This is a genomic window from Psychrobacillus sp. 05T411, from assembly GCF_056396485.1.
Map to the genome: position 1 here is coordinate 1 of NZ_JBFTLO010000002.1, position 57,671 is coordinate 57,671.

The 57,671-nt window shown below is 36.7% G+C and carries 57 protein-coding genes and 2 riboswitches; of the genes, 8 read left to right on the forward strand and 49 right to left on the reverse strand.

The annotated features are described in order from the left end of the window. Positions 1-200 precede the first annotated feature (200 nt). Complete coding sequence (locus AC1DFT_RS01535; protein ID WP_477916977.1) at positions 201-563, reverse strand: HesB/IscA family protein; 363 nt, start codon at positions 561-563, stop codon at positions 201-203. 168 nt (positions 564-731) lie between these two features. On the opposite strand from AC1DFT_RS01535, the gene AC1DFT_RS01540 reads away from it, so the two are divergent. Further along, positions 732-1,427: a DUF2225 domain-containing protein gene (locus AC1DFT_RS01540; protein WP_477916979.1), complete on the forward strand. Its 696-nt coding sequence runs from the start codon at positions 732-734 to the stop codon at positions 1,425-1,427. Positions 1,428-1,449: 22 nt separating this feature from the next. On the opposite strand, the gene AC1DFT_RS01545 is transcribed toward AC1DFT_RS01540, so the two are convergent. Next, complete coding sequence (locus tag AC1DFT_RS01545; RefSeq protein WP_100353777.1) at positions 1,450-1,683, reverse strand: NifU family protein; 234 nt, start codon at positions 1,681-1,683, stop codon at positions 1,450-1,452. An 83-nt stretch (positions 1,684-1,766) separates the two neighbouring features. Between AC1DFT_RS01545 and AC1DFT_RS01550 the strand changes: the two genes are divergently transcribed. Continuing rightward, complete coding sequence (locus AC1DFT_RS01550; RefSeq protein WP_477917380.1) at positions 1,767-2,099, forward strand: YuzD family protein; 333 nt, start codon at positions 1,767-1,769, stop codon at positions 2,097-2,099. 47 nt (positions 2,100-2,146) lie between these two features. On the opposite strand, the gene AC1DFT_RS01555 is transcribed toward AC1DFT_RS01550, so the two are convergent. Next, positions 2,147-3,214: an NAD(P)/FAD-dependent oxidoreductase gene (locus AC1DFT_RS01555; RefSeq protein ID WP_477916982.1), complete on the reverse strand. Its 1,068-nt coding sequence runs from the start codon at positions 3,212-3,214 to the stop codon at positions 2,147-2,149. A gap of 127 nt (positions 3,215-3,341) precedes the next feature. Between AC1DFT_RS01555 and AC1DFT_RS01560 the strand changes: the two genes are divergently transcribed. Further along, positions 3,342-3,578, forward strand: a complete 237-nt coding sequence (locus tag AC1DFT_RS01560; protein ID WP_477916984.1) for a YuzB family protein — start codon at positions 3,342-3,344, stop codon at positions 3,576-3,578. Positions 3,579-3,597: 19 nt separating this feature from the next. Here the strand turns inward: AC1DFT_RS01560 and AC1DFT_RS01565 are convergent, their stop codons facing one another. Beyond that, positions 3,598-4,362, reverse strand: a complete 765-nt coding sequence (locus AC1DFT_RS01565; protein WP_477916986.1) for a TIGR01457 family HAD-type hydrolase — start codon at positions 4,360-4,362, stop codon at positions 3,598-3,600. Beyond that, on the reverse strand, positions 4,349-4,810 hold the full coding sequence (locus AC1DFT_RS01570) for a DUF86 domain-containing protein (protein ID WP_477916988.1): 462 nt from the start codon (positions 4,808-4,810) through the stop codon (positions 4,349-4,351). Before AC1DFT_RS01570 ends, AC1DFT_RS01565 begins: the two co-directional genes overlap by 14 nt. An 85-nt stretch (positions 4,811-4,895) precedes the next feature. On the opposite strand from AC1DFT_RS01570, the gene AC1DFT_RS01575 reads away from it, so the two are divergent. Then, on the forward strand, positions 4,896-5,162 hold the full coding sequence (locus AC1DFT_RS01575) for a DUF3055 domain-containing protein (RefSeq protein WP_477916990.1): 267 nt from the start codon (positions 4,896-4,898) through the stop codon (positions 5,160-5,162). An 898-nt stretch (positions 5,163-6,060) separates the two neighbouring features. Here AC1DFT_RS01575 and AC1DFT_RS01580 read toward each other — a convergent pair. From AC1DFT_RS01580 to AC1DFT_RS01610, 7 genes are all read right to left on the reverse strand, one after another. After that, positions 6,061-6,402, reverse strand: coding sequence for a YutD family protein (locus AC1DFT_RS01580; protein WP_477916991.1), 342 nt, complete (start codon positions 6,400-6,402; stop codon positions 6,061-6,063). 18 nt (positions 6,403-6,420) lie between these two features. Then, positions 6,421-7,353 carry a lipoyl synthase gene (gene lipA, locus AC1DFT_RS01585; protein ID WP_477916992.1) on the reverse strand — a complete coding sequence of 311 codons (933 nt, stop codon included), beginning with the start codon at positions 7,351-7,353 and terminating at the stop codon, positions 6,421-6,423. Between the two features lie 115 nt (positions 7,354-7,468). Further along, the gene (locus AC1DFT_RS01590) at positions 7,469-9,040 is read right to left on the reverse strand and encodes a Na+/H+ antiporter NhaC family protein (protein WP_477916994.1); all 1,572 of its coding nucleotides are present in this window, start codon (positions 9,038-9,040) and stop codon (positions 7,469-7,471) included. Between the two features lie 89 nt (positions 9,041-9,129). Next, positions 9,130-9,314, reverse strand: a riboswitch (Lysine riboswitch). Positions 9,315-9,361: 47 nt separating this feature from the next. Then, positions 9,362-10,138 carry a sporulation protein YunB gene (gene yunB, locus AC1DFT_RS01595; RefSeq protein WP_477916996.1) on the reverse strand — a complete coding sequence of 259 codons (777 nt, stop codon included), beginning with the start codon at positions 10,136-10,138 and terminating at the stop codon, positions 9,362-9,364. Positions 10,139-10,177: 39 nt separating this feature from the next. After that, entirely contained in the window at positions 10,178-11,545 is a 1,368-nt protein-coding gene (locus AC1DFT_RS01600) for a bifunctional metallophosphatase/5'-nucleotidase (RefSeq protein WP_477916998.1), read from the reverse strand. Between the two features lie 18 nt (positions 11,546-11,563). Beyond that, positions 11,564-12,382, reverse strand: a complete 819-nt coding sequence (locus tag AC1DFT_RS01605; RefSeq protein WP_477917000.1) for a sulfite exporter TauE/SafE family protein — start codon at positions 12,380-12,382, stop codon at positions 11,564-11,566. Then, positions 12,382-13,233 (reverse strand): DUF72 domain-containing protein, encoded by an 852-nt coding sequence (locus tag AC1DFT_RS01610; protein ID WP_477917002.1) that lies wholly within the window; start codon positions 13,231-13,233, stop codon positions 12,382-12,384. The genes AC1DFT_RS01605 and AC1DFT_RS01610 overlap by 1 nt, the downstream gene beginning before the upstream one ends. A gap of 194 nt (positions 13,234-13,427) precedes the next feature. Here AC1DFT_RS01610 and AC1DFT_RS01615 point away from each other — a divergent pair, with 194 nt between their 5' ends. Continuing rightward, positions 13,428-16,034 (forward strand): cation-translocating P-type ATPase, encoded by a 2,607-nt coding sequence (locus AC1DFT_RS01615; protein ID WP_477917004.1) that lies wholly within the window; start codon positions 13,428-13,430, stop codon positions 16,032-16,034. A 98-nt stretch (positions 16,035-16,132) separates the two neighbouring features. On the opposite strand, the gene sufB is transcribed toward AC1DFT_RS01615, so the two are convergent. From sufB to AC1DFT_RS01695, 16 genes are all read right to left on the reverse strand, one after another. Continuing rightward, positions 16,133-17,530 carry a Fe-S cluster assembly protein SufB gene (sufB, locus tag AC1DFT_RS01620; protein WP_477917005.1) on the reverse strand — a complete coding sequence of 466 codons (1,398 nt, stop codon included), beginning with the start codon at positions 17,528-17,530 and terminating at the stop codon, positions 16,133-16,135. 21 nt (positions 17,531-17,551) lie between these two features. Beyond that, complete coding sequence (gene sufU, locus AC1DFT_RS01625; RefSeq protein ID WP_477917007.1) at positions 17,552-17,986, reverse strand: Fe-S cluster assembly sulfur transfer protein SufU; 435 nt, start codon at positions 17,984-17,986, stop codon at positions 17,552-17,554. After that, positions 17,976-19,205: a cysteine desulfurase gene (locus AC1DFT_RS01630; RefSeq protein WP_477917009.1), complete on the reverse strand. Its 1,230-nt coding sequence runs from the start codon at positions 19,203-19,205 to the stop codon at positions 17,976-17,978. The genes sufU and AC1DFT_RS01630 overlap by 11 nt, the downstream gene beginning before the upstream one ends. Continuing rightward, a complete protein-coding gene (gene sufD / locus AC1DFT_RS01635) occupies positions 19,205-20,512 on the reverse strand; it encodes a Fe-S cluster assembly protein SufD (RefSeq protein ID WP_477917011.1) in 1,308 nt (435 codons plus the stop codon). Before sufD ends, AC1DFT_RS01630 begins: the two co-directional genes overlap by 1 nt. 18 nt (positions 20,513-20,530) lie before the next feature. Further along, positions 20,531-21,310, reverse strand: coding sequence for a Fe-S cluster assembly ATPase SufC (gene sufC / locus AC1DFT_RS01640; RefSeq protein ID WP_477917012.1), 780 nt, complete (start codon positions 21,308-21,310; stop codon positions 20,531-20,533). 287 nt (positions 21,311-21,597) lie between these two features. Further along, a complete protein-coding gene (locus AC1DFT_RS01645; protein WP_477917014.1) occupies positions 21,598-21,753 on the reverse strand; it encodes a YuzK family famiily protein in 156 nt (51 codons plus the stop codon). Between the two features lie 1,002 nt (positions 21,754-22,755). After that, on the reverse strand, positions 22,756-23,562 hold the full coding sequence (locus AC1DFT_RS01650) for a MetQ/NlpA family ABC transporter substrate-binding protein (RefSeq protein ID WP_477917016.1): 807 nt from the start codon (positions 23,560-23,562) through the stop codon (positions 22,756-22,758). Positions 23,563-23,624: 62 nt separating this feature from the next. Beyond that, the gene (locus AC1DFT_RS01655) at positions 23,625-24,293 is read right to left on the reverse strand and encodes a methionine ABC transporter permease (protein WP_477917017.1); all 669 of its coding nucleotides are present in this window, start codon (positions 24,291-24,293) and stop codon (positions 23,625-23,627) included. Beyond that, on the reverse strand, positions 24,286-25,311 hold the full coding sequence (locus AC1DFT_RS01660) for a methionine ABC transporter ATP-binding protein (protein WP_477917019.1): 1,026 nt from the start codon (positions 25,309-25,311) through the stop codon (positions 24,286-24,288). Before AC1DFT_RS01660 ends, AC1DFT_RS01655 begins: the two co-directional genes overlap by 8 nt. Before the next feature lie 92 nt (positions 25,312-25,403). Further along, positions 25,404-25,508, reverse strand: a riboswitch (SAM riboswitch). A 40-nt stretch (positions 25,509-25,548) separates the two neighbouring features. Next, positions 25,549-25,869, reverse strand: coding sequence for a thioredoxin family protein (locus tag AC1DFT_RS01665; RefSeq protein WP_477917021.1), 321 nt, complete (start codon positions 25,867-25,869; stop codon positions 25,549-25,551). A gap of 11 nt (positions 25,870-25,880) precedes the next feature. Next, positions 25,881-26,231 carry a toprim domain-containing protein gene (locus AC1DFT_RS01670; RefSeq protein ID WP_402821551.1) on the reverse strand — a complete coding sequence of 117 codons (351 nt, stop codon included), beginning with the start codon at positions 26,229-26,231 and terminating at the stop codon, positions 25,881-25,883. Positions 26,232-26,306: 75 nt separating this feature from the next. Beyond that, the gene (gene gcvH, locus AC1DFT_RS01675; RefSeq protein WP_477917023.1) at positions 26,307-26,687 is read right to left on the reverse strand and encodes a glycine cleavage system protein GcvH; all 381 of its coding nucleotides are present in this window, start codon (positions 26,685-26,687) and stop codon (positions 26,307-26,309) included. A gap of 74 nt (positions 26,688-26,761) precedes the next feature. Then, on the reverse strand, positions 26,762-27,124 hold the full coding sequence (locus tag AC1DFT_RS01680; RefSeq protein ID WP_477917025.1) for an arsenate reductase family protein: 363 nt from the start codon (positions 27,122-27,124) through the stop codon (positions 26,762-26,764). 82 nt (positions 27,125-27,206) lie between these two features. Continuing rightward, entirely contained in the window at positions 27,207-28,988 is a 1,782-nt protein-coding gene (locus AC1DFT_RS01685) for an acyl-CoA dehydrogenase family protein (RefSeq protein WP_477917027.1), read from the reverse strand. 183 nt (positions 28,989-29,171) lie between these two features. Further along, the gene (locus tag AC1DFT_RS01690; protein ID WP_477917029.1) at positions 29,172-30,347 is read right to left on the reverse strand and encodes an acetyl-CoA C-acetyltransferase; all 1,176 of its coding nucleotides are present in this window, start codon (positions 30,345-30,347) and stop codon (positions 29,172-29,174) included. 33 nt (positions 30,348-30,380) lie between these two features. Next, positions 30,381-32,807 carry a 3-hydroxyacyl-CoA dehydrogenase/enoyl-CoA hydratase family protein gene (locus AC1DFT_RS01695; RefSeq protein WP_477917031.1) on the reverse strand — a complete coding sequence of 809 codons (2,427 nt, stop codon included), beginning with the start codon at positions 32,805-32,807 and terminating at the stop codon, positions 30,381-30,383. A 154-nt stretch (positions 32,808-32,961) separates the two neighbouring features. Between AC1DFT_RS01695 and AC1DFT_RS01700 the strand changes: the two genes are divergently transcribed. Continuing rightward, positions 32,962-33,279: a thioredoxin family protein gene (locus tag AC1DFT_RS01700; protein WP_402980776.1), complete on the forward strand. Its 318-nt coding sequence runs from the start codon at positions 32,962-32,964 to the stop codon at positions 33,277-33,279. 78 nt (positions 33,280-33,357) lie between these two features. On the opposite strand, the gene AC1DFT_RS01705 is transcribed toward AC1DFT_RS01700, so the two are convergent. Both AC1DFT_RS01705 and AC1DFT_RS01710 read right to left on the reverse strand, forming a co-directional pair. Next, entirely contained in the window at positions 33,358-34,347 is a 990-nt protein-coding gene (locus tag AC1DFT_RS01705) for a 2-hydroxyacid dehydrogenase (protein WP_477917033.1), read from the reverse strand. A gap of 64 nt (positions 34,348-34,411) precedes the next feature. Beyond that, positions 34,412-35,287, reverse strand: a complete 876-nt coding sequence (locus AC1DFT_RS01710; RefSeq protein ID WP_477917035.1) for a GNAT family N-acetyltransferase — start codon at positions 35,285-35,287, stop codon at positions 34,412-34,414. 205 nt (positions 35,288-35,492) lie between these two features. Here AC1DFT_RS01710 and AC1DFT_RS01715 point away from each other — a divergent pair, with 205 nt between their 5' ends. Beyond that, a complete protein-coding gene (locus AC1DFT_RS01715; RefSeq protein ID WP_477917037.1) occupies positions 35,493-36,011 on the forward strand; it encodes a C39 family peptidase in 519 nt (172 codons plus the stop codon). Here AC1DFT_RS01715 and AC1DFT_RS01720 read toward each other — a convergent pair. Further along, entirely contained in the window at positions 36,008-36,883 is an 876-nt protein-coding gene (locus tag AC1DFT_RS01720; RefSeq protein WP_477917039.1) for a 5'-3' exonuclease, read from the reverse strand. The two genes, AC1DFT_RS01715 and AC1DFT_RS01720, sit on opposite strands and share 4 nt — an antisense overlap. 103 nt (positions 36,884-36,986) lie before the next feature. Here AC1DFT_RS01720 and AC1DFT_RS01725 point away from each other — a divergent pair, with 103 nt between their 5' ends. Then, a complete protein-coding gene (locus tag AC1DFT_RS01725) occupies positions 36,987-38,201 on the forward strand; it encodes an NAD(P)/FAD-dependent oxidoreductase (RefSeq protein ID WP_477917040.1) in 1,215 nt (404 codons plus the stop codon). A 36-nt stretch (positions 38,202-38,237) separates the two neighbouring features. Here AC1DFT_RS01725 and AC1DFT_RS01730 read toward each other — a convergent pair whose 3' ends face one another. The 18 genes from AC1DFT_RS01730 to AC1DFT_RS01815 all read right to left on the reverse strand — a co-directional run bounded on the left by AC1DFT_RS01730 (position 38,238) and on the right by AC1DFT_RS01815 (position 57,643). Then, positions 38,238-39,188 carry a polysaccharide deacetylase family protein gene (locus AC1DFT_RS01730; RefSeq protein ID WP_477917042.1) on the reverse strand — a complete coding sequence of 317 codons (951 nt, stop codon included), beginning with the start codon at positions 39,186-39,188 and terminating at the stop codon, positions 38,238-38,240. Between the two features lie 16 nt (positions 39,189-39,204). Further along, on the reverse strand, positions 39,205-39,885 hold the full coding sequence (locus tag AC1DFT_RS01735) for a hypothetical protein (protein WP_477917044.1): 681 nt from the start codon (positions 39,883-39,885) through the stop codon (positions 39,205-39,207). Between the two features lie 136 nt (positions 39,886-40,021). Beyond that, positions 40,022-40,612 (reverse strand): GNAT family N-acetyltransferase, encoded by a 591-nt coding sequence (locus tag AC1DFT_RS01740; protein WP_477917046.1) that lies wholly within the window; start codon positions 40,610-40,612, stop codon positions 40,022-40,024. Positions 40,613-40,629: 17 nt separating this feature from the next. Next, positions 40,630-41,538, reverse strand: a complete 909-nt coding sequence (locus AC1DFT_RS01745; protein WP_477917048.1) for an NAD-dependent epimerase/dehydratase family protein — start codon at positions 41,536-41,538, stop codon at positions 40,630-40,632. Continuing rightward, positions 41,535-42,635: a glycosyltransferase family 4 protein gene (locus AC1DFT_RS01750; protein ID WP_477917050.1), complete on the reverse strand. Its 1,101-nt coding sequence runs from the start codon at positions 42,633-42,635 to the stop codon at positions 41,535-41,537. Before AC1DFT_RS01750 ends, AC1DFT_RS01745 begins: the two co-directional genes overlap by 4 nt. 77 nt (positions 42,636-42,712) lie before the next feature. Next, the gene (locus tag AC1DFT_RS01755; RefSeq protein WP_477917052.1) at positions 42,713-44,401 is read right to left on the reverse strand and encodes a GNAT family N-acetyltransferase; all 1,689 of its coding nucleotides are present in this window, start codon (positions 44,399-44,401) and stop codon (positions 42,713-42,715) included. 43 nt (positions 44,402-44,444) lie between these two features. Beyond that, on the reverse strand, positions 44,445-45,959 hold the full coding sequence (gene murJ / locus AC1DFT_RS01760) for a murein biosynthesis integral membrane protein MurJ (RefSeq protein WP_477917054.1): 1,515 nt from the start codon (positions 45,957-45,959) through the stop codon (positions 44,445-44,447). Positions 45,960-46,160: 201 nt separating this feature from the next. Continuing rightward, a complete protein-coding gene (locus AC1DFT_RS01765) occupies positions 46,161-47,453 on the reverse strand; it encodes a UDP-glucose dehydrogenase family protein (protein ID WP_477917055.1) in 1,293 nt (430 codons plus the stop codon). Between the two features lie 48 nt (positions 47,454-47,501). Continuing rightward, a complete protein-coding gene (locus tag AC1DFT_RS01770; RefSeq protein WP_477917057.1) occupies positions 47,502-48,296 on the reverse strand; it encodes a glycosyltransferase family 2 protein in 795 nt (264 codons plus the stop codon). A 114-nt stretch (positions 48,297-48,410) separates the two neighbouring features. Continuing rightward, positions 48,411-49,280 (reverse strand): O-antigen ligase family protein, encoded by an 870-nt coding sequence (locus AC1DFT_RS01775; RefSeq protein WP_477917059.1) that lies wholly within the window; start codon positions 49,278-49,280, stop codon positions 48,411-48,413. Between the two features lie 323 nt (positions 49,281-49,603). Then, on the reverse strand, positions 49,604-50,341 hold the full coding sequence (locus tag AC1DFT_RS01780) for a tyrosine-protein phosphatase (protein WP_477917061.1): 738 nt from the start codon (positions 50,339-50,341) through the stop codon (positions 49,604-49,606). Positions 50,342-50,358: 17 nt separating this feature from the next. Further along, positions 50,359-51,705, reverse strand: a complete 1,347-nt coding sequence (locus tag AC1DFT_RS01785) for a tyrosine-protein kinase domain-containing protein (RefSeq protein WP_477917063.1) — start codon at positions 51,703-51,705, stop codon at positions 50,359-50,361. 39 nt (positions 51,706-51,744) lie between these two features. After that, positions 51,745-52,389, reverse strand: coding sequence for a sugar transferase (locus AC1DFT_RS01790; RefSeq protein WP_477917381.1), 645 nt, complete (start codon positions 52,387-52,389; stop codon positions 51,745-51,747). Between the two features lie 247 nt (positions 52,390-52,636). Then, positions 52,637-53,242, reverse strand: a complete 606-nt coding sequence (locus tag AC1DFT_RS01795; RefSeq protein WP_477917064.1) for an ABC transporter ATP-binding protein — start codon at positions 53,240-53,242, stop codon at positions 52,637-52,639. Continuing rightward, complete coding sequence (locus AC1DFT_RS01800; protein ID WP_477917066.1) at positions 53,232-54,155, reverse strand: ABC transporter ATP-binding protein; 924 nt, start codon at positions 54,153-54,155, stop codon at positions 53,232-53,234. Before AC1DFT_RS01800 ends, AC1DFT_RS01795 begins: the two co-directional genes overlap by 11 nt. 17 nt (positions 54,156-54,172) lie before the next feature. Further along, entirely contained in the window at positions 54,173-55,042 is an 870-nt protein-coding gene (locus AC1DFT_RS01805) for an ABC transporter permease (protein WP_477917068.1), read from the reverse strand. Beyond that, complete coding sequence (locus tag AC1DFT_RS01810) at positions 55,039-56,067, reverse strand: ABC transporter permease (protein ID WP_477917383.1); 1,029 nt, start codon at positions 56,065-56,067, stop codon at positions 55,039-55,041. The genes AC1DFT_RS01805 and AC1DFT_RS01810 overlap by 4 nt, the downstream gene beginning before the upstream one ends. Next, entirely contained in the window at positions 56,042-57,643 is a 1,602-nt protein-coding gene (locus AC1DFT_RS01815) for an ABC transporter substrate-binding protein (protein ID WP_477917070.1), read from the reverse strand. Before AC1DFT_RS01815 ends, AC1DFT_RS01810 begins: the two co-directional genes overlap by 26 nt. Positions 57,644-57,671: the final 28 nt, after the last annotated feature.

Consider the following 57,671-nt stretch of genomic DNA (forward strand, 5'->3'; position numbering starts at 1 on the left):
TTAATCCTGGGATATTCATGTTAAAATGCATTTGTACGTAGCTCCTTTTCATACTTGTTTCTCGACAATTCAAGTATAAAAGAAACAGAAGTTACGTGCATTTTTTTATGCACAATTGTAGGAAAACCCCAACAAATATTATAGAACCGAAATTAAAAAGAGAACATCTTCTATGAGCAGAAAATGTTCTCTCATTGTTATTAACAAGTCTCTGGTGTACCCGCTTTTTTAGCTGTTCTAAACGAAGAACCACACCCGCAAGATGCGATGGCGTTAGGATTATCTATCGTAAACCCGCCACCCATTAAAGATTCTTTATAATCGATTGTCGTACCATTTAATATCGAGGCATCCTCTTTGGATACAACAATATCAATACCATGCTGTATAAGTTCTATGTCATCTTCCTTTTTTTCATGTTCAAAACTCATTCCATAAGAAAGACCGCTACATCCCCCACCATTTACCGAGACGCGAAGCATAGACCCTTCTTCATCGTTATGCGTCATCATTTCTTTTACGCGGTAAGCTGCCGCTTCAGATATAATCACTACTTCTGTCATCTGAATCACCATTCCTTCCTTTAATATATCATAGCAGTGTTTTTACTATCTAGACAAGGAAAACTACTTGAATAGATTATAACCAACTTAAATTAAATTACTTCGCTTTCAAGAGAATAATGAAGTATAATAGAACTATAGGCAAGTTAGCTAAAAAGAGGTGTTTTTATGGAAATTTCTCCATTTTATCAAAAAAGTATCGAATGCTTACACTGTAAAAAACAATTTAAAAGTACTAAAGTCCGATCTAAATTTGTAAAAGTAGTATCTTATGCTTCTGACTTTCAACCTATATATCAAAACAAGGACGTAAATCCCATACTCTATAATATATTCGTTTGCGAACATTGCGGGTTTTCATTTACAGAAGAATTTTCCAAATATTTTGCCCCAGGCATGAAAGAGGAAATCCAAGAAAAAATTGCAAACAAATGGATTCCACGCTCCTATGGCAAAGAAAGAAGTATAGAAGAAGGAATTTTGGCATACAAATTAAGTATTTTTTGCGGGACAATCAAAAAAGAAAAGTTTATCAATATTGCTGGGTTGGCACTTCGTACTGCATGGCTATACCGATTACTACAAAAGCATGCTGAAGAATTACGTTTCATAGAAATAGCAAGAGATCGTTATGAGAACTCCTATATCAACGGAGATTTTAGTGGAACGCAAATGTCTGAAACAAGGGTACTCTACTTAATAGCAGAGTTATCTAGAAGAATTGGCGATATAGATTACGCCACACGCTATTTTTCGAAAGTAATTGAAAAACAAAGTAATACGCTTGAGCCAAAAATTGTAGAAATGGCAAAAGAACGTTGGCAAGATATACGGGAAAGTAAAGAAAAAGAAGCCAAATACTAACGGCTTCTTTTGTATTATTCGATTAAAATACTTGCTCTACCTCTACTACTCCAGGTACTTCTTCTAAAAGAGCGCGTTCAATACCTGCTTTTAATGTAATCGTTGAACTTGGGCAAGTCCCACAAGCTCCAAGAAGGCGTAATTTTACAATACCATCTTCTACGTCTACAAGTTCACAGTCTCCCCCATCACGTAGTAAAAATGGGCGTAATTTATCTAAAACTTCTTGAACTTGTTCATTCATTGTATCAGTCATATCTATCGACTCCTTTCATTATAATCATTATAATATCAGTAAGGGAAAAAATCCAATAAAGAATTCGAAGGAGCTAAACAATGATGAAACCTCAAGCGTTAAATATAGAAATTTATGGTGCCGATATAATATGTGCAAGTTGCGTAAATGCGCCGTCCTCGAAGGATACATACGAATGGCTTCAAGCTGCAATCGACCGTAAATTTCCAGAAAATGAAGTAACCTTTACGTATATTGATATCGAGCAACCAATTGAGAATGAGAAACAACAAGAAATTGCAAATCGAATCGCAGAGGACGAATTTTTTTATCCGCTTGTGATGATTAATGAAGAAGTAGTTGGTGAAGGTTATATCCAACTAAAACCAGTATATGCTGCACTTGAGAAATATGGGTATGTAAACGAAAAAGAGTAAGAAAAAAACTTCGATACGGCGTAGTAACGTCGCTTCGAAGTTTTTTATTATCCATTATGTCGCTTATACATCCAAAGCAACCCAGACTTCATCAATCTAGCAATACGTCCAGTTACTGAAATATCCGCCATGTAAGCAAATCCTTGCTTCTTCCCAAGTGACCCCATAAAACCTTTCAACTTAATGTCCGGCATTTTGTCAGGAAGCGGTAGTCCTCTCCAGCGAGCTTGCAATACTTTCACAATTTGCTCGGCTTGTTCTTCCGCTAATTGAGCACTTGGTGCAAAAGGAAGAGATGCACAATCCCCAACGACGAAGACATTTTCATAATTAGGCAAATCATGATATTGCGTTAAAACAACTCGACCTGTATTATCTTTTTCACCTGGTAATGCACGTACCGTTGCCGCTGGTTGAATACCCGCTGTCCATACCACTGCATCTACGGGAATAATTTCTTCGTGATTATATAATTTGTTTGGTTCTACTTTTGTAATATTGGAGTTACTTACCACTTCTACATCGTTAGAATCAAACCATTTTTGCACATAATTACTTAATCGTTCTGGAAAATCTCTTAAAATACGTGGGCTACGATCAAATAATTTAATTCTTAAGTCTGGTCGACTCTCTCGAAGTTCACTAGCTAATTCAATTCCACTTAACCCTGCTCCTACGATTCCAACAATCGATCCAGCAGGGAGTCCGCCAATTTTCGTATATGTATCTCGAGATCGTCCAATCGTCTGAATACTATAGGTAAATTCATCCGCACCTGGTACCCCGTGATACTTATCTTCACAACCCAGTCCAATAACAAGATCATCATAAGAGACCGTTTGGCCATCTGCTAATAGTACTTGTTTACCTTCTACATCAATTTCCGTAATTTCTCCATACTTAATCGTTAATTTATCGCTTTCTGGAAATCCTACGCGAATTTCATGATCAGAGGAAGTCCCAGCTGCTAATGCATAAAATTCGGTTTTCAAACTATGAAATGGTGTTCGGTCTATTAAGGTGATTTCTACATCAAGTGGTAAATTATTCGGCAACATTCGCGACAAAATGCGCATATTGCCATATCCTCCACCTAATAATACTAATTTTTGCATAATAATCTCCCTCATCTTTCAATGTCATCTCAAATTATAAATGATTGTGATGGTTTTCACAAGTGAGCTTCTAAATTGACGAATGGTGTAAAAAGGAGTAGCATGACGATGTAGTGAGGTGACAGCTATGAATCCTATGGTTGAATTTTGTATAAGCAACCTTGCAAATGGTTCTCAAGAAGCTTTTGACATTTTAGAACAAGATCCTAACTTAGATGTACTTGAATATGGCTGCCTCAGTCATTGTTCAATATGCTCCGAAACGTTACTCGCAATCGTAAATGGAGATGTGGTCGAAGGGAATTCTCCAGAAGACCTTGTGAAAAAAATATATGCATATATTGAAGAAAATCCGCTATTTTAATAGTGGATTTTCTTTTCTTTTACTTGATCCATTCATGTAAAGACTCTAAACAATACGTAGGTGGTGACGGTTGCAGTTGAACTTCCTCTGTCCGACTTACCCCACTGTTCACATGCGCCGTATCAATGCCCATATGAATACCAGTTAATATATCCGTTTGATAATTGTCTCCAATCATAATCATCTCTTCTTTTTTATACCCGTATTTCTGTTGAATAAACGCTAACATATGGGCTTCCGGTTTTCCCATGAATATTGGCTGGACACCGGTAGAATGCTCAACTAACTTTGTAAAAGCACCGTTTCCGGGAACTAATCCTCTTTCATTCGGAAAAGCATGATCGCTATTCGTCGAGATAAACGCTGCTCCTGCTCGAATAGAAAGACATGCGGTTGCCAGCTTCTCGTAATTAATAGCCCGATCAATCCCTACTACTACTACATCCGCAATATCATCTGTTCGTATAACTTGTTTAGCGTCAAGTGCATCTTGTAATCCACTTTCCCCAATCATAAACACCGATTTCTTCGGAAAATGTTCCTCGATATAATTCGCAGCAGCTATAGCAGAAGAAATAATATGGTCAGTATCTGTATGAATATCCATTCCAGCAATTTTTTCTTGCAGTTGTTTCTGCGTCATCGACGAATTATTCGTTACAAAGAAAGGCTCAATCCCATTACTTTGTAAATAATGAATAAAATCCACTGCTTCTTTTATCGGTGTTTTCCCTTTATACACTGTCCCGTCTAAATCTAAAAAATAGGCCTTATAATTTAACATTGGAATCCTCCGGTAAGAAAGCAGAGACCGGCCCTAATTCATGAACCAAATAGTTTTCCACATGGCTTGGGAATTGTTTTAAATAAGCTAAATTAGATACAAGTATTTGTTCTAGTTTCGTATGATCAACCGCATAAAAATAGCGTACTAGTTCTTTTCTAAATTCAATAACTTCTTTTAATGGAGCATCCATTTCAGATGGAATAACTTTTTCATCCGTTAAAATGTCGATAATATCATCATAGCCACCTGGATCACGCATAATAAAACCGTCAATCATGGAATTACCTACATCAATGATGGATTCGATTATGTTGTGACCTACTCGCTCTAAAGCTAATTTAGAATGGTCATCTGTTTGCCAATCTGTTTTACTGTCTATTAATGTTAATAACTTATTCATATGTGCAATAGTCTCAGCAATTTTTTTACGATCTACAAAATACATTGGAAAGCCTCCTGAGTCATGTTCAGTTGATATATACCTCCCTTCTATAGTACCATAATTCGTAGTAAGGAAGGAGTGTCACTAAATGGAGCGATTTTTTTTATACGATGATGTAGAAGATACAAAAACGAGATTCGTTGGATTTACAGGAGATTCACAAAGATATGATTTAGCTATTTTACAGAGCTCTCGTTTTTTCGGAAAAGTGCTTGTCATGGATATTCAATATGGCAGAGCAGCCATACTCGGTCCAGATGATTTAGAAGAACCAGGCTATTTAGAGCATGTCTATAATAGAACAGAAGTAGAAGCAGATGAATTAAGAGATTACTTAAGAGAATTGCTAAACTGAGAAAAGCATCGTAGCATATGCTCAATGCAAATAGTGTGCCTAACACAAAATTAAAAAGGAATTATTGAGCATTTCGTACTATAGGAATAATGCGTCGTAGAGAAGTAACCACTTGCCTTCGCGCTTGCCGCACCTTGCATGAGCCAACTCGTGTTGCACACGAGTGGTCTCCTGACTGCTCATGCGGCCCGGTGCTCTACGGCAACAATATCCGCTCTATTTATTCGGAGAAGATTGTTTAATAAAAAATGCGTAACGTTACAGTTGTTTTTCGTAGAATTCCCCTTCAAACTCACAACATTATAGATCATTTGCGCAACTTTTATAAAAAATATGTCGTAATCAGTTCCATCTCAATCCAAGTAAACTTTTTATTTTGAGAATTGGTTGCTTTCACTGGCGATTTGGTTGCTCTCCTGTTGGTTTGATCGCTTTCGGAATAGAGTTGATTGCTTTCAGGGACCGATCTGTTGCCCTTAGCTATTTTATGGATGCGTAAATTGAATAAACTGGATGATAACCTCTTTTTAGCAAGTCGATACTGAATTGGTAAGCAATTTTCCTTTGATTTTCGTGGAGGGATGGCGACTCCTGCCGAGGCCAACAGGATGTTGGTCACAAAGCGTTGCCACACGATGTGGCGTACTTAGCCTTTGTTCCACGTGGGCAGATGAGACTTCACATCGCACGCGCTAGCGTCGGTGAAGGCTCATCGCTCACCCGGCGGAAAGCGTTCATCCTGTAACGAAAATCACAGCGGATACCCTAGACGCATTATCCCTACCATATGACCTAATCACCACATTATCTTGCTTGTACGAACGATTCACATAGAGTATTAAGCTTCGTAAAACAAATTGACGAAAAAAAGGAACGTAATAAAAAACCTAGAGCCAGATCATAATTGATCTTGCTCTAGGTTTTCTTGTATTGGTTCTTCTACTACTGGAGCTACTACCTTCGGGGCAACTCCCGTTTTTTTGATTAGAAAATAGGCACAGCCGAAATTGCAATACTCGTATAAGTAGTCTTTCATCGTACTAATTTTCGTATCAAAGGACGCTTTATGATTTCGATCTTCAAAAAATCCTTTCAGACGAAGCTGACCATATCCCCAGTCTCCCATAATGTAGTCATACTTCGAAAGAATTTCACTGTATCGATCCAAAAAAGCATCTTCTTTATATGCATCCCGGTAATTTTCTATTATTTCATACGTAAAACCTTCTGCAACAATCATTCTATCACCTTCCATTAGCTATGACTTCGTAGCTAAAAGTTCCTCACCTTGCGCTTGTCTTTGTTTCGCTGCAGCGTTTACTTGCTCATCCGCATGATAACTACTTCTAACGAGCGGACCTGCTTCACAATGAGAGAATCCTTTACTCATTGCAATTTTACGTAATTCACCAAACTCAGCAGGTGAATAATATTTTAATACTGGTAAATGCTTTTTCGTTGGTTGCAAATATTGACCGATTGTCATAATATCTACATTGTTTGCACGAAGATCGTCCATTACTTCTAGGATTTCTTCATGTGTTTCCCCTAAACCTAACATTAACGATGATTTTGTCGGGATACTTGGTTGCATTTCCTTTGCACGACGTAATAACTCAAGCGAACGATCGTATTTTGCTCTTGCACGAACCCTTGGTGTTAATCGTCGAACAGTTTCAATATTATGGTTCAAAATATCCGGTTTCGCATCCATAATATTTTGGATATTTTGTTCAATTCCTCCCATATCAGAAGGTAATACTTCAATAGTTGTAAATGGATTTTTACGACGGATTGCACGAATTGTTTCAGCAAATACTTCTGAACCACCGTCTTTCAAATCATCACGAGCAACAGCCGTTACAACAACATGTTTTAAGTTCATAATGACAACTGAATCTGCAACGCGTTCTGGTTCTGCTAAATCCAATTCATTTGGGAGACCTGTTTTTACCGCACAGAAACGACAAGCCCGCGTACAAACTGCTCCTAAAATCATAAAAGTAGCAGTTCTTCGAGAACCCCAACATTCATGTATATTTGGGCATTTTGCTTCTTCACAAACCGTATGTAAATTATTTTCACGCATTAATTTTTTGAGACCTTTATAGTCTTCATTCGTATTTAGTTTAATTTTTAACCAATCTGGTTTACGTTGATGCTCTGATTTCGTAGGCTTACAAGATGTCATTTTTTAGCGACCCCATTCTTTATAAACTAACCACTACTTTGTCAATGTACCATATTATTAGAATTCAAACAACCTTCTGAACTCAGTTTATCCGAGCAAAAATGGGGTTCAACATTTAACTATTTGCTTCCTTTTGGCCCTTACTTTTGGCATTCCAAATGATGAATAAACCTATAATAATAGCCACCACAGTTAGCATTCCTACTACTACCGAACCTGTTAAACCTAAAGCTAAATAACCGATTGCCGCAATAATGGCACTAATAATCGCATAAGGTAATTGCGTTATGACATGATCAATGACATTGACCCCTGCTCCAGTTGCAGACATAATCGTCGTATCTGAAATAGGTGAACAATGATCTCCAAAAACAGCACCTGCTAAAACCGCTGCAAGGACTGGTAATAATAATGCTGGTTCTATCGCCATAATAATACTAGCTCCAATTGGCAATAAAATTCCGAATGATCCCCATGACGACCCAGTCGCAAATGCCATAAATGCTGTTAATACAAATAGCAAGGCTGGAATGACGCCCACAGGAATATTATTGTCCATAACTAGTTTAGCTAAAAATGCCCCCGTTTCCAAGGCATTGATCAAGTAAGATAAAGACCATGCAAAAATTAAAATTAATACAGCAGGAAGCATAGAACGAACTCCTGTAACGAATGCTTTCCACACGTAGCTAATGCTTGCTTCTGGATTCGTTTTAAATTGTCGCACATATAGTGCAATGGCTAAAATCGTCGCTGTCAGACCACCAACAAACAGTGAAAATGGAACGTCTGTATTTTCAAAGATAACAAATAAATTCAGATTATAACCTGAAATTTTATAGCCAGTCCAAAACATTGCAAATAGAGTCACGACTATTAACGAAACAATCGGCAACACTAAATCTACGACTTTTCCATAATTATTTTCCGGGAAATTTCCCTGCAGATTTCCTGGATTTGGTTTGGCCGGATCGAAAAGTTCTCCCGTTTCTAGCGCTCTTTTCTCATGTTTTTTCATTTCTAATAAATCAAAGTCTGTCCAAGCTATGAAAAACACAATAGCCAAGGTCGCAATCACATAAAAATTCATCGGGGCCATTAATACAAATGCTTCCAGTGGCGTATAAGCTGTTACTGCATGCGTTGCAAAAATAACACCAAGCTGACTGATTAAAAACGCTCCCCAACTAGAAACTGGTGACACAACACAAATCGGCGCAGAAGTAGAATCGATAAAATAAGCAAGCTTTGCCCGTGAGACACGATGCGAATCCGTAATAGGTCTGGCAATCTGACCAACTGCTAATGCATTAAAATAATCATCTACAAATATGAGCATTCCTAAAAACGCAGTTAATAATTTAGAGCCTCGTCGAGTTTGAATCTTTTTAATGGCCCATGCTGCAAATGCTGTACTTCCTCCAGATAAACTCACAAACGCTGTAACAACACCGAGTAATAAAATAAAGAGTAATATATAAATATTATAAGCATTTACCCCTTCATCCCAAAAAGAAGATTTAAATGACTCCCATAAAAGTAATAAGGAATTTACCGGGGCAAAACTTTCCACAAGCAAGGCCGCCGAAATAATTCCTACACCTAATGATAAGAGTACTCTTTTTGTTGCAAGCACCATAATAATTGCTAATAATGGCGGCAATAAAGAAAAAATCGTATTTTCCAACTTCTATTCCTCCTCAAGAATATAAAAAGCCAACCTATACATTTACATAGGTTGGCTTTAACTATTGAATTTAAGCATTATGGTTGTTTTCGCTTCGTAGCTCCCCATTTATATTATCCCCTATAAATGACAGTATTATTCTTTTTCAAAATAACCCCAACTAAATATCGTTTGACGAACCATATCTAGCTTCGGCAAAACTTCCTTTCCCATACGATCATAAGCGTCAACTTCCTGTATAGTACTATTAAGCCCTGCAGCCTCTACCTATTATATTCATTTTCTTTATTGTAACAGTTTATTCTATTTATCCTGGATTTTTTATTTTTCAGGCAATGGAATCGGCACCTCTACGGACGGAGCAGAAGACCCATCTCCTCCAGTATAAATATGAGGCACTTGCCCTTGCACCAATCCCATCGCAACAGGAATGTTTTGTTCTACCACACTTAATTTACTAGCAAGTGGAACAATGATTTGGACATTCACTTTAATATGAATACTTACTTCTACGTAAGCATTATTAATGCCAAATTCCGTTATAGTCGGTACAACTGTCGACTGCACATTCCCGATCACATGAAATCGAATCGGAATTTTAGGACCCAAGTTACCGATCAGCGGAATATTCGTTGCCTGCCCCATCGGTACAAAAAACACAACTCCTCCTTGATCCTCCATCGTTTGCTTATCGTATTCGATATCATCCAAATACGGCAAGCTCGACAAATTCCCTTTTTCTGCTTGCTCTAAATGTGCTTGCACCAAACTGTTCGTGTCAGATAAAACACGATTAATGATTTCTGTATTAAATTTTGTCGTCACCATATTCGTACTACCATTCGTAGAAGGTACTTCCTCGATAATATCGTTAACATCTAAAACGTTGGCAGTTCTTGAAGTGATCGCCTTACTAATCACCATCGATGCGATTTTATCTGTTTGGACTTCCGCATAATCTAGATACGTTGGCGTCAACTGTTTATTAACAAAATAAAATACACCAGCGACGGATAAGATGAAAAGCCCTAATAAAATAGCTAGTTTCCGCTGAGCAGTAAAAATAGGCAAACGCTTTTTTTTTCGATAGAATAGCAAAAAATCCCCCTTATTACTACTATGTAATAAGCGGGAATATTATGCTTGACTTAATAACTGATTGCCGTACCACTTCACTACATCCCTTATTAACTCCGGCATAAAATATTCCTTCGTAGCAAATTTGAACGAAGGGAAAAAATAACCAAATGTAAACATATCTAGCGTAGCAAGTGTATACACCTTTTTTAGTTCGAGCGCTTCTCCACCTATAAATATATCCCCTTGCTCATCCTCTACGAGCTGCTCAAAAAGAATTGCTCCCAAGTATTTGCCCCTAAACCCAAGTCCCTTAACTTCCAAATCTGGCCATTTTTCATTTTTAGATTGCTCCACAATTTCTAACAATTCTGCACCTGTTAACGTGACGACACACGGATTAATGGGATGAGGTAAACAGCTGTGCAAGTCGCTTGCAGTAATCCGCCCTTTTGGTAAGTCCGTCAAAAATATACCAGCAGGAAACATGGCACAATCCGCTTTCGTAAATGCCAGCAATGCATTACCGAAAAATTGAGACATATTTGAAGGGCCAAACCATTCTTTCTGCAAAATACTATCATTGTAAAAAACAGTTTCAGCAAGCTCCACATTTCCAATTGCTTCCCATTTTTTCAGTTGCAAATCTGCATCTTTTGGTTTAGCTAGTGTATGTATAGCATGTAATATCGCTCGCTTCGATAAAATTCTTTTCGATTCATGATCGTAATCGATTGTTACTTGACCTACGTATGCACCATACTTACCTGCAGCACCTTGTAAAGTATTTCCAATCACTTTACCTTCCTCAAAGAAATGATGCGTATGCGAACCTAAAATTAGATCAATTTCTGGTATCTTCTCCGTCATGATTTCGTCTTGTGACATCCCTAAATGAGATAAACAAATAAGCACATCGACGTCTTTTTCTATTACCTTACAAACTTCTTTCAAACGGTCAATCGGCTGTTGAATATGCCATCCTAATTGTTCATAATACAATCCAAAATCAGCAGTCGCAGCTACAATGCCAATTCGTATTCCAGTCGGTGTAACATGAATTTTATAAGGTAGCACCCAAGAAGGGATATTCCCGCTTAAATCCGTAAAATTGGACACAATCACTTCAAAGTTGGCAGCTTGATATAAAGTATCTAAATCCCCATGGCTAAGTGTAATTCCTTCATTGTTTCCAATGGTGACATAATCATATCTGGCATCATTCAGTAATTGGACATTACCTTTTCCAAGCGTCCCTTCTGTAAACACATTAGACCTGTCTATATGATCTCCAATGTCCAATGTTAAATAGGCATCACTCGGTCCATGGCTGCTTTGGCGCTTTAAGAGAAACTGATGAATAGTCGGCCAATTCTCTAAATGACTATGTATATCATTCGTATGATAAATATGAATTGTCTCTCTCATCTTCCCTACTCCTCTTTTTTAAAATAGCCCATCAATAATGGAGCGTATACCTAATAATAACAGCACAATTCTTAGTACAAAAACAAGTGTATCGGAATTTAATTTTTTATTTAATTTTGCACCGACTTTTGCACCAATATACGCTGCAGGAATTACCGGAATCGTATAAAGCCAAGGTACATTCCCAAGGGATACATGCGTGATTGAATTGACAATCGCCGATAAGAACACCATGAACATCGATGTTCCAACCGCAACATGCGGGGGAAACAAGAATAACAAGATCATGGCTGGTACAATAATCGATCCTCCACCGATACCAAACAGACCGGAAGCAAAGCCAACTCCAAATGTTAACAGCAAGGCAAACCAAATGGGATACCCATACACATAGGTATCTGTCTTATCTTGAAAAGTTCGCTTCTTCCCATTTTCCACAAACCATCTCACCGGTTTTAAACGATCCCGGACTAATAAAAGTGTCGATAAAACAATTAGTAAAATACCAAAATATAAGTTAAAAGAAGGTAAATCTAGCCCCTTATTCACCCATGCCCCGAGAATTGTCCCAGGAATACTTCCGATGAAAAAAATAAACCCACTTCTAAAATCCACTGTCTTCGTTTTCATATACGAAAGCGTAGAAGAAAGACCCGTAAAAATCATCATAATAACAGAAAGTCCCACAACACTCTGTGGAGTAATATTAGGAATTAATGCAAGTGTCGTCCCAAAAAACAACACTGCTGGAACTAAAATAACCCCTCCACCTAAACCTACTAACGCCCCAACTATTCCAGAGAACAGCCCAGCGATTACTAATAATATCCACTCCATTATATCCCACCTTCAAATAAGTCTAATTGTTTCGGAGCAAGTCCTTCAAATTCAATATGAAGCAACTGTTGGAAAGCTTTCGCATTTTTCGCTGCATGGCCTCCAGAATTATTATTAAATAGAACCACTACTTCTTTAGCTTGTTTCTGTAACTGCTCCACTATCTTCTGAATATATGCAAGCTCTTCTTTATTATAATCATACAAATAGCGTACTTCCCGCCATTTTTCATTATTGCCCGGGTTGATCCAACCATATGTATTTCGACCATGTAAACGTACAAGCACTTTATCAGTAATGGCGATCGGTATTAATGGAACAGAACCATCTCCTACTTGTGGCTCATCGCACACAGTATGGTGGAGATGATGATTTTTCAAAAAATCAAGCGTTCCTTCTTGAAATGTAGACGAGTACCAAGATTGATGGCGAAATTCTATAGCTAGCTCGAAATCTCTCAATTTCTCTTTCACTCGAAGTATGTACTCCACGTTTTCTTTCACACATATAAACCAAGGAGGAAATTGCACTAACACCATCGAAAGTTTTCCAGCTTCTTTAAACGGCTGAATAGACTCTCGATATCGCTCGAACATCTCATCCATCGATTCATAATGAGACTCCCCGCGTAAATGACCCGTTATTTCTTGATACGCTTTTACAACAAATTGAAAATTATCAGGTGTTTCTTTGATCCATTTCAACGTATTTTTAAATGGTGGAATCGCATAAAAAGAAGTGTCTAATTCAACCACTGGAAAATGTGCACTGTAATCTTGTAACTTCTCTTTAGCCGTTGATACGTATAAGTCAGGATGATCCCCCCAGCCGGTTAGACCAATTTTAATCATTTGCTCACCTCTCTAACTATTTATTAATATCATATCACTGGTTATAGCCGAGTTACAGTGAAATGAAATGTGATTTCAATTACATAAATACTTTTTTTAAAACTCTTCTTTTGATAGATTTCTATCATACCGGGATTAAAACTAGAATAGTATTGTTACAGAGTCCAATAATTTTACTATGGAAGGAGAAACGGATGCCGGAATATCATCAACAATCATCGCAGGAAGTTATGAAGACATTGGATGTGACAAATCAAGGATTAAATGATTATGATGTCCAAAAAAGACAAGAAGAATTCGGCTATAACAAATTGATGGAGGGAAAAAGGACAAGTACATTAGCCGTTTTCTTTGGTCAATTTAAAGATTTACTAGTAATCATTTTAATGATTGCCGCCTTCATATCTTTTCTATTAGGAGAAGTAGAAAGCACGATTGTCATACTGATTGTCATTATTTTAAACGCAATCCTAGGGACCGTACAACACGTAAAAGCGGAGCAGTCATTGGACAACCTAAAAGCACTATCCACCCCCATTGCCAAAGTGTTACGAAACAATCAACTAGTTGAGATACCTTCAGTAGATATAGTCGTTGGGGATCTTCTTTATTTGGACGCTGGGGACTATATAAATGCAGATGGTAGATTAATAGAAAGCTATAACCTGCATATAAATGAAAGTTCGCTAACAGGCGAATCACTTTCAGTAGAGAAAAATTCTGCAGCCATCAAAAAAGATAATATAATGACGGCTGATAAAAAAAATATGGTTTTCACAGGAAGCTTTGTTACCAATGGACGTGGAATTGTCATTGTTACGGCTATTGGAATGGAAACAGAAATCGGAAAAATCGCCAATTTACTCGATACCGCCAAGGAGAAGAAAACGCCACTACAAGTTAGCCTCGATCATTTCGGAGGAAATTTAGCTTTAGGCATTACAATGATCTGTTTAGCTATTTTTACAATCGATCTATTTCGAGGACGTGAACTCGTAGATTCCTTTATGTTTGCAGTAGCGCTTGCAGTTGCAGCTATTCCAGAAGCATTAAGTTCAATAGTTACCATCGTACTAGCTTTTGGAACACACAAAATGGCCAAGGAAAATGCCATAATACGAAAGCTTTATGCCGTTGAAAGCTTGGGAAGTGTATCCGTTATTTGTTCCGATAAAACGGGAACATTAACTGAAAATAAAATGACTGTTCAACAAGTGTACGTCGACCAAAAAGTCATCCCACATGACCAAATCCAAACAAAAAATACAATAGAAAGAAATCTTCTCCTAATGGGATTATTATGTAATAACGCTTCCCTGACAGTTCAGAAAGAAATCGGGGACCCTACTGAAATTGCGCTCGTAAAATTAGGAAATCAACACGATCTAGACGCATTAAACATAAGAGAACATAACTTAAGAATAGCCGAAATTCCTTTTGATTCGGATAGAAAACTTATGAGCACAGTGAATCGCCTTAATCATCAAAATGTCATGATTACAAAGGGCGCATTGGACGTGCTTCTACCTAAAACGATAAAAATCCTTACTTCTGAAGGTATAGAAGATATAACAGAAGCAAATCGAAGAAAAATTGAAGAAGTGAATCATACCTTTTCTATAAATGGTTTAAGAGTGCTCGCAATTGCTTACAAGGAAATAAAGCAAAGCACTGCAATTGGTGTGAAAGACGAAAATGATTTAATCTTTGCCGGATTAATAGCAATGATGGATCCTCCTAGAAAAGAGTCCAAAGCTGCAGTTGAAAGCTGTATTAACGCAGGTATTAAACCAGTAATGATAACAGGAGACCATAAAATAACTGCAATTTCTATTGCTAAGCAAATTGGGATTTTACAAGACCCGTCTGAAGCAATGGAAGGATATGAAATTGAACAATTATCCGATAGTCAGCTACAAGAAAGAGTTCAAGATATCTCCGTCTATGCCCGAGTAACACCAGAGCATAAAATTCGTATCGTAAAAGCGTGGCAAGAAAAAGGAAATGTCGTCGCCATGACCGGAGATGGTGTCAATGATGGTCCTGCTTTAAAACAAGCTGATATCGGTGTCGCTATGGGAATAACCGGAACCGAAGTAGCAAAAGATGCATCGTCGATGGTCTTAACAGATGATAATTTTTCAACAATTGTCAAAGCGATTTCGAATGGAAGAAGTCTTTATACGAATATCAAAAATGCGATTCTATTTTTATTATCAGGGAATGCCGGTGCTATTTTTGTTGTGTTGTATGCTACCATTTTAGGCCTACCACTCCCTTTTGCACCCGTACATCTACTATTTATAAACTTGCTTACCGATAGTTTACCTGCAATCGCAATAGGTTTAGAGCCACAAAGTAAAAATGCGATGAAGGACAAGCCTAGAGATATTCGCATGCCATTATTAAATAAAAAGTTTACAACGCAAGTGATAGTCGAAGGTTTATTGATCGCATTTGCTACTATTATTGCTTTTCGAATGGGATTGCAGACGGGTGATACGCTAACTGCAATGACAATGGCATTTACAACATTGTGTTTGTCTAGATTAATACATGGCTTTAACTCCCGTTCCAAAGAATCGATTTTCAAAATTGGTGTATTTTCGAATAAGTATACGTGGCTAGCATTCTTAATAGGGGTTTTATGTTTACATTTGGTCTTGTTTATCCCGACGCTATCAGATATGTTTGATGTCGCAACATTGAATAGAGTTCAATTGGTATTTATCTATGCATTAGCCACTATGCCCTTTATAGTTAATCAGTGGTATAAATTATTGTTTGTGAGAAGTAAATAAATAACGTCCCTACTATGTTAAATAGATAGACAATAAAGTTAACGCAAAAAGGAGACGAACTATAAAGTTCGCCTCCTTTTACGATTGGTTATAATTGATTAACCAATCGATCCTTCCATTTCGAATTTGATTAAACGGTTCATCTCAACCGCATATTCCATTGGAAGTTCTTTTGTGAATGGCTCGATAAAGCCCATTACGATCATTTCTGTTGCTTCTTCTTCACTTAATCCACGACTCATCAAGTAGAATAATTGTTCTTCTGATACTTTAGAAACTTTCGCTTCATGTTCAAGAGAAATATTATCATTCAAGATTTCGTTGTATGGAATTGTATCCGAAGTAGATTGGTTATCCATGATTAATGTATCACATTCGATGTTCGCACGTGCACCTGTTGCCTTACGTCCAAAGTGTACGATACCACGGTATGTTACTTTACCACCTTGTTTGGAAATAGATTTCGAAACAATAGTAGATGACGTATTTGGAGCTAAGTGCATCATTTTCGCACCAGCATCTTGGTGTTGACCTTTACCAGCAATTGCGATTGAAAGTGTCATACCACGAGCACCTTCTCCTTTTAGGATACATGCTGGATATTTCATTGTTAATTTTGAACCGATGTTGCCATCAATCCATTCCATTGTTCCGTTTTCTTCCACAACTGTACGTTTTGTAACAAGGTTGTATACGTTATTCGCCCAGTTTTGAATTGTTGTGTAACGGCAATATGCATCTTTTTTAACAATAATTTCAACTACCGCAGAGTGCAGTGAGTTTGTTGTATAAACAGGAGCTGTACATCCTTCTACGTAATGTACAGAAGCACCCTCATCTACAATAATTAGTGTACGTTCGAATTGACCCATGTTTTCCGAGTTAATACGGAAGTACGCTTGTAGAGGTGTATCCACTTTTATGCCTGGTGGTACATAGATAAATGATCCACCTGACCATACAGCTGAGTTAAGTGCTGAGAACTTGTTATCCGATGAAGGAATGACAGTACCCCAGTATTTTTTGAAAATATCTTCATTTTCACGAAGTGCTGAGTCTGTATCTTTAAATACAATCCCCATATCTTCTAATTCTTGTTTCATGTTGTGGTAAACAACTTCTGATTCATACTGTGCAGAAACACCAGCAAGGTATTTTTGCTCTGCTTCCGGGATACCTAGTTTATCAAATGTTGCTTTGATTTCTTCTGGTACTTCATCCCATGATTTTTGTGTAGCTTCCGATGGTTTTACATAGTAAGTAATTTCATCAAAATCAAGTGAACCTAAATCTCCGCCCCATTGTGGCATTGGTTTAGAATAGAAAATTTCCAACGCTTTTAAACGATAATCCAACATCCATTGTGGTTCATTTTTCATACGTGAAATTTCTTCCACGATATCTTTTGTCAAACCACGTTTTGAACGGAAAATGGATACGTCTTTATCGTGGAAACCATATTTATAATCACCAATTTCAGGCATTTTTTTTGCCATTGTAATTCCTCCGTTCTACTTTTATTGCTGTTCTTCTGAAACGCCTTTTTCCATTGCTTTCCACGCAAGTGTGGCACACTTAATACGCGCGGGAAACTTGGCTACACCGTTTAATGCTTCGATATCACCGAGGTCAATAGAATCATCGTATTCTTTCCCAAGCATCATATCAGAAAAGATATGGGATAATTGAAGTGCTTCATCAATTTTCTTTCCTTTTATCGCCTGTGTCATCATGGATGCAGATGACATGGAAATAGAACAACCTTCCCCGTCAAACTTGGCATTTTGAACGATGCCATCTTCCACTTGAAGTGTTAGATGAATGCGGTCACCGCAAGTCGGGTTATTCATATCAATTGTCAATGCGCCTTCCTCAATACTACCTTTATTGCGAGGATTTTTATAATGGTCCATTATTACTTGTCGATATAGTTGATCTAAATTAGAAGACATCGCTAAAATACTCCTTTGCAGTACGCAGTCCAGCTACAAGTCTGTCAATATCTTCCTCTGTATTATAAAGATAAAAACTTGCTCTCGCAGTTGCCGTACATTGTAACCATTTCATCAAAGGCTGTGCACAATGATGACCTGCACGAACTGCAACACCATTCATATCAAGCACAGTTGCAACATCATGTGGATGCACATCATCCAAGTTAAATGTTACGATTCCTGCACGTTTAGATGGGTCTACAGGTCCGTAAATAGTCAAACCATTTATGGTAGACATTTTCTCCATTGCAATCGCAGCAAGTTCATGCTCATGTTTTTCAATTTCATCTAATCCAATCTCTTCCAAGAAATCAATTGCAGCTGCAAGACCAATCGCACCAGCAATGATTGGTGTGCCTCCTTCAAATTTCCAAGGAAGCTCTTTCCATGTAGATTCATACAAACCTACAAAGTCGATCATTTCTCCACCGAATTCAATTGGTTCCATTTTTTCTAGCAAATCTTGTTTTCCGTAAAGTACACCGATACCAGTAGGACCACACATTTTATGACCAGAAAAGGCAAGGAAATCACAGTCCAAGTTTTGAACATCTAACTTTAAGTGCGGTGCTGCTTGAGCTCCATCCACAACCATAATAGCTCCATGCTCATGTGCAATTTGGGTGATTTCTTTAATTGGGTTCATCGTACCAAGTACGTTTGAAACGTAGACAATCGATACGATTTTCGTTTTATCCGTAATGGTTGCACGGACTTTTTCCAACGATAATGTCCCATCAGCTTCTAAGTCGATATATTTTAGTGTAGCACCAGTTTCTTTAGCAAGTTGTTGCCAAGGAATGATATTCGAATGGTGTTCCATATGCGTAATAACAATTTCATCGCCTTCTTTTACATTTGCACGGCCGTAGCTTTGTGCAACTGTATTAAGAGAAGTCGTTGTACCACGAGTGAAAATAATTTCTTGTGTAGATTTAGCATTGATGAATTTACGAACTTTTTCACGTGCTCCTTCATAGCTTTCCGTCGCACGGTTACCTAGTGTATGAACACCACGATGTACATTCGAGTTTTCGAATTCATAATAGTTTTTAATCGCTTCAATAACTTGTATTGGCTTTTGAGAAGTGGCTCCACTGTCCAGATAAACAAGTGGATGTCCATTAATCTCTTGATTTAATATGGGAAAATAGCTTCGAATCTCTTTACTGAGCATTAGCGAACTTTCCTTTCAATAACCTCCGTCAGCTGTTTCTTCACGCCTTCGATAGGTAATTCGTTTACTACTGGAGCAAGGAATCCATGAATTACTAGACGCTCTGCTTCGTGTTTAGAAATACCACGGCTCATTAAATAGTACAACTGAAGTGGATCTACTCGGCCAACAGAAGCTGCGTGACCTGCTGTTACATCATCTTCATCGATTAAAAGAATTGGGTTTGCATCCCCACGAGCTTTTTCACTTAACATAAGTACACGAGATGTTTGTTCTGCATTCGATTTTGTCGCACCAAATTCAATTTTCCCGATACCATTGAAAATGGAAGAAGCTTCATCTTTCATCACACCGTGTTTCAAGATTTGTCCTTCTGTATGTTTGCCCCAATGGATTACTTTTGTTGTAAAGTTTTGTTTTTGTTTCCCACGACCTACAACAACCATTTTCACGTGGCCTTCTGAATTATCTCCAACTAAATGTGTAACATTTTCAGAAATTGTATCGCTGTCGTTCATCATTCCAAGTGCCCATTCAAGCACTGCATCACGACTAGTTACCCCACGGCGGTTTACATAAGTAGTAAATCCTTCTGCTAATACATCTACAGTTCCAAATGTAACTTTTGCGTTATCTTTGACAATTACTTCTGAAATGATATTCGCTTGACCATTTGCATGTTCAACTGTTGATAAATAATTTTCCACGTAAGTTACAACACTGTTTTCTTCTGCAACAAGTAATGTATGGTTGAATAGAGATGCTGAATCATTATCATGTAAATAAATTACTTGAATTGGCTCTTCTACTACTACATTTTTCGGTACGTATACAAATACACCACCGTTTAAAAGAGCTGCATGAAGTGCAGTAAGTTTGTGTTCATTTACTTTTACGCCATCAGTCATCAAGTATTTTTGAACAAGATCACTATGTTCGCGAAGGGCAGTGTAAATATCAGTTAAAATGACACCTTTTGCTTGTAAAGCTTCTGATAAAGAAGTAAATGCAGGTGTGTTGTTATGTTGAATATAGATGTTTTTTTGCTCTTCTGCATTCACAAGTGCCTTTACTTCTTCCGGAAGTTCATCTAAAGAAGCGTATACACTACTTTCTACAGTATGTGTAGGAAATTCAGTGAAATTCCAATTTGTAATTTTTGTTTTATCTGGTGTTGGCATTGGAAGTGTTTCAAGTTCACCAAATGCTTTTAGACGAAGTTCCGTCATCCAGCTTGGCTCTTGTTTACCTTCTGAAAAGGAGCGGATATCTTGCTCGGTTAATGCCAGTTTTGTTTCAACCGTCATGTTTATTCGTCCCCTTTCTTATGCTTCTTGTCCAACTGTCTCGTCTTCAATTCCTAACTCTTCTTTAATCCAATCATAGCCTTGAGCTTCTAATTTTTGTGCAAGCTCAGGACCACCAGATTTTACTACGCGACCTTGCATCATTACGTGTACGTAGTCTGGAGTAATATAGTTAAGCAGACGTTGGTAGTGAGTGATTACAAGACTTCCGAAACCTTCTCCACGCATTTCATTGATTCCTTTAGAAACAACTTTAAGCGCATCGATATCAAGTCCAGAGTCAATCTCGTCCAGGATAGCGAATTTTGGTTGTAACATCATTAATTGAAGAATTTCATTACGTTTTTTCTCTCCGCCTGAGAATCCTTCATTTAAATAACGTTGTGCCATATCAACGTCCATTTCTAAAAATTCCATTTTGCTATCTAATTCACGGATGAATTTCATCAATGAAATTTCTTCACCTTCAGGGCGGCGGGAGTTAATTGCTGAACGTAAGAAATCTGCATTTGTTACTCCAGTAATTTCACTTGGGTATTGCATTGCTAAGAACAGACCCGCTTGTGCGCGCTCGTCCACTTCCATTGCCAATACATCTTCTCCGTCTAATTCAACTGAACCAGATGTTACTTCATATTTAGGGTGACCCATAATAGCAGATGCTAAAGTTGATTTCCCAGTACCATTTGGACCCATGACTGCGTGAATTTCATTTGTATTAATCGTTAAATTAACACCTTTAAGTATCTCTTTACCGTCGATTGCAACGTGTAAATCCTTAATCACTAAAGTTGACATTGAATAACCTCCATTAAGTAACTATGAATGTGTAACCATTCTAATTTATTATCATTCTAATCTTAACCCAAACTGATGTCTCTGGCAAATCTTTTGAAACAGTTTCAAATTTAATATATAAAACATACAAAGTTGTTGATATCTAGCCCATTTCTCTTAATCTTTTTGTTAAATTGGAATAAGTTGATATTTTCAATACGACTTTCCAATTGAGAATCGATTTCACTATGCAAATAGTGTTAATGAAAAAAATCCACGAAGCACATGTCTTCATGGATTTAATCATATTAGCCTTTAAAGGCTTGGGCATCAATTTTAGCAACAACTTGAACACTTTTCTCGTAATCTCGTTGTCTTCTTTTTTCGACTTTCATTCGCAAAGTTTGGCTGTTTCGTAATTCGTCGTATCCGAATCCGTGCACTCCTCTAAATGCGTGGTCCATCTGCTCCGTATAAGGTAAGCCTTCTGAACTGATAGTGAATCATCCCTTTCGATTTTTTACACCTACATTATGGTACATACCCATGTGCATGTATGTTAAACATTTATTTTTCTTTTGAAAACCTATCGATGGTCATAGAAATATAATTAACTATTGTAGTAATAGTAGTTTACGCATGGATAAGCCTACTTAATGAACGCATAAAAAAACATAAATGGTCTCTATATGTATCTTATTTTCGAAGTAACAGGAGAGATGAACAGTATAGGGATACGGCGACGTAATGAGTTGAATGAGGTGTCCGCTGGGATTTTCGCTGCAGGTCGGACGCTTTCCATGGGGTGAGTGATGAGCCTTCACCGCCGCTAGCGCGTACGATGTGAAGTCTCATCTTGCTCACTTGATCCCATTGGAGTCGCCGCCCTGCAGCGAAAATCCATGGGAATTGCTACCTAATTTAGTGTCGATACATATCAGAGATTAAATTAATCCATTCGACTACGTAATGTTTAGAAAATGCGGTTTCCAAATAAAGGGCACATCTTTTAGAATAAAGTTCTTTTCTATCACCCAGTTATTGGAATAAATCCTTATTATCTCAATCTAAGTCGACTTGCTATTTTAAAAAATGGTTGCTTTCCATGAAGAGTTGATTGTCCAAATCCATTTAATGGAAATATATATTTGGAAAACTGTATAGAATTTTGGTTTTTAGCGAGTCGGCACTAATAAGCGAGCATTTTCTGTTGATTTTCGATGTTGGCGGCGACTCCTGCCGGATGAGTGGGCAAATGAGACATCCCAACGTACGCCTAAGGGCGGCGGGGATGGCTCATCGCTCACCCGGCGGAAAGCGTCGACAGCAGCGAAAATCATAGTGGCCACCTTATAAGGTTCTTTACGTCGCAGTATCCCTATATAGTGACATACTATCCACTTTATATTTCCCTAAAGAATAAAAAAAGCAGGCACTTTATACGCGTGCCCGCTTGATCATTTCACTTATTCGTTTACTGGTACGATTGAGCCGCCCCACTCTTTTTGGATGAAGTCTTGGATTTCTTGTGAGTGTAATGCGTCTACTAATGCTTTGATGTTTTCATTATTTTCGTTACCAGCTTTTGTTGCAATAATATTTACGTATGGTGAATCGGAGTTTTCAATTGCGATAGAGTCTTCGATTGGATTTAACCCTGCATCAATTGCATAGTTTGAGTTAATAAGTAATGCATCACCTTCGTTATTTTCGTACAATTGAACCATTAAAGCAGATTCGTAGTTAGGATCAAATTGAAGATTTTTTGGATTGTCTACAATATCAGATATTTCAGCAGTTGTTTTATTTACTCCTTCTGCTAATGTGATTAATCCTGCATTTTCAAGCATCGCTAAAACACGACCATGGTCTGGAACTGAGTTACTCATTAAAATTGTAGCGCCTTCTGGAAGTTCTTCAATAGAACCATATTTTTTAGAATATAATCCGATAGGTTCGATATGAATTCCGCCAGCGTTTACAAAATCATAACCAAATGTAGCAATTTGATCCTCTAGGTACGGAACATGTTGAAAATAGTTTGCATCTAGCTCATCAGATTCTAAATCTTTATTTGGTAATACGTAGTCTTGATAAGATTCTATAACTAATTCAATTCCCTGTTCTTCCAAGATTGGTTTTACTTCTTCTAAAATCTCAGCATGTGGTGTGTTAGAAGCACCTACTACTAATTTGCTGCTATCGTCATCCCCACAAGCCGCAAGTGTTAATGCACTTACCGATAATAATGCTCCAGCTAAAAATTTCTTCATCTGTATTCTCTCCTTCTATTTTCCCCATTTTTATATGTGATCGGGTAAACCCGGAAACACCTTTATCGTTTGTCTATTTTCGTAGTAATCATATCGCCAATCCATTGAATAATAAATACAAGGATCAGTATTAAAATCGTGGACATTAATGTAACATCCGTTCTACTGCGTTGGAAACCATCTAGAAAAGCGAGTGTTCCTAGACCGCCAGCACCAATTATTCCCGCCATTGCCGTATATCCGACGAGTGAAATACAAGTGACTGTAATCCCAGAAACTAAAGCTGGCATCGATTCAGGAAGTAAAACCTTCCATATAATAGTAGAGGTTTTGGCACCCATTGATTTTGCCGCTTCTAAAACTCCTTTATCGATTTCTCGTAGACCGATTAACACCATACGTGCATAGAATGGAGCAGCTCCAATGACAAGAGCTGGAAAAGCAGCATTTGGACCACGCATTGTACCAACTAAAAATATCGTTATAGGAATTAATAATATGATTAAAATAATAAACGGAATAGACCTGAAAATATTAACAAAAGCACCTGTCAACCAGTTGGCTAGCTTATTTGCCCATGCTTGATGTGGACTTGTTAAAAATAATAAGAGCCCAAGTGCTAAACCAAAAATGGCAGTTAATATAGTGGAGACTGCTGTCATATATAATGTTTCTAGTGCTGCTTCCCACATTTTAGGCCAATCAACATTCGGAAAAAGCGTATTAATCATTGTTGATCACCTCTGTACTTACTTTCTGTTCATGTATAAATCGAATCGCTTCATCGACCGCTTTTGCATCTCCATCTATTTGGAGAATTAGCGTACCAAATGCACCACTTTTTGTATGTGAAATATTTCCTTGAACGATATTTACTTCTAGCTCAAATTGTTTGATGAGTCTTGAAAGAATTGGTTGCTCGGTCTGTTCTCCGACGAAAACGAGTTTGATTAACTTGCCATTGGGATATAGATCTACTAAATTTTGTATCGTCTGCTGCGCTTGTCCTACTTCTGATACTTGTGATAAGAATCGTTTTGTAATTGGTTGTTCTGGGTTTTGGAAAACTTCTAACACGTCGCCTTCTTCAACAACACGCCCGCCTTCCATTACTGCCACTCGATTGCAGATCTTTTGAATGACTTGCATTTCGTGTGTGATTAACACAATCGTTAAACCTAGTTTTTCATTAATGCTAACTAATAAATCTAAAATAGCATCCGTTGTTTCTGGATCGAGTGCAGATGTTGCTTCATCACAGAGTAACACTTCTGGACGATTTGCTAAGGCACGTGCAATGCCTACACGCTGTTTCTGCCCCCCTGATAGCTGAGAAGGATAATAATTCCCTCTTCCTTCAAGCCCAACAAGTTCTATCAATTCATTCACACGGGCCGTTCGCTGATCCTTTGGTACTCCAGCAATTTCAAGTGGGAAAGCAATATTTTCTGCAATTGTTCTGGACCATAACAAGTTAAAATGTTGGAAAATCATACTTACTTTATGTCGAACTTGACGAAGCTTATCCTCATTTATTGAAGTGATTTCTTTTTCATTTACTATTATTTGTCCAGCAGTTGGTTTCTCTAATCCATTGAGTAACCGGATTAATGTACTTTTTCCGGCACCACTATATCCAATAATGCCGAAAATTTCGCCTTGCTTTATGTCAAGATTTACATCATCCACAGCAATTATCGTACCTTGTTTCGTTTGGAACTTCTTCGAAACTTCTTTTAAACTAATCATGTAAATCTCACCTTTCCTTTAACAGTAAAAAATCCCTTCTGCAAAAGAGCAGAAGGGAAGTAAGTTTTCTATCTAAATAGAACTTATCCATTCTCTCATTTCCCAAAGCATTAGCTTTGTGTGATTTGGCACCATTTCATTTACATGACGGTTGCCGGGCTTCGTAGGGCACTTCCCTCCACCACTCTTAATAAGAGTAACACTATTTGATTTTATTGCTCAGTAAAACGTATATTATCATATAACCAATTCATCGTCAATACTTTTTATTGTTTCAACTAGAAAAGGAACGGATTGAAAAGCGTATATTTTTTTGTATACGTGTCCTTTTTTAGCAATCAACAGGCAAGGAACACTTTCAATTTCATAATCCATTGCTAGGCTTTCTAAATAATTTATATTTGCTTGACCTATTGGATTTGGTACTAATTCATTGATCACTTGCATCATCTTATTTGCTACCATGCAAGTACCGCACATCGGTGTATAAAGATAAAATAGCGAAAGCTGTCCGTCCTTTTTATGGTGCTCCCACTGTTCTCGCGTCCATTCATTCACAACACATCATCCTAAAGTAAAAATTCTTTTTTCACCTTAATATTAACACGTTTCAATATAGAAGCCAAAACTTTGAAAGGGGTGTTGGCCACTTCACAGTACATTGGATTTGTGTATAGATGTATTGCTTCTGGATATTCTTTTCGGACGATGGATCGAATTTGTTCGCCAGATTTATCCGCATCCAAAAATGCATAGATGGGAAAATCATCATATGGGCTTAAAATTTCTTCTAGTTTTACGTTCGAGATCGTACCATTCGTACAAATAATTTCTGGGGATTCATCAAGAAGTCGTAAAAGTTGGAGCTTATCCGACCTTCCTTCAACGAGAATTACTTTTTCACTAAAAACATTAGCCAATTAGCTTCTCTCCCTAATTATATCGTTAACATAGTATATGAAAAAAACGCCGACAATTAACCGGCGTTTTGATTATTATTCTGAAATTAATTCTTCGTATTTTTCCGCAGACAATAAACCATCAATTTCTGAAGCATCTGATGGTTCTACAACGATCATCCATGCATTTTCATACGGAGATTCGTTTACAAATTCAGGGCTATCTTCTAGTTCACTATTTACTTCTACAACTTTTCCACTTATTGGAGCATAAAGTTCTGAAACAGTTTTTACTGATTCTACACTACCGAATGGATCTCCCGCTTTAATATCGTCTCCCACTTGTGGAAGCTCAACAAACACGATATCTCCTAGCTCAGATTGTGCAAAATGCGTAATACCAATACGCGCATTTCCACCTTCTGTTTTTACCCATTCATGTTCTTCTGAATATTTCAATTCTTTTGGTGTGCTCATAATTATACCCCTCTCAAATAAGTTATATATTCACTTATAATATTCACATATTTTTATTGTAAAAACAAGCTACTTTAGTTGTTTGTCCAAATATGTTCAAACTCTTCTTCTTTGAAACCAAGAGTCAAATGCTTACCATCAAAGACAAGTGGTCTTTTTACAAGCATTCCATCCGATACTAGCGTTTCAATTTGTTCTTCTTCCGTCATATTTGGTAGTTTATCCTTTAATTGCAACTCTCTATATTTCGTGCCACTTGTATTAAAAAGTTTTTTTAATTCCAAGCCACTCGCAGAAAGCATCTCTTTTATAAGTTCCTTAGAAGGAGGTGTTTCCACAATATGATGTTGAACAAACTCTACATCATGGTTTTTTAACCATTTACTTGCTTTATTACATGTACTACATTTAGGATATCCAAAAAATTGAATTGTCATTACTTCTCACCTTTTTCTATTTATCATATCAAAAAATACAGGGAACCGCACTACGGTTCCCTGTATTTTTATAGTGAGCTAATTAGACAACATATTTCTCCGCGTCTATTAATTTAACAGAAGCTTCGCGTTTTTTTGTAATAACATTATATGGAGTATAACGTGTTAGTTTACGAAGCGCAGAAAGCATCATGCGTAATGTATCGCCTTCTACAGAAGCGATTAACGTTTCTTTCGCAGCTTTTTCAACCTCATCGAATGCTTCTTGGCAGAAAATTTGTGTATAAAGCAATTTTTGGTTTGCTTTTTCTGCTCCGTCACGGCCAATTGCTTTTTCTGTACGTAGAACAGCAGATTCCATTGCGAATAAGTTATTAGCGATATTTGCAATGTTTACTAAAACTTCTTGTTCTGCCTCTAACTTTGTACCGAAACGTTGTGCGGCAAGACCTGCAGCTAGTAAACCAATTTTCTTTGCATTTGCTACTAAAACTTTTTCTTGTTCTAGTGGCGCATCACTTACTTCTTCCGGCATCATCATCAGTAACTCTTCTTGCAGGCTTTGTGCTTTTTGAAGTAGTGGCAATTCGCCTTTCATTGCTTTTTTCAAGAAAGTCCCTGGAACGATCAATCGATTAATTTCATTTGTTCCTTCGAAAATGCGGTTAATACGAGAGTCACGATAAATGCGTTCCACTTCGTATTCTTGCATGAAGCCATATCCGCCATGTAACTGAACAGCTTCATCTGCGATATAATCCAATACTTCTGAGCCTACGACTTTATTAATCGAACATTCAATTGCATATTCTGCGATAGATGCTGCAATTGCTTTTCCGTCCTTTTGTTCTTCAGCACTCAACTGACTCATACGGTCCTCAAAATAGCCAACAGTACGGTAGATTAAGCTTTCTGTTGCATATAATTTCGATGCCATTGTCGCTAATTTTTGTTTCGTCAAATTAAAAGAAGAGATAGGTGTTTTGAATTGTTGACGCTGATTCGCATAAGAAATCGCTAATTCCAATGCACGTTTTGAACCTCCAACAGTTCCAACTCCCAATTTGTAACGGCCAATATTTAAAATATTGAACGCAATGACATGACCTCGACCAATTTCACCAAGTAAGTTTTCTACCGGCACTTGCGCATCTTGTAAAATAAGCGTACGAGTCGAAGATGATTTAATGCCCATTTTCTTTTCTTCCGCTCCAACGGATACGCCTGGGAATGTTCTTTCTACGATGAATGCAGTGAATTTATCCCCATCCACTTTTGCGTAAACAACAAATACATCTGCAAAACCTGCATTTGTAATCCATTGCTTTTCACCGTTTAAAATATAGTGCGTCCCTTCTGCATTTAACCTTGCATTAGTTTTCGCTCCTAGTGCATCTGAACCTGAACCTGGCTCTGTAAGTGCATATGCAGAGATTTTCGCACCAGAAGCAGAGTTTGGTAAGTATTTTTGTTTTTGTTCTTCATTACCAAAAAGGACGATTGGTAATGTTCCGATCCCTACATGAGCACCATGTGTAATTGAAAAACCACCTGCTACAGATAATTTCTCCGCAATTAATGCAGAAGAAATTTTATCTAATGCAATCCCGCCATACTCTTCTGGAATATCCGCTGCAAGTAAGCCAAGATCACCTGCTGATTTAAGTAATCGAACCGAATGCTCAAACTCATGATTTTCCAGTTTTTCTACGACAGGTAATACTTCATTTTTAACATAATCCTCCGCAGTTTTCGCAATCATTTTTTGTTCATCTGTAAAATCCTCTGGTGTGAAAATACGGCTTGCATCCACATCTTCTACTAAAAAGCTTCCACCTTTAATAACTTCCTTTACTTCCGCCATGTTCATTTCCCCCTATTATTTTGTAATCAAATTCGCCTCGTCGTATTTGCTCCTGCGCAAGCTCGTCGCAGAAAACATTGCACTCAGATTTTTATCGAGCTTGCTCGATAAATTCCTCTAAAAATCTGTGGCATCCGCCGGAGGCTATAACTTCATTCAGCAGTCATTTTTTGCTGAATGAAGTTATAAAAGTTCAAAAACGCCTGCTGCTCCCATTCCCCCGCCAATACACATCGTTACAACTCCAAATTGTTTTCCTTGTCGTTTAAGCTCGCTCATCATTTTTAATGTCAAGATCGTTCCAGTTGCCCCTAGTGGATGTCCGAGTGCAATCGCTCCACCGTTTACATTCACTTTGTCGATATCAATGCCTAAGTGACGTACAACTTGGATAGATTGCGAAGCGAATGCTTCATTGATTTCCCAAACGTCGATGTCTTCAATAGCTAATCCTGCAAGTTTTAATGCTTTTGGAACGGCTACAATCGGACCAATCCCCATTACATCTGGTGCAACCCCGCCCACTGCGAACGAACGGAATTTAGCCATAGGTTTTAAACCTTGTGCTACTGCAACTTCACGATCCATCACAAGTACTGCACCTGCTCCGTCCGAAGTTTGCGAAGCATTACCTGCTGTTACCGATCCACGTACATTAAATGCAGGTCTCAACTTTGCAAGCGTTTCGATCGATGTACCAACTCGAACACCTTCATCCATTTCAAATAAAAGCTTTTTCTCCCCAGCTTTATTATTTTCATCTACAAAATGCTTCACTACTTCTACTGGAACAATTTCATCGTTAAACTTACCAGCAGCAATAGCAGCTGCAGCTAGCTCATGGGAACGAACTGCAAAAGCGTCTTGGTCTGCCCGGCTCACTCCGTATTTGTTGGCCACTTGCTCCGCTGTATGGCCCATTCCCATATAATACTCCGGAGCTGTTTCTGCTAAATATGCATTTGGTCGAATTGTATTCCCCATCATCGGTACCATACTCATCGACTCTATTCCACCTGCAATAATTGCTTCGGAATGCCCGAGCATAATACGCTCTGCTGCATAAGCAATGGATTGCAATCCTGATGAGCAAAAGCGGTTCACTGTTATAGCTGGGGTTGAATCAGGCAGTCCGGCCAAAGCCCCTATATTACGAGCTACATTCATCCCTTGTTCTGCTTCTGGCATGGCGCAGCCTAATATTAAATCATCTATTGGTCCATCATAACCGCCCGCTCTTTTTAAGGTTTCTCTTACTACTAATGCTCCGAAATCATCTGGACGAACAGTAGCCAAAGATCCTTTTTTCGCTTTACCAACTGGTGTTCTTGCACCTGCTACAATAACTGCTTCACGCATGAGTTTTCCTCCTTTATCACCTACGCAACAAACTTAGTTGCGTAATGGCTTACCTTTCACTAACATATGTTGCATTCTTGCTTGCGATTTTGGATCGGCAACTAAACTTAAAAACGCCTCCCGCTCCAGATTCAGTAAGTATTGCTCATCCACTAAAGTACCGTATGGAACTTCTCCACCAGCGATCACATAGGCAAGCTTTTTCGCAATTTTCAAGTCATGCTCACTAATATAGCCAGATAAGAACATGCCTTCAGCACCTAAAAGTAATGTTGCATATCCAGGAGATCCGGTTACCGGAACCTTTTCTCGTAACGGAGCTTTATATCCAGCATTTGCAAGACTTAGTGCGGCTTGTTTTGCATCATACAATTGATGATCCGCATTCACGCTAATACCATCTGCAAAGTTTAAGTAGTTATTTTCAAGCGCTTCTTCCCCAGATGTGGAAACCTTTGCCATCGCAATTGTTTCAAATACTTTATTGGCAACATATTGATAGTCCACTTGAACACCTTTTGGAAGTCCTTTTAAATGCTTCATGTATAACTCTTTGTTTCCCCCACCACTTGGTATTAGACCAACACCTGCTTCCACTAGCCCCATATAGGTTTCTGTCGTTGCTTGAATATGGGCTGCTGGTAAACAAGCTTCTGCACCACCACCAAGTGTCATCCCAAATGGTGCAACCACTACTGGTTTAGAGGAATATTTAATTTTCATCGTTGCATTTTGGAAGCTACGAATAACAAAGTCCAATTCAAATAAATTATCGTCTTGTGCTTCCATCAAAATCATGCCAAGGTTTGCTCCAACACTGAAATTTTTCCCTTGGTTTCCAATCACAAGCCCTTTATAGTTTTTCTCCACTTCCTCAATGGCAAAGTTAATCATTTGTAGTATATCGAGTCCAATTGCATTCGATTTAGAATGGAATTCTAGTAAAGCAATACCGTCTCCTAAATCTATTAAACTAGCACCAGAATTGGATTTAATGACACCATGTTTTTTCTTATAACGTTTCAGATCGATTACTTTTTCATTGAAAGAAACAATTTTGTAGTCATTTCCATCAAAGTAATAAAGATCTCCATTTTCTTCTTTATAAAAGGATTCGAATCCTTTATCTAAAAGCGACTGTACGAATACAGGAATTTCCTTTCCTTCTGCTTTCATCTTTTCCACTGACTCTTTTACACCGATTGCATCCCATAATTCAAATGGTCCTTGCTGCCAGCCGAATCCCCATTTCATCGCTTGATCAATGGATACGATATCGTCGGCAATTTCCCCGTGCAACTGAGCGGAATAAATAAGTGTCGGGCTTAAAATGCTCCAAAGCAGTTCTCCAGTTCGGTCTTTTGCATATGTTAACGTTTTCACTTTTGCCGCTAATCCTTTTTGCTGTTTGGCCATTTCTATCGTTGGCGTATTTAGCTTTTTGACTGGCTCGTATTCTAGTGTTTCCGGATTTAATTCTTTAATTTCTTTACCTTCTTTTAAGAAGAAACCTTGCCCAGTTTTTGCACCAAGCCATTTATTTTCAAGCATTTTATGCATAAATGCAGGTACTTCAAACACTCTCTGCTCTTCTCCAGTTGTTTGGTCATATACGTTTTTCGCAACATGTGCAAACGTGTCTAATCCAACTACGTCTAATGTACGGAATGTCGCAGATTTTGGACGTCCGATTAGTGGTCCAGTAACCGAATCCACTTCCCCTACAGAAAATCCGCGTGCCTGCATTTCTCGAAGTGTTACAAGTAATCCATAGGTGCCAATTCGGTTAGCGATGAAGTTGGGTGTATCTTTTGCTAGTACTACGCCTTTTCCTAAAACGTCTTCACCAAATTGCTTCATATAATCTACTACTTCAGAATCGGTTGTTTTGGCAGGTATCACTTCTAGCAGTTTTAAATAACGTGGTGGATTAAAGAAATGCGTCCCAAGAAAATGCTTTGCAAAATCTTCGGATCGTCCTTCCACCATCGCATTAATACTAATCCCAGAAGTATTAGAGCTAATGATTGTCCCTGTTTTACGTACTGCATCTATTTTTTCATATAAGTTTTTTTTCACATCTAAGTTTTCCACTACTACTTCAATAATCCAGTCAACTTCTTTTAATTTGTCTAAATCGTCTTCTAAGTTCCCAGCAGTAATTAGTTGTGCGTTTTTAGTAGAAGTAAGCGGTGCCGGTTTTTGTTTCAACAATTTTTGTAATGCTGTTTGGGCAAATTTATTTCGAACTGCTGGATGCTCTAATGTTAACCCCTTTGCTTCCTCTTCTTTACTTACTTCTTTTGGCACGATATCTAACAGTAATGTTGGAATACCTATATTCGCTAAGTGAGCTGCAATTCCAGACCCCATTACCCCCGAGCCAAGAACCGCTGCTTTTTTAATTTGAAATGTCACGTGCAAAAGCCTCCCCTTTGTTTTGAATGAATGCTCATTCATTTTGTTGATAAAAAAAATAGAAGTAGTCTCTATGACTATTAGTTTAGAACATTTTTAAAATTTTCGCAATAATAAAATGAATGAAAAGTACATTTTTCTTTCCCCCCTTTTCAAAAGAGTGTAAACTAAAAACAAATCATAGGAGGTTTTTAATATGAACAAAATTACAACTGCAGAACAATTTAACGAAATCATCTCTGGAGACAACGAAGTACTAGTAAAATTCGAAGCTGGCTGGTGCCCAGATTGCCGTCGTATGGAAATGTTCATCGATCCAATTATCGAAAAATATAACCAATATACATGGTATGAAGTAAATCGTGACGAATTACCGGAAATTGCTGAAAAATACGAAGTAATGGGTATTCCTAGCCTTCTTATTTATCAAAATGGCGAGAAAAAAGCACATTTACACAGTGCAAATGCTAAATCCCCTGAACAAGTTACAGAATTCTTAGATGCTCAGAACTAATTAACGCAAATTTACAAAGCCCTTTGAAACATTAAGTTTCAAAGGGCTTTTTACATATAGTAATTTCTTCATTTGAAACTATTGTTTACTTATTTCAGCAGGCGCACTTAATTTGTTCAATATATTCGAAGGGAATTCCCCCTTAAGTATCTTTAAGACTGAATCAGCAGCGAGCATCCCCATCTTAAATCTCGTTTCTACCGTCGCCGATCCTATATGTGGTGTAGTTACAACGTTTGGAAATTTCAATAAGGGATGTTTGACATGAACTGGTTCCTGTTTATAAACGTCTAATCCAGCCCCAGCGATTTCTTTATTCTCCAATGCTTCAACTAAGGCATCTTCATCGACGACAGCACCACGTGATCCATTTACAAAAATAGCATTTTTCTTCATCAACTTAAATTCGGCGGTACCAAACATATTTTTCGTTTCCTCGCTTAGTGGAACCATATTACAAACAAAGTCCGCGCGTTTCAGTAAGTCTTGAAAACTGCAATACTGTGCATCATAATTCGATTCGATTTCCTCGTCGCGACGTCTATTATGATATAAAACTTCCATACCAAAACCAAATTTCGCCCGTGTCGCTATTGCCTTTCCGACACCACCCATTCCAATAATTCCTATCACTTTACCGTGAACATCATGTCCAAACAACTCTTCTCCAATCATTGCATCCCAATTTCCTTGTTTCACATATTCATCCAACTCTGGTATTCTTCTAGCAACAGAAAGAAGTACGCCGAATACTGCATCCGCTACAGTTTCATTTAAAATGTCTGGTGTATTTGTTGCTAAAATATTTCGTTTTGTTAAAATATCTAAATCCAAATTATCATATCCAACCGAAATATTACTTACTACTTTCAACTTTGGACTTTTCTCCAAAATTTCTTCATCTATTTTTAGAGCTGAACCTATCAATGCTACCGTATCTTTCAGATGAGAGATAAATTGCGGATACCTTGTGTCATCTAATTTTTCAAAATAAACGACTTCGCATCTTGTACGTAAATAGTCTAAAACACGCGGATCCACTTTTCTATAAACGATTACTTTTTGCATGATTGGGCCCTCCTAATAATTTGCTTCGCTATTGATGCTTTGAATTAATTCGAAAAAGACTGTTCTACAATTGCTTCACCATAAATACTTGCGAGATGTCTGTTTTGGTAAATCCTTTACCCAGTAAAAAAGGAAGCGTTTTATTAGAATGGTCGAATAAATTATAGGTAGTTCTTTTAAGTGAATCTTGAAAATGCAAACCTTCTTGCAGCACCGCCTGAAGTGCACGCTCCCCTTCCTCATTCTCAGTATTTATAGTAGCCTGAAACAAAGTGACTCCTTCCATTTCTCCCCCATATTGTTGCTTTGTTCTTACTAAGCAAGCAGCGAGAACTTCATTTCCCTTTGTTGCAATAACTGCTTCGCCTCCTACTCTTGGAATAGTATTTGGATCAACTTGCCACGGAACGATGGTGGGAAAGATCCCTGCATTTACCGCTTGTAAGGCGGGAATTCTTTTGAGTGAAAACTCATTTGCAACATTTTCATCAAAAACAAGCTCGCCATCCGCCTCTAGAAAATGCAATGTATCTATTATTTTGTAACCAACTTTTTCGTATAGTTTAATAGCCGGCTGATTAATGGATAAAGCTTCTAATGTTGCAATACCTACATTTTGCTCTTTCAATATATGAAGTGCATTTTCTATAAGTACAGACCCTAGTTTTTTTCCTCTGTACGTTGGAATAATCCCTGTTCCACCATTCCACGCTATTTTCTGACCATCCACTTCCCGGACTCCTTGTAACACAAATCCAATCGGAATATTTTCGTCAATCATAGTAATCGAAAAAGCCGGTGAAAGATTATCATTTCCGAAACGTGCAACAAAAGCATCCAAAGACATTTTCATCGGAATATAATACCCTTCAAACCCATTCGTAAAAAGTTCATGTGCATCTTTAAATGTGATCTGGTCCATCGTTTTAAAAGTAATCATGTCATCCCCCCTTTGAAAAATATGTATATACTGAACATAATGTCATTATATTTTATTCTCAATGTTTTGATAATAGTTTTTACTATACTTTTAAAGTTGCAACTTATCAATGGATGATTTAATTTATACGTAAGCAATTGGCACAAAATAAAAAAGAGTTCTTCCCTATGGATTAGGAAAAACTCTTTATACTAGGAGGTTACATATGCAAACTCAATTACATGTTCAAGGTATTTCTCAATATGATTCTTCCATTCATTCGACCTACCGTGCTTCTGCTTGCGGACCAGTTACTGCGTACGTACTATTAAACTATTTATTGCCAAATGCCAATCCTTTTCAACCGAATGATCTTTATAGAAAATTAGGTGGAACACGTATCGGTTTATTCACCCATCGATTTATTCGGAATATGCGCAAAATACTCGGACCAAATTGGAAAATTAAAAAATGTTCCCTTCATACAGCTTTACAAGAGCTTAAAAAAGGTCGACCAATCGCACTCAAATTCGATAAATACTTTTCCTTACAATGGAATAAAAAATCAACATTCGCCTATCATTGGGTACCCCTTATCGGATATGAAATAGAAAACGACCAACTTGTATTAATCATTCATGACAATGGCGGTCGAAATCGGGAAAGCAAAATTCGCAAAGTTCCTTATTCGCAAAACGCTTCTATATTAACATTCATACAGGTTACACCAACATCTTCCGTTTAGTTTTGAAGCTGTCTTGCTAAAATTGTATAGCCATGCTCATATAAATAATCGAATTTAGTTGATGTAATGTCTTTTACAACCAAGTGATCTAGCTCTGCTTCGATCGGGACATCTCTTCGAATCGTTGCTAGTTCTTTCGATAACTTCAACATTTCTAAATCTGTTTCAATTTTCGTTCGTTGCCCTGCTTTCAATAAATGAAGGGAATCAATCACTGCTTCTACCGTTCCGTATGTTTGCACTAGTTGTAATGCCGTTTTCGGCCCGATTCCTTTTACCCCAGCATAGCCATCACTCGTGTCCCCCATGAATGCTTTTACATCAGGGAATAATAATGGTGAAATCCCATACTCTTCTTTAAAACGAGCTTCATTGTACACATCATAAATCGTAAATCCTTTTTTCGTAAAAGCGATTTCCGTCGACGGATGTAGTAACTGCAATAAATCTTTATCTCCACTTACAATCGTGAACTTCGCATCATCTTGCCATTTATGTGTAATAGAAGCAATGGTATCATCCGCCTCCATTCCAACTATCCCAAAGTTCATCCAGCCTAAATGCTCGGACAAATCTTGTGCCATATCAAATTGGGGAATTAGTTCTTCTGCTGGTTTCGGGCGGTTTGCTTTATATCCATCATATAGTTCATTTCGAAATGTGTGTGCCCCTTTATCCCAACAAACCGCCATATGTGTCGGCTGCATTAAATTTTGAGCAGCTAGTACATGGCGGGCAAATCCTTGGACAGCGTTCGTTGGAATCCCTTTATCATTTTTAAAATAATTTCCAGACATCGCGGTTGCAAAAAATGAGCGAAATAGTAGCGCCATTCCATCTATTACTAATACATGTGGTTTATCTTGGTTCATATTCAACATCCTTTTTCATTGATTAAGACTAGTATAACATGTGTGTGTTGAATCAATAGTATATGGGTATATAAGTAGAAATATAGATACGGAGGATTCCTGAATGAACTTACATAATGGCACACTTTATTGGCCTACAACAACCACCCAGTTTAAACCTCAAAATCGGAAAGAACAACTAGAAATATACGATGTAGTAATCGTAGGTGCTGGTATGTCCGGTTCTTTAACCGCACTTGCTTTAGTGGAAGCCGGGCTATCTGTCGCCATACTAGATAAACGAGAAATGGGGACTGGTAGCACAAGTGCAAATACGGGTTTATTACAGTATTCGAATGATATTATGCTGCATGAATTGATGGACCAAATTGGTGAAAAAGAGGCTGTTCGCTTTTATAAACTTTGTTACCAAGCAGTAGACGACATTGAAACAATAGTAAAACGACTACATATTGATGCCGACTTTATTCGTCGACCAAGTATTTGTTACGCAAGTGATGAAAAAGTTGTGGATAAAATTAAAACTGAATACGCTACTTTGAAAAAATATGGATTTCCATGTGACTATTTTGAACAAGATGATATAGAAGAAAAGTTTCCATTCTCTAAGCCAGGTGCTTTAGTTACCTTTAATGATGCAGAAGTAAATCCATTGAGATTTGTACAAGGACTTCTAAAAGAAGTCGAAACTGTTGGAGGACACCTTTTTTCATATGTGGACGTACAAGATGTAGTGCAAGAAAATGATATTTTGGAGATTCGTACTTCTCAACAAACATTTCACGCCAAACATATTGTTTATACGACTGGCTATGAAACTACGCCTGTCGGTAAAAGGATTGGTGCAGATATTAACCGCTCGTATGTATTTGTTAGTAATCCTTTAAAGAATTTGTCCGACTGGTATAAGAAAGCCCTTATTTGGGAAACAAAAAGACCTTATCTTTATATGCGAACAACAGTAGATGGCAGAATAATAGCGGGTGGATTAGATGAGGACAAACCGGAAGCCCCACTTTCAGACGAATTAATTATGAAGCGCGCAAACAACTTGTTAAGACAAACGAAGGAATTGTTCCCAAATTATGAGCTGAACATCGAATATGCCTACGCTGCTAGTTTTGGAGAATCCAACGACAATCTACCATTTATCGGAGAGCACCCGACTAAAAAGAATCACTATTATTTGCTAGGATACGGTGGGAATGGCACGGTATATAGTATGTTGGGATCTCAAATTTTAAGGGATTTGATTACTGGGAAAAGAAATGAAGATGCGGAGATTGTGGAACTGCGCAGGAAATATGGGGTGACATAAAAACCACGAAGGTGAGCAGTACTCCCTTCGTGGTTTTTATGAAATAATTTTCAGTACATTGGCGACATCCCGCATATGCATACTTTGAAAATTATATTTTGCTTTTAAATAATCTACATGTTTTAAGATTTCTTCGAGAAACTGCATATTCTCTTCGATATTCTTTCCAAAATTATGTGGATGCCACCATAAATGGTATAGTTCATTGTTTTTAGCAGCTTTTGTTAATCCATTTTTTATTCGTCTTAATCGATAGTTCTCCAATGCAGAAAATGGTTTACTGCATGGTCTTAAAAAGCGACTAGATTTAATGTTGATGATTGGTTCCTTTTGTATGTCTTTTAATGAAAATGTATGATGCCCAGTTAAATTTACATATGCGTCTAACAATCGAAGCATTCTTTTTGTTCTTGTATTTGTCTTGCTTGTAAAAGGACTATAAATCCAGCTTTCTTCATTTCCACGATATGCATCGATGCCGTACTTTTTACAAACATGCAAATAATCATTATTTGTTTGATTTCTTGGAAAGACCAATGATGTAATTTCTTCATTTAGTTGAACAACCGCTTGTAAATCCTTTTCGAAATGCTCCATTTTTTGCCCTTCTTCTAAACAATAATAATGGGAAAAAGTATGCGTCCCAATTTCCTGGTTAGGCACAGCTTTTATAGTCTCAATCAGTGTGTGCGCAAAATGATAAGGATCTTGTATTTCATCCTCTCCAACTTGCCATAGATTGGATTTAGCTGAAAAAGCTTCATATTCATAAGGTATGTCCATGCTTTCTAACTTTGCTAACAGGTCTTTTCTATTTTGACAATAGAGCATTCCAACAATTGCCCATGTAGCATGAATGTCATACTTTAGAAATAACTGCAAAATCCGTGGAATAGCGAGGCGAGCCCCCAGTATATTTTCTCCATAATCTTCAAGAGTGAATACATCATGGACTCCCCAGTTTAGCTCCATATCTAAAGAAATCACAAGTGCCCCCAGTATCTCATCCTTTCCTCGTAATGATCGTCCTAAGCCACAGGACTATTTTTCCAACGAATGAATTTGCGCTATAACCAGAGTAGACTTCAGTGATTTCTCCACCGTATTCCATTTTAAATTTACGGATATTTTCATTCTTTGTAAAACCGCCAATATCATAAATTGTATGATGAGTCTCTTTAAAATAAAGTATGTTATGCCACTGTAAATATCTACTTGCCTCACTTAACAATCTTTTTTCTCCTGATGTTTCTTTTAAGCGGAAATGGGACGCAGAATATAAAGAAAAAGCAGTTTCTCCGTCTGAAATATACACTTGATAACATAGGACTTCATAACCTTTGTTCATTAGTTTCGTAATGATTAGAGCATTTTTGTTCCTTAGTTTACTCATCGTATTTATGTGAAAGGAATTACATGGATACGTGTTTGAGTTTTGTGCGAAATCATTATAAAATTTCTGAAAAGCACGAATGTCTTTAGTTGACGGTTTATTAAGTATCTCTATATGAAACCCTTGATTTAAAGCCTTTTTAATTTGTTTTCTGTTTTTCTGATGCAATTGTTTGAGTAGTTCCTCTTTACTTTTTGTTAAATCTATTAGGAGCGTATCGTTTTTTTGCAAATAACTTTTTGGTATAAATGCGTGTGTGAAACCTCGGATATCGGAGGGATGTTCATCCAAGCCAAACTCTTTTAAAAAATAATACGTGTTCATTTTTATAGTAAGAAGTTTTCTTTCCAAATGGATAATAAAGGACACCTTCTCTTTAATTTACTACTATTTTTACTCGATATGGATAAGTCAGTCAAAATGTTAATTAAGTCTTCTCTTTATGAATCTCCTTATTAACAACTATTTCTTTTGCCCATAAGAAATTGCGATAAGTTTTTGCCCTTATAGTATTTGAAGAAAAGACAATATTTCTCGTATATCTATTATAATGGGAAGTTGAAGTTACGATACTTTTAGGTTGTTCTTTCATCTTTCTTGCCTGCAAATAGTTAGATAACTTAGTAGGTGTAGCCCCACTTTCTATTAATACATGCAACTGAAAAACGATACTCTTCTTTTGATTAATAATCGCATCTAAAACAAACATAATGACTCGATCTAAATCTCTCTTTCGAACTATTAAATCCATATAATTGACCTCTTTAAGAGCCAAAAAACTCACTATATAACCGAACCAAGTTTTTTTCGATTGAAATGGAAAAAATGCAATCATTCGATTATGTTCTTTTACTGCATAAATTTCCACTTCCTCATTTCCACCTGAAACTTCCCACCACCTACAAACATATTCAAATTCGATAAAGGGGTTTGTATTTATATTTTCCTTTAAAATAGTAGACCAGTCTCTTTCGAATAATCTTAAGTGCTTATACGATTTAATCAGAACAAGCTCCAAATAATCCTCCATTCAGGTTAGGTCTGTTTTATATAGGTATAATAATGAATTGTTTCTTTTAGGCCGGATACAAAACTATACGTTGGATACCATTCAAAAGATGCTATAGCTTTTTCGTTAGATAAGACACTTCTTTTAATCTCTCCTTCTCGTAATGATTCGTATATAGGACTAGTCCGAACTCCAGTAAGCTCCGTTAATCCCTCGAACACTTGTTGAATGGATATTTCCGTTGAAGAACTAATATTAAATATGCCCGTGCTTTCTGAAATTAATGATTGGATACAAGCTGCTGCAACATCTTTTACATAGATGAAATCCCTTGTTTGGTTTCCATCAAAAATCACTGGGTCCTTTCCTTCTAATAAACGATCAAGGAGACTTGTAATTACACCACCTGCCTGCAAAGGACCAAACACGTTAGAAAATCTTAGGATGCAACTTTTTAGACTAAATAGTTTCTCATATAATAGTATATAATTTTCTGCAGAGAGCTTGGATAAAGCATAAAAGGATAGCGGAGCAAGCTTTGAATCTTCTTTTATAGGCAATATAGAAGGATTTCCATATACTGCAGCAGTCGATGCAAATACACATTTTTTCACATTATATTGTTTAGAAAAGCGAAGGATGTTAAGTGTCCCAACCAAATTTGCCTGACAATCCTCCATAGGTTTTAGCATCGATTCAAATACGGATGATTGTGCAGCTAAATGAATAACGTAATCTGGTTGTTCAATTAGAAATACATTCTCTAAATCATTATTTGTTATATCCAATTCATAAAATCGTGTGTCTTTTGCTATATTACTTTTCGAACCTGTCGATAAATTATCTACCGCAACGACAGTAAATCGCTGTTTTAATAAGGCATGTACGACATAAGATCCGATAAAACCAGCTGCTCCAGTAACTAATACTTTCAATTTTTCTCCTCCGATAAAGTTAAGTTATAATACGTTGAGAGTGTTTTTTCATACATTTTTTCGAATGTAAAACTTGACTCATATATTTCACGACTTTTGTTGCCCATTTTTTGACGAAGTAACCCATCGTTTATTAATAAGGATAACTTCTCTGATAAGTTTTCATATATTAAAAAACCATTTCTCCAATCTCTAACAACCTCTTTTACCCCTCCAACATTTGACGCGATAATTGGAAGTTCTTGTGACATTGCTTCCAAAATACATAAAGGAAGTCCTTCCCATGAAGAAGTTAGGACGAAAATATCCGAGTCACTTAATAAAGCTGGGACGTTTGAATGATTGCCTAAAAACGTTACTTTATTACCTAAATTATGTTCTTGAACAAATTGAACCGATTCCTTTCTTAATCTTCCATCACCTGCAAAAATCATATGCCAGTTTAATTCCTTTAGAGGTAACAGTGCCTCTATAAGCTCTTGTTGTTTTTTAGGTTTCTCAAAACGAGCGACCATCAAAATGTTTACAGTTTCTCTAGGCATGCCTTCTAATCGGCCTTTTTTCATATCTATTACACCATTATGAATAGTCTTTAACTTCTCAAATGGAAGTACCTGATGTTTTAATGCTAGGTTTCGATCATAATCGCAAACGGTAATTACGGTTGTGCTTATCTTACCTATCCATTTTTCCATTCTTCTATAAAAGTGTTGTTGCTTCTTCCCTACTCCTTCTGTAAAAGACCAACCATGTGCTGTAAATACAAATGGAATACGAAGGGACCAACAGGCAATCCTGCCTAAAATCCCAGCTTTGGAAGAATGAATTGCCACAATATCCGGTTGTAGTTTTTTTATTTTTTTGCGTATTTCTAATAACGCGATAAAATCTTTTACTAGATGAATATTACGTATTAAAAATTTACTTCGCACGTATGCAACAGTAGGAATAAGTAAGTCTTGGTCAATTTTTTCTTCCCCACCGCAAACAATTGTCACCGTATGACCATCTTTTATTAGCCGTCTCGATAAATCACGGACATGAACTTGAGCTCCACCTAATTCATTCATATGTGTGATTAGTTGAACAATTTTCATCCATTATCCCTCATTTTCTTTGATGGAAACGATAAATAAACAACATACTATAATTTAATTAATATCTAAAACGCTCATTAAACAATGCTTTTTTCACCAGTAAATGTAGTTTTGGAAAATCCTAGTATCGTTCTTTTAAAAATTTGTTGACTTACTGTAAATCCTAACTTTTCTAGTTCACTTATTTCTTTTTGAGAAGAAGATTTAACACAAACGAATAATTTATTTGCTCTACTTTGCTGTTTGACAAAGGAACTAATATCACCTACATTATCAATACACCAATTTTCAATAAATACAGAGCTTTTTCGAAAATTTATTAAGTAAGAGATATCATCAATGCGGATAACCTTTTCGTTTGTCCAGAACACATTTTTAAAAGATAGATGACCTGCCATATAATAACCTTTATATCCTCCATATATTTTTGTACAAATATCCCTCATATGTTCTTGGAGTTGATTATTATTATTAATGGAATCTTTAATCGTTAAATGCGTATACTTATTATTTTCTACATCCTCTAATACATTCTTACTAGCAATTTCATAAATAGAGTAACGCTTCCATTCAAATAATTTCCTTAGTTTGGGACGCAGAAAGGTTGAAAGGGCTTCTCTCGCTCCTTTATTTTCTTTTTTACTAATAATGTTCTTTGTGACATAGAGTAGCTTTCCAATTTTGTTTCGCTTAAACAAAACCAGCCTCTGATGTACTTTAACACGTGCAACAAGCGATTCTTTTAAAGAAAGATAAAATCTTAGCATACTCGCTGGCAAGCCTTTCGAGGAAAAGATTATCTTTCTTGTATAATCTAAATCGGTATTCCACTCAAACTTATATGTTTCATAGCCAATACTTAAATCAAAAATATTAATACCACGCCTACTACATTGGAGAATTTTTTCCTTTTCTAATATTCTACCCGGACTAAATACTTCAAAATCATCGTCAAAGCCTAATACATAGCTGATATATCTTCCTCTACATCTATATCCATAGTCAAAAGCAATCATTTTACCATCTAAAAAAAGCCCATCTATCTCCGTATTGAAAGATCCATCTTGTAGTAGCGCTAAACTTCTATAAAACTGCTTTTCATCCGGATCAGTAAATCCACTTGTATCATGCTTTTTTTTCCATCGCTTATCATGAATGTTAAATATCGTCTCCATATGCTCAGCACCTGTGAGCAATGCTTGCACTTCTCCATTTTCTCTAATCCTTTTTTCTCTTCTATCCAGACGGTGTAACTTTTGCCTTTTCTTTATATATTCTTCCATCTGTATTTTTTCTAAATTTATATAGGGTGTGATGACTCGATGAGTAGAGTAACTTAATTTCTTCTTTCTAAGATATACTTCGAGTCTGCTGTGAGAAAAACTACTTTCCAATAACCCATGTAAATAGAAAATAACATTTCTTCTTTTTTTAATAATGGCGTCCATCACAAATTCCACAACATATTCCAAAGAATATTCATAGGAAACAAAATCCATATAGTTTGCTTGACCAAACCCAATAAAATTGTAATTGTATATCCAACCTTTTTTTTCATAAAGGAAGGGTAAAAATGCTATTATTTCTTCATTTTCCAAAACCGATATGATTTCTATATTTTTTTCTTTTCCTAAGTGCTTCCACCATTCCAAAACCCAATCAAATTCTATAAATGGGTTTGTATTCTTGTTCACTTCTAAAATAGTAGTCCAAGCCTTTCGAAATTTCCCTAGTTCATCAATGGACGTAATAGTTTTGAGTGACATATTCTTCAGTGTACTTCCCTCCTAAAATAATCTGTCTAATAAGCTAAAGACGGATGAGCTTCTTAAAAAAATCGAATAGTAGCTTTGACTCTCTCACTTTTAATAATGCTATTAAAGTGAAATAGACAATAACACCTGCACCAACAATGATTGATAACTTTATAAAAGCGTTCCATCCTATAAATAAATATCCATCCAGCATATAAACTACAAGGCCCATTATAAAAGAAGCAAAAATTACTTTAGCAAAAGTTATCACATTACCTTTCAAACCGAATACTCCAATTTTTTTCCGAAGATTAAGCATTAATAATAGTGAACAGAACAAAGCAGATAAACTTGTTGCGAGTGCTAGTCCACTAATCCCCATATAGGAAGATAAAATGAAATTAAGAACAATATTTAAAATAACTGAAATAGAAGCATTGTACATAGGTGTTTTTGTATCTTGTAGGGAATAAAATGTCCGATTTAATATTTCACGAAAACCGTATCCAATCATTCCTATAGAATAGAAAAATAGTGCATGTGAAGTCATTTCGATGGCACGTTCATCAAAATGTCCATGTCCAAAAAGCACTCTGATAATGGGGTTTGCTAATATCATAACCCCTATACTCGCCGGTACTACGATAATAATCACACTGGAAATAACTTCATTAATCGACTTCTTAAAGTCCTTTGTATTTTTTTTAGCTGCCATATTAGAAATAATGGGGAACATAACTGTAACAAACGAAAGGACAAAAATCCCTTGCACGAAATCATTTAACCGACTCGCATAAGTTAAAGCTGAAATTCCCCCTGTTACTAACATAGACGCCAACGTTTTATCTACCATCAAATTGATTTGATCGATAGAAATACCAATCATAATAGGAAAAACGATGACTGCCATTTTTTTGATGTTCTTATCCGTAAAATGGACAAATGGAACATATCGATAATTCGTTTTACGTATTGCAGGTATTAAAAAAAGCATTTGAAAAAAAGTGGCAAAAACACTGCCAATTGCTAAAAAGATAATATCGGTTTGAGCACTTATATAAATAGAAAGGATAATTACAATATTGAATGGAAAACCAATCATAGCAGGAATAGTGAACTTGCCATTCAGTTGGAGATAACTTATGAAAAGCTGGGTTAAACTTGTAAAATAGATACCTATTAACCCAATACGAGTGAAGAGTACGGCAACTTTTAATGTTTCATCATCGAAACCTAATGCGAACAACTTTACCAATACATTTGAAAATACTAGTCCAACTACAATAACTCCAGTTGTGACGATTAACACAATATTGATAAGATTATTCGTAAAACCAATAGCTGATTTTCGATCTACATTATGCTCGATTTGCTTATACATTGGAATATACGCAGTTGATATTCCTGCGATGATAAGACTGAATAATACTGAAGTAATAGTAGTTGAAACAATGTATGCATCACTTGAGGAGGTAGCACCGTAAAAAAAAGATAGTGTAATGTCACGCAGAAATCCTGATGCTTTTGATAGAACCGCTATAACCATCAAAAGAACTGCTGTTTTTTTCATAGTATCAATGGCTAGTCCTTCTTTTCTTTATATTTATAAAGCGATAGTATTTGATTTCTTTCGTTAGATTTTAAAAGTTATTCATCAGGAGGATCACGGAAATTGATTCTAGATAATTTTTATAACCCTTACTATTTAACTGTTCCTCCAGTATTATATTCATATTGACTCATATATCAGAACAGATTTTATCTATACTATTTATGGTCTTCCAATAGAATAATATTGAATATCATGACTTTTCATCAGAAGGGGATCAAAACAATTTCGTCCATCAAATATGATTGCTTTCTTCATAGTTTTTAAGAAATCTGTCGGAGTTAATTCCAGAAATTCATTCCATTCTGTGACAATAAAAGCAACATCCGTGTCTTGTAATGCTTCCTGTGAAGAATCCGCAAAAACTACTTGTCGGGGTAGTATTTCTTTTGCTCTTGCCATAGCGACGGGATCGTATACAATAATGTGTGCATCCTCTGACACTAACTTTTGAATAATGGGAATAGATGCAGCAGATCTTATGTCATCTGTATTTGGTTTAAATGAAAGACCCAAAACGGCAATTTTTTTATCTCTTAATGAACCTAAAATAGATTTAGCTTTTTCTACAAGAAAAAAGTTTTGACTTTTATTCACTTCTGTAACCGCTCTTAATATTCTAAAATTGTATTCTACGCTATTTGATATTTGTAGGAGCGCCTCAGTATCTTTCGGAAAACAGGAACCTCCATAGCCAATCCCAGCATTTAAAAAAGGTCTTCCTATTCTTTTATCCATCCCTATGCCATCCGCAACTTCTTCAATATTTGCTCCTAATTTATCACATAAATTTGCTATTTCATTAATAAAGCTAATCTTCGTTGCCAAAAATGCATTAGTGGCATATTTAATCATTTCAGCACTACGCAAATCAGTCTTAAATATTGTAATACCAAATGGCTGATTAATTTCTTCTAATAAGTTTGCTGCTCCTTCATCAGATGCACCAATAATGATGCGATCCCCTTCAAATGCATCATAAATCGCCGAACCTTCTCTTAAAAATTCAGGATTTGATACTACCTCAATAAAAAATTCACTGTTTGCGGATACTATTTCTTTTACTAATTCGTTTGTTCCGATAGGTACTGTACTTTTTAACACTACTACGATGTCTTTTGTCATATGTGTAGCTATTTGTTTAGCTGCTTGGATTATATAATCTAAGTTAGCTGTTCCATCTGTATTCTCCGGCGTTCCAACAGCTATATATACTACTTCAGCTTCTGGGATTGCTTTGTCATATTGTGTAGTAAAATAAAGATGTCCGTCTTCCAGTTGTTTTTTCATCATTTCTTCAAGTCCCGGTTCAAAAATAGGGGAAATTGCTCTCTTTAGCTTGTTGATCTTATGTTCATTGATGTCCACACAAGTCACATAGTGACCAATACTAGCTAATGCAACTCCAGTGACGAGCCCTACATATCCCGTTCCTACAATGGTGATTTTTCTCATTTTCTTTCACAGGTCCTCTCTAGCAATGTATCGTCTATGATTATATTTTTAAGCATTATTCCACCATTTTCTCCAAATAAATAGTAACCTCCATGGAATGAATCCACCGATAACCGTTTTCCACATAAAAATATAACCGAGAGGCATAAGACCCATTTCTTTAAATCTGTCCCCATTCACTTTTGCCGCAATCAGTCTATATTTCACTGACCTTCTCTTAAATGCAGCTTTATTTTCCCTATAGTAATGCAAGTACTCTTGAATATTTGCTCCCATTAGACCTTTTGCATACATTCGCATAACCATATCAGCATCTTGTCCACGTGTGGTCTCATCGGAAACTCGGTACCCTCCTACCTTCTGGAGTGCTAATTTTCGAAACATCATGGAAGGATGTGCAAAAGGAAAACCCCACAAAAAATCCTTCTTTATTGGAAACTCTTTCAATAATGTTTTGGACCAAATACCCTTTTCATCAAACGAAATATCACCGGTACCGACAAAATCTATATTCTTATTTTCCTCCAGATACTCCACTTGCTTCTTTAACCTACCAGGCATTGACCGATCATCAGCATCTTCTATGGCGATAAATTCTCCAGTTGCCACTTCTATACATCTATTCCTTGAATACGCCGCTTTTTTATTCACGGAATTTTTTAAAATGCTTATGCGTTTATCTAATTTTGCATACCTTTCAAGTACGCTTGCTGTTTTATCGGTAGATGCATCATCACATATGATTAATTCCCAATCCTTATAGCTTTGATTTATAATACTTTCTATTGCTTCCCCTACTACATTTTCACAATTATATGCAGCAATTATTACAGAAACTCTCACCCGATATCCCCCTCCATCTTCTACTTACAACACTTTCTTTTGTCATGATTTGTTTCTCTATCATATTGAAGGTAGGATTTGTTCTCGCATGACTAGATATATACTTGCCCATCGTTACTGTTCTTCTTTTCTTTCTAATAATGTTGGATACCATGCAAAAGCTAATAAAAGCCACAGATGTCTCCAATGTAAAGTATCAATAAAAAAACTATTAAATGCTAATCCAACTAAAGAAGCGAATATAACGAGATAGAATATTCCAATCTCTCCTTCAGAATTCATGAAACTAGAAAAAGACTTATAAATACTAACGAGGAAAAATAAAGAAAATGAGATTAAACCGCCCACTCCGTTTTCAGTAAAGAGCCTTGCATATAAGCTATGTGGTGAACGCTGAAAAGTATTTTCCGATTGACCTGGACCAATTCCAAAAGGGTTGGTTAACCCACTTTCAAATGCAGCTAATTGCGTTTCGAATCGATCATTATCATAGTTTTGATAACTTAATCTAGAAACTAGTAAATCCTCTACCATTGGCATTTGAATAAAATATAAAATTCCTGGTATACCTACCATAATTAAAAAGATTAGCGTATAGATCCTATTTTTAAAAAGATTTATTTTAAATAAAGACAAATAGATTAATAAGGAAAAAGAAAAATTTCCCCAAGCGGCTCTAGAAAAACTAATAATTATTCCTATGGCTAGAACAAGGAAAACAATATAATAGAATATTTTCTTTTTAATCAGAATTTTATTCCGCTCCGTCATACTTAAAGTAAAAAGAGCAGGCATTACTAAGAATGGTCCAAATACATTTGGATCTTTAAAAAGAGCCTTCACCCTTCCAAACATTAAAAAAAATTCACTAGAGGGTAATAGGTGAAAATATGCTAGCAGCCCGATAATAGATGAAAGTAACGCTGATACTAAATAACCATGGGCAATTAATTTTAAATAGTGTGGTCGTATAAGATAACTCATTCCAATTAACCCTATCCAAGAAAGAGCCAGATAAAATGTAATAGCTGTAAAAAATATGGATGATCCGATTTCTTTAATGAAAAATAAAGATATTAAATTACTTATTAAAAAAATACAAAGCACGCACAGTGGAAAAATCATTTCCTTGGAAAAACTATAAATTGAACAAACAAAACCAATTAGTACAAGGAGAATGATAAGTACATCATATGGAGAGGGTTCAATAAAAACAAATGAACTCACCAACATTGTTAAATATAAAAAAAAGGATAGCCACTTACTTCTACTTTCAACCATTGCTTTCTCCCATCGACTAACAAATCCTAAAATTTAATTGGTCTCCGTATATGAAAATCCGTTCCTTCAACTATATGAACAGTATTTTGTTGTAAGTAATTTACAAACCCTTTTGAAAATTTCTTTTGTATAGTTCTATAAGCACTTTGTTGGATAAAGGGCTCCTTTTCATCGTTATATGTGTTAGTCGTAACAAAATGGACTAGATTATGCCTACATATTTTTTTAGCAAACCTTTTTATGCCCCTTCCATGCTTACCCAGGAGACTTGCTGCGTTTACTTGAACAAGTGCTCCTTTATTTACTAAGTCCAAAAGCTTTGTTGGATTTTTGATCATCTCTGTATTTAGTTCGGGATGGGCAATGATTGGTATATATCCCTTTAATTGAATTTCATAAAAAATCTTTTGCGTAAATGCAGGAATTCTATTTTTAGGGAATTCTATCAATATATATTTATTCGTTCCTGCGAGCGGTAAAAATTGTTTCTTTAAATCATCAAGTAAATCTTCCTGTAGTCGTATTTCCATTCCTTCGAGAACTGTTAGTGGAATATTGAGTTCTATAAACTTTTTATTCAAGTTAGTTACTAGATGTTTAATCCATGGTTCAAAGTCTCTATAGTCTTTGTTCATACTATGTGGTGCTGCAATAATATGTGTTATTCCGCTCTCCACTGCTTGCTTTGCTAGTGTTATTGCTCCCTCGTCATTTCCCGGTCCTTCATTAACCGGCAATATATAGTTGTGTATGTCTACAAGCAATTTAAAGCCTCCTATCTTTAGTAGTGATAATTCGTACCGCTTCTGTTTAATACTGAGCCTAAAAATGTTGTTCCTACTTTTGTTAATCTAGCCATACTCTTTCTTGCAAGTTCTTCTTTTGAATTTGCCGCATTTATGACAAATAAACATCCGTCTACTAGCATTGAAAGACTTAATGCATCTGTTACAGATAACGGAGATGTATCAAAAATGATAACATCAAAGTTTGACTTCAATTCCTCTATTACTTCTTTCATTATTGTAGAAGATAATATTTCTGCTGAATTGGGGGGAATTGGACCTGCACTTATGAAAAACAAGTTATTTATAGAAGTTTGCTGTATTACTTCCTCCAATTTAAATTCACCTGATATGGCAGATGTTAGACCATTTCGTTCCGGAAGATCGAATAGTTTTCTTCCATCCGGTTTCCGAAGATCGGTATCTACATATACTGTTTTTTTACCGTCCATCGCCATGACGATTGCCAAATTGCCACTTATAAATGTTTTTCCTTCCACAAAATTCGGGCTTGTTACCATAAACGCTTTAATCTTTTTTTGTTCCATTTGATATTGAACATTAGCACGTAAATTTCTAAATTCTTCAACTAAATGAGATGGATTATACACATCTTGAACGAGTTTATATTGCTTATTCTTAAATCTTCTTTTCATTCTTTTCTTTGATTTCGTAAAAGAAATGGTACCTAAACTAGGTATACCTAAACTTCTTTCTGTTTTAGTGACTGTATTTAAATCTGTCATATGAAATTCTCTTATAAGAATGGTCATACCACATATAAGTAGCCCTATAACAAAGGAAATAATATAGTATAAAATAGCACTTAGTTTGACCATAATTACATCTGTATCAGCCGAAACTTCTTTTAGAATATTTATATTTTCAAGATTCATTAACTCATTAACCTGTTTTTGGAAAATTTCAGCATAAGTATTTGCTAATAATGCAGCTGCTTCAGGGGTTTTTTCGCTTACAACTATCGTAATAATTTGAGAGTTATTGCTCGTTTCAATTTTGACGTTACTTGTTATCACTTCTTTTGAGTATGGTTTTTCTAATTCTTCGTTTACCTTACTAATCATTCTGTCACTTTTTAACATTTGCTTATATGTTTCTATAAGGCGTAAATTCGTATCAATTTCATTCGCTTGAAGGTTAGTATTTTGAGTAATTTTAGCAGAATTATTTATTAGAAGATCCGTTCTAACTTCGTAAACCGGTGGGATTGTAAAATACACGGACCCCCCTCCTAATGTAATCAATAAAACAACAAAAATAATTGATTTTCGTTTATTATAAAATAAACTTAAAATTTCTTTAAAACTTATCGTCTGTCTCATCGTATGCCAACCATTCTTAATAGGAAATATTTCATCGATTCAATACGCCCCCTTTCCCCGAATAACCAATAATATAGTACGAGCAATGATCTTTATATCTAATGCCAGGGAGCAATTTTCCACGTAGTATCGATCCAGCTCCATTTTTTGACCATGGCTTATTTCTGAACGTCCATTTATTTGGGCATATCCTGTAATTCCGGGTTTCACTCGTAATCGCTTCTTCTGCTCTTCCGAATAATGACTCGTAATTTCAACCATCTCCGGTCTTGGCCCTACAAGACTCATATCTCCTTTAAGCACATTCCATAATTGAGGAATTTCATCGATGCTATACTTCCTATATATTTTGCCAATTTTCGTCACTTCTTGATCTATTGGTTTAACAAAAGAAAATTCTTTTGGAACGCCATTTCCCCATTCGTATTGATGACTACTAGACTCTTCCATGATCGGTTGCATTGTACGAAATTTCCAAATCTTAAAAGATGTATTGTGGATACCACTTCTAATTTGCCTAAAAAAAATAGGCTTACCCGAAAGTAGCAATGCAAGAATCGAAAATAATAGTAGTAACGGCGTAAAGAATAATAAGAGTATAATACTAGCTATGATATCTGCTACTCTCTTGCCGATACGAGAATAGAAATTATGGACTGATTCCGAAAGCACAACTTCTTTCATACTTTCCAATAAATGATCTCCTTTACATAGTTAAATATGAGCTATTGAAATTAGTATATTACCGCTTGCTACTAAAAAAGAACTAATTAAAATAATTTATAAGACAAGTTCTATTTAGAAAAAAACAAGCCGCTCCAACGTTTTCACGTTAGAACGGCTTGTTAATATATTGACCAATTTAAAAAAATAAACCAGCCTAAACCTTTTTACCTAATAGACTTAATTTTTTTAAATATACTTTAGTCACTTATTTTATATCAGCTAAATTAATCACTCGATCACAAAGTCTCTGTACAAGCTTAGCTTCGTGACTGACAACGATAATCCCCATCTCTCTCTTTTTCGCAATTTCAAGAACTGCATGCCAAAGTTGGGCTTGCGTGATTGCATCGAGCATAGTCGTCATTTCATCTGCAATGAGAAAACGAGTATGAGAACCCAATGCCCGCGCCACACAAAATCGTTGCAACTCTCCCCCGGATAACTCATTTGGATACCGCATCAGCCATTCCTGCTTAATTCCTAATAAATCGAACAATTCTTGATCAGGTTTTCCACCTTCGTTCAGCACTTTCTCCATTTTCCAGCGTGGATTTACGGCTTTTTCTGGATGCTGAAAAACTAATTGTACTGGATGGATTCCTTTAGAAGATACTGGTAAACCATCCATTGTAATATTACCTTCTAAAGCCTTTTCATATCCCGATAAGATACGACAAAAAGTTGTTTTACCTTGTCCACTTGGTCCCGTGAGTCCAACGATTTCCCCAGGCTCTACCGTTAGATTGACACCTTGAAACAGCCACGGACCTTTGCCATATCGAAATCCGATATTTTTCGCTTCAAGTTGCATGGATACACCTCACCATTCCATTACGAAGATGACGCATCTCTGGTTGTTTTTGGTTGCAAGCAGCAGTTGCCTTTATACAGCGTGGAGCAAACAAACAACCAGTTGGCAAAGCACTTGGATGAGGCTGTGATCCAGGAATTGGGATAAAATCATTTTGAGGTAATGCTCTCCATAGCGCTTTACTATATGGATGTCTCAATGACTCACCATCACCTGTAAAATTTTCTACAGGCGCTACTTCTACTGTCGTACCTGCATAAAAAACAGCAATTTTATCAGCAATCGTTAAAGCTGATTCAATATCATGTGTAATTAGCATAACTGCACAACCATTGTCTGCAAATTCTCTGAAATTGCTTAATGCCTCTTTTATAACAACTGGATCTAGACCCGGTGTAGGTTCATCCGCAATAATTACTTTTGCATCACTTACGATTGCCGTAGAAAGAAGCGTTCTTCGTGCCATTCCTCCAGAAAGCTGAAAAGGAAACATTTTCTCTACGTTTTGTTTTAAGCGGAGTCGTTTAAAAACCGCTCTCTGCGCTAAAGTAGCGTCACCAGTTTTTACGGAAGAACGAACTTGATTTCCTACGCGCATAAGTGGGTCTAAATAGTTTGTCGATTGTGGAATAAGTGCAATTTCTTTACCACATAACGATGCTTGTTGTGAAGTAGTAAGCACTTCCCCGTTGTATTTAATGGTTCCACTGATTGTGGCATTGTCGGGAAGTATACCAAGAATGGCATGTGCCAGTAGACTTTTCCCTGAACCACTTGCCCCTACTACTGCAAGTATTTCACCTTCTTCTATGGTGATATTTAAACTTGAAATAACTTGTATATTTTTCTGCTTCAAACCAGTTGTATATTGGTTAAAAGATATAGATAAATTTTCTACTTCAAGGATAGGCATCTTTTCCCCTCCTTCTATTAATTGTTGCTTTTCGTAGGATCTATCAGTAATCTTAGATTTTCTCCAATTCGATCAAATGCCTGAACGATAATGAGTAAACAAAATCCTGGGAAAAAGGCAAGCCACCACATACCTGCAGATAAATACTTCATAGATTCTGACAAAATAATACCAATAGCTGGTTCATGTGGCGATAAACCTAAACCTATAAATGTTACTGCAGCTTCATGTAAAATCACATGCGGAAACAGCAGCATAAAGCCAATTAAAACTTGCGGTGTCAGGTGCGGAAGAATATGATGAATAGCAATCCATCCCCGAGATTTCCCCATCTGCTGAGATATTTGCACATATTCGGCTGAGCGAATTTGCATAACTTCTGCTCTAATAACCCGAGCTAAACTTGGCCAATGGGTTAACATTAGACCTATAACAATTCCTTTAAATCCTCCGCCAAACGTAAAGGCAATCAGAATTAGGGTCACTAGATGCGGCACACTTAGAAAAAGGTCGATTAGCCAAGAAATCACACGATCTGCCACATTTCCCATTGTTGCTGCAGCCATACCGAGCGTTAGGGCGATGAACGTACTGCCAACAGCCCCAATCATTCCTACCCCGATACTTAAGGAAAGCCCCATTATCGTTCGGGTAAACATATCTCTACCTAACCAGTCTGTACCAAAAAGATGATCTATTGAAGGTGCCAAATTTCGTTCGATTAGATTCGTGGCAATTCGTTCCTTATCGAGTAATGCCCCAACTAGAACAACCGTTATTAAGAAAAGAGCGAAGAAAAGGATTGTAAAAAGCGTTCTTTGTCTACGATTGAGAGAAAACAGTTTCATCTTTTGTTCTTTATCTTTCACTTTGAGACTTGGAATCATAACATTCTACTCTCCCTCGTTCTCGGATCTACTATGTAGTAGATTAAATCGGCAATTAAATTTCCTGCAAAAACAAAGAAAGTACTAAATATAACTAGGCCCAATAAAAGAGGAACATCTCCTCTAAGTCCAGCTTCAACTGTCGCTTGTCCGAGACCCGGATAAGAGAATACCTGCTCAGCAAGCACCGCACCACCAAACAATTCACTAAATGCAGCAAATTGTAAAGTGATGGCAGGCAACGCTACATTCCGCAATCCATGTCTCCAAAACAAGGTGAAACCACGTTCCCCTCTTGCTTTAGCGAACAACACATAATCACTCGAAAGAACATCGATTAACTTCTGACGCGTATGTAATGCTACATTCGCAACACCAATAATACTAAGTGTAATCGCTGGAAGTACCAGATGCTCTATGCGATCCGCTATAGTAACATCTTCCGCTAGAACACCAGCTGGCACACCTAGTCCAATTGGAAACCAACCGAGCCAAACAGCAAAGACTATCAGCATTAAAAGTCCCATCCAAAAAGTAGGCGTAGATGCTAGTGTGTAACAATACCACTTAATCATTCGGTCAATCCAAGTGTCCTTTTTCATCGCGGATACAACACCCATTATAAATCCAATTATTCCTGATAAAATCCATGCTGTTAACATTAAAAGAAGTGAATTTAGAAATCGTTCTCCAATTATTTCCGCAACGGGACGGCGGTACGTCATGGAAGTTCCTAAATCCCCTTGTAGTAAGGCGGAACCCCAACTTAAAAACTGTACCATCACTGGTTGATCGAGTCCCCAATACTCCGCTATCTTCTCTCGTTGCTCTGGACCTACTTTTAACATATCCGCACCAATATAGGCTTGAATTGGATCAATCGGAGAGTTTTTTATTAATAAAAAAGAGATTAAACAGATAGCGACTAATAATGTAAGCATTCTTAAACCTTTCAGCAATAGAAAGATTCCAATCTTTATACCAATATTTTTGTGCAACTTACTTACTCCATTTCCAATCAACAATATTATCTGTAGCCGGCCATCCATGCCCATGTACATGGATTCTTTGTTGTCCAATATCTAAGTTATCTTTCACTAAATATAAGTGATCAATATTGACTAACCACGCCCAAGGAGCATCTCCTTTTGCGCTTAAACCAGTTGATCCATCCCATTGTGCTTTTTTCCAAAACTCTATCGCCTCGGCTTCACTTTTAGCCTGAAGCGCCTCCTTAAAATATTGATCTACTTTAGCATTTTTATAATAACCTGTATTATAGTAGTCTACCCCAGCATTATCGCTAGCGTATATGTTGTACATCTCATGTGGGTCATGACTTCCCCAGCCCATTAGTACAGCTTCTGAATACATCTTCTGCTCAATGACATCCCAACTTCCACCCTCTATTTTGATCTGAATACCGAGGGCTTTCATCATATCTGCAACAGCAATGGCAAGAGATTGTCTTACTACATCATCCGCTGCATAATAAAGACTAAATTCTGCTTTAAGAGAGTCTTTTTCCAAAATTCCATCGCCATCTGTATCTTTCCAACCTGCTTCTTCTAGTAGTTTACGTGCCCCATCTAAATCAGCATCATTAATGACAGTATCCGGATTCCACCAAGGTAGTCCATCAACAGAAGTATAAGCAGGTGTTCCCTGTCCTTCCAATACACCGTCAATTAGAGCTTTTCGATCAACCGCAATATTTATGGCATGACGAATAGCTGGATCAGCAGTTACGTCATTACCAATCGGTAAGCCATCTTCTGTAACATCACCTGATTTTACATATGGGAATACAATTCCACGGTTGTCCACTGTCTTAACTGCTTCAAGTTTCATGCCAGGCACTTTTCTATTACTTAATGCAGCTGGTATATAGGCAAGATCTACTGTTCCTGCTTGAGCAGCAGCAAATGCAGCATCTTCATTCAAGAATACAAATGTTAATTTTTTAAAATACGGCTTTTTGCTATAGTATTCGGGATTCGATTTAACAATCATCTGTTGTCCCCTATCCCATTGGACGAGCTGAAAAGGTCCAGATCCTACAGGATTTTCACTATAGTTTTCATCGTATGCATGTTTTGGTACAATTCCAGTTGCCACTAGATTATTAACAAAAGTGGATTGTACTTCTCTTAAAGTAAAGGTTACTGTCGTATTGTCTACTGCTTCTACTTTCTCCAATCCATTTAAATCGATAACGGATCCACTAGCCGCTGCTGTTTCGAATGTAAATTTCACATCTTCTGCTGTTAATGGCTCGCCATCTGAAAATTTCACATCATTACGTAATTTCACTGTCCACACTTTTCCATCTTCACTTACTTCATAACTTGTTGCCAAATCATTTACAATATTTAGCTTATCATCTCTTTTTAAAAGAGTACTTTGGAAGAGTGGGGACCCATAACGCCCCCAACCAGTCGTTGGATCGAATCCGGTTTCAGGTTCAGATCCAAATGCCAGTACAAGCTCGTCTTTTGGCTTATCCTTATTTTGACTAGTATTTGTTGTGGAACATCCTGCTAATATGATCGATAAAGCTAAAGTAGCTACCACGATCAAACCGAAAAACTTTTTGGTCATTTACTGCACTCCTTCTTTTTAATAAATT

Excerpts from the sequence above, each read along its gene's own strand:
- AC1DFT_RS01535 (WP_477916977.1), bottom strand. The coding sequence starts at position 563 with ATGACAGAAGTAGTGATTATATCTGAAGCGGCAGCTTACCGCGTAAAA.
- AC1DFT_RS01540 (WP_477916979.1), top strand. The coding sequence starts at position 732 with ATGGAAATTTCTCCATTTTATCAAAAAAGTATCGAATGCTTACACTGT.
- AC1DFT_RS01545 (WP_100353777.1), bottom strand. The coding sequence starts at position 1,683 with ATGACTGATACAATGAATGAACAAGTTCAAGAAGTTTTAGATAAATTA.
- AC1DFT_RS01550 (WP_477917380.1), top strand. The coding sequence starts at position 1,767 with ATGAAACCTCAAGCGTTAAATATAGAAATTTATGGTGCCGATATAATA.
- AC1DFT_RS01555 (WP_477916982.1), bottom strand. The coding sequence starts at position 3,214 with ATGCAAAAATTAGTATTATTAGGTGGAGGATATGGCAATATGCGCATT.
- AC1DFT_RS01560 (WP_477916984.1), top strand. The coding sequence starts at position 3,342 with ATGAATCCTATGGTTGAATTTTGTATAAGCAACCTTGCAAATGGTTCT.
- AC1DFT_RS01565 (WP_477916986.1), bottom strand. The coding sequence starts at position 4,362 with ATGTTAAATTATAAGGCCTATTTTTTAGATTTAGACGGGACAGTGTAT.
- AC1DFT_RS01570 (WP_477916988.1), bottom strand. The coding sequence starts at position 4,810 with ATGTATTTTGTAGATCGTAAAAAAATTGCTGAGACTATTGCACATATG.
- AC1DFT_RS01575 (WP_477916990.1), top strand. The coding sequence starts at position 4,896 with ATGGAGCGATTTTTTTTATACGATGATGTAGAAGATACAAAAACGAGA.
- AC1DFT_RS01580 (WP_477916991.1), bottom strand. The coding sequence starts at position 6,402 with ATGATTGTTGCAGAAGGTTTTACGTATGAAATAATAGAAAATTACCGG.
- lipA (WP_477916992.1), bottom strand. The coding sequence starts at position 7,353 with ATGACATCTTGTAAGCCTACGAAATCAGAGCATCAACGTAAACCAGAT.
- AC1DFT_RS01600 (WP_477916998.1), bottom strand. The coding sequence starts at position 11,545 with ATGAGAGAGACAATTCATATTTATCATACGAATGATATACATAGTCAT.
- AC1DFT_RS01605 (WP_477917000.1), bottom strand. The coding sequence starts at position 12,382 with ATGGAGTGGATATTATTAGTAATCGCTGGGCTGTTCTCTGGAATAGTT.
- AC1DFT_RS01610 (WP_477917002.1), bottom strand. The coding sequence starts at position 13,233 with ATGATTAAAATTGGTCTAACCGGCTGGGGGGATCATCCTGACTTATAC.
- AC1DFT_RS01615 (WP_477917004.1), top strand. The coding sequence starts at position 13,428 with ATGCCGGAATATCATCAACAATCATCGCAGGAAGTTATGAAGACATTG.
- sufB (WP_477917005.1), bottom strand. The coding sequence starts at position 17,530 with ATGGCAAAAAAAATGCCTGAAATTGGTGATTATAAATATGGTTTCCAC.
- sufU (WP_477917007.1), bottom strand. The coding sequence starts at position 17,986 with ATGTCTTCTAATTTAGATCAACTATATCGACAAGTAATAATGGACCAT.
- AC1DFT_RS01630 (WP_477917009.1), bottom strand. The coding sequence starts at position 19,205 with ATGCTCAGTAAAGAGATTCGAAGCTATTTTCCCATATTAAATCAAGAG.
- sufD (WP_477917011.1), bottom strand. The coding sequence starts at position 20,512 with ATGACGGTTGAAACAAAACTGGCATTAACCGAGCAAGATATCCGCTCC.
- sufC (WP_477917012.1), bottom strand. The coding sequence starts at position 21,310 with ATGTCAACTTTAGTGATTAAGGATTTACACGTTGCAATCGACGGTAAA.
- AC1DFT_RS01645 (WP_477917014.1), bottom strand. The coding sequence starts at position 21,753 with ATGGACCACGCATTTAGAGGAGTGCACGGATTCGGATACGACGAATTA.
- AC1DFT_RS01650 (WP_477917016.1), bottom strand. The coding sequence starts at position 23,562 with ATGAAGAAATTTTTAGCTGGAGCATTATTATCGGTAAGTGCATTAACA.
- AC1DFT_RS01655 (WP_477917017.1), bottom strand. The coding sequence starts at position 24,293 with ATGATTAATACGCTTTTTCCGAATGTTGATTGGCCTAAAATGTGGGAA.
- AC1DFT_RS01660 (WP_477917019.1), bottom strand. The coding sequence starts at position 25,311 with ATGATTAGTTTAAAAGAAGTTTCGAAGAAGTTCCAAACGAAACAAGGT.
- gcvH (WP_477917023.1), bottom strand. The coding sequence starts at position 26,687 with ATGAGCACACCAAAAGAATTGAAATATTCAGAAGAACATGAATGGGTA.
- AC1DFT_RS01680 (WP_477917025.1), bottom strand. The coding sequence starts at position 27,124 with ATGACAATTCAATTTTTTGGATATCCTAAATGTAGTACATGTAATAAA.
- AC1DFT_RS01685 (WP_477917027.1), bottom strand. The coding sequence starts at position 28,988 with ATGGCGGAAGTAAAGGAAGTTATTAAAGGTGGAAGCTTTTTAGTAGAA.
- AC1DFT_RS01690 (WP_477917029.1), bottom strand. The coding sequence starts at position 30,347 with ATGCGTGAAGCAGTTATTGTAGCAGGTGCAAGAACACCAGTTGGTAAA.
- AC1DFT_RS01695 (WP_477917031.1), bottom strand. The coding sequence starts at position 32,807 with ATGAATGAGCATTCATTCAAAACAAAGGGGAGGCTTTTGCACGTGACA.
- AC1DFT_RS01700 (WP_402980776.1), top strand. The coding sequence starts at position 32,962 with ATGAACAAAATTACAACTGCAGAACAATTTAACGAAATCATCTCTGGA.
- AC1DFT_RS01705 (WP_477917033.1), bottom strand. The coding sequence starts at position 34,347 with ATGCAAAAAGTAATCGTTTATAGAAAAGTGGATCCGCGTGTTTTAGAC.
- AC1DFT_RS01710 (WP_477917035.1), bottom strand. The coding sequence starts at position 35,287 with ATGATTACTTTTAAAACGATGGACCAGATCACATTTAAAGATGCACAT.
- AC1DFT_RS01715 (WP_477917037.1), top strand. The coding sequence starts at position 35,493 with ATGCAAACTCAATTACATGTTCAAGGTATTTCTCAATATGATTCTTCC.
- AC1DFT_RS01720 (WP_477917039.1), bottom strand. The coding sequence starts at position 36,883 with ATGAACCAAGATAAACCACATGTATTAGTAATAGATGGAATGGCGCTA.
- AC1DFT_RS01725 (WP_477917040.1), top strand. The coding sequence starts at position 36,987 with ATGAACTTACATAATGGCACACTTTATTGGCCTACAACAACCACCCAG.
- AC1DFT_RS01750 (WP_477917050.1), bottom strand. The coding sequence starts at position 42,635 with ATGAAAATTGTTCAACTAATCACACATATGAATGAATTAGGTGGAGCT.
- AC1DFT_RS01755 (WP_477917052.1), bottom strand. The coding sequence starts at position 44,401 with ATGTCACTCAAAACTATTACGTCCATTGATGAACTAGGGAAATTTCGA.
- murJ (WP_477917054.1), bottom strand. The coding sequence starts at position 45,959 with ATGAAAAAAACAGCAGTTCTTTTGATGGTTATAGCGGTTCTATCAAAA.
- AC1DFT_RS01765 (WP_477917055.1), bottom strand. The coding sequence starts at position 47,453 with ATGAGAAAAATCACCATTGTAGGAACGGGATATGTAGGGCTCGTCACT.
- AC1DFT_RS01775 (WP_477917059.1), bottom strand. The coding sequence starts at position 49,280 with ATGAGTTATCTTATACGACCACACTATTTAAAATTAATTGCCCATGGT.
- AC1DFT_RS01785 (WP_477917063.1), bottom strand. The coding sequence starts at position 51,705 with ATGAGACAGACGATAAGTTTTAAAGAAATTTTAAGTTTATTTTATAAT.
- AC1DFT_RS01790 (WP_477917381.1), bottom strand. The coding sequence starts at position 52,389 with ATGAAAGAAGTTGTGCTTTCGGAATCAGTCCATAATTTCTATTCTCGT.
- AC1DFT_RS01795 (WP_477917064.1), bottom strand. The coding sequence starts at position 53,242 with ATGCAACTTGAAGCGAAAAATATCGGATTTCGATATGGCAAAGGTCCG.
- AC1DFT_RS01800 (WP_477917066.1), bottom strand. The coding sequence starts at position 54,155 with ATGCCTATCCTTGAAGTAGAAAATTTATCTATATCTTTTAACCAATAT.
- AC1DFT_RS01805 (WP_477917068.1), bottom strand. The coding sequence starts at position 55,042 with ATGATTCCAAGTCTCAAAGTGAAAGATAAAGAACAAAAGATGAAACTG.
- AC1DFT_RS01815 (WP_477917070.1), bottom strand. The coding sequence starts at position 57,643 with ATGACCAAAAAGTTTTTCGGTTTGATCGTGGTAGCTACTTTAGCTTTA.